This window comes from Salimicrobium flavidum, assembly GCF_900156645.1.
GTDB classification, from domain to species: domain Bacteria; phylum Bacillota; class Bacilli; order Bacillales; family Halobacillaceae; genus Salimicrobium; species Salimicrobium flavidum.
In genome coordinates this window covers 57,672-114,256 of sequence record NZ_FTOC01000002.1, presented here as the reverse complement: position 1 = coordinate 114,256, position 56,585 = coordinate 57,672, and the positions used below count along the sequence as shown (strand labels likewise).

62 protein-coding genes, 1 pseudogene and 1 riboswitch (2 of these 64 cut by a window edge) are annotated in these 56,585 nt (G+C 46.6%); of the genes and pseudogenes, 22 read left to right on the top strand and 41 right to left on the bottom strand.

Annotated elements, in window-relative coordinates; genetic code table 11:
• Positions 1-538 carry the 5' portion of an SDR family NAD(P)-dependent oxidoreductase gene (locus tag BW944_RS03840; protein ID WP_076557032.1) on the bottom strand. The gene continues 197 nt to the left of window position 1, outside the view, so the window shows 538 of its 735 coding nt (coding positions 1-538); its start codon is at positions 536-538; its stop codon lies off the left edge, out of view.
• Between the two features lie 162 nt (positions 539-700).
• Here BW944_RS03840 and BW944_RS03835 point away from each other — a divergent pair, with 162 nt between their 5' ends.
• Entirely contained in the window at positions 701-2,119 is a 1,419-nt protein-coding gene (locus BW944_RS03835; RefSeq protein ID WP_076557031.1) for a DHA2 family efflux MFS transporter permease subunit, read from the top strand.
• Between the two features lie 73 nt (positions 2,120-2,192).
• Here BW944_RS03835 and BW944_RS03830 read toward each other — a convergent pair whose 3' ends face one another.
• Positions 2,193-3,380: a cation:proton antiporter gene (locus BW944_RS03830; protein WP_076557030.1), complete on the bottom strand. Its 1,188-nt coding sequence runs from the start codon at positions 3,378-3,380 to the stop codon at positions 2,193-2,195.
• 151 nt (positions 3,381-3,531) lie between these two features.
• Here BW944_RS03830 and BW944_RS03825 point away from each other — a divergent pair, with 151 nt between their 5' ends.
• Positions 3,532-4,749: a dicarboxylate/amino acid:cation symporter gene (locus BW944_RS03825; protein ID WP_076557029.1), complete on the top strand. Its 1,218-nt coding sequence runs from the start codon at positions 3,532-3,534 to the stop codon at positions 4,747-4,749.
• A 132-nt stretch (positions 4,750-4,881) separates the two neighbouring features.
• Positions 4,882-5,121, top strand: coding sequence for an indolepyruvate ferredoxin oxidoreductase subunit alpha (locus BW944_RS03820; RefSeq protein WP_076557028.1), 240 nt, complete (start codon positions 4,882-4,884; stop codon positions 5,119-5,121).
• Between the two features lie 29 nt (positions 5,122-5,150).
• Here the strand turns inward: BW944_RS03820 and BW944_RS03815 are convergent, their stop codons facing one another.
• Together BW944_RS03815 and BW944_RS03810 are read right to left on the bottom strand one after the other, a co-directional pair.
• Positions 5,151-5,660, bottom strand: coding sequence for a YwhD family protein (locus BW944_RS03815; protein WP_076557027.1), 510 nt, complete (start codon positions 5,658-5,660; stop codon positions 5,151-5,153).
• A 314-nt stretch (positions 5,661-5,974) separates the two neighbouring features.
• A complete protein-coding gene (locus tag BW944_RS03810) occupies positions 5,975-6,859 on the bottom strand; it encodes a helix-turn-helix domain-containing protein (protein ID WP_076557026.1) in 885 nt (294 codons plus the stop codon).
• 516 nt (positions 6,860-7,375) lie between these two features.
• On the opposite strand from BW944_RS03810, the gene BW944_RS03805 reads away from it, so the two are divergent.
• The gene (locus tag BW944_RS03805) at positions 7,376-9,025 is read left to right on the top strand and encodes an FAD-dependent oxidoreductase (protein ID WP_076557025.1); all 1,650 of its coding nucleotides are present in this window, start codon (positions 7,376-7,378) and stop codon (positions 9,023-9,025) included.
• A gap of 49 nt (positions 9,026-9,074) precedes the next feature.
• Here the strand turns inward: BW944_RS03805 and BW944_RS03800 are convergent, their stop codons facing one another.
• The 5 genes from BW944_RS03800 to serC form a co-directional block, all read right to left on the bottom strand.
• The gene (locus BW944_RS03800; protein ID WP_076557024.1) at positions 9,075-10,619 is read right to left on the bottom strand and encodes a methyl-accepting chemotaxis protein; all 1,545 of its coding nucleotides are present in this window, start codon (positions 10,617-10,619) and stop codon (positions 9,075-9,077) included.
• A gap of 345 nt (positions 10,620-10,964) precedes the next feature.
• Positions 10,965-11,567 carry a class I SAM-dependent methyltransferase gene (locus BW944_RS03790; RefSeq protein WP_076557022.1) on the bottom strand — a complete coding sequence of 201 codons (603 nt, stop codon included), beginning with the start codon at positions 11,565-11,567 and terminating at the stop codon, positions 10,965-10,967.
• Positions 11,568-11,630: 63 nt separating this feature from the next.
• Complete coding sequence (locus BW944_RS03785) at positions 11,631-13,037, bottom strand: YhgE/Pip domain-containing protein (RefSeq protein WP_076557021.1); 1,407 nt, start codon at positions 13,035-13,037, stop codon at positions 11,631-11,633.
• On the bottom strand, positions 13,034-13,489 hold the full coding sequence (locus BW944_RS03780) for a MarR family winged helix-turn-helix transcriptional regulator (RefSeq protein WP_076557020.1): 456 nt from the start codon (positions 13,487-13,489) through the stop codon (positions 13,034-13,036). The genes BW944_RS03785 and BW944_RS03780 overlap by 4 nt, the downstream gene beginning before the upstream one ends.
• A gap of 108 nt (positions 13,490-13,597) precedes the next feature.
• Entirely contained in the window at positions 13,598-14,680 is a 1,083-nt protein-coding gene (gene serC, locus BW944_RS03775; RefSeq protein ID WP_076557019.1) for a 3-phosphoserine/phosphohydroxythreonine transaminase, read from the bottom strand.
• Between the two features lie 107 nt (positions 14,681-14,787).
• On the opposite strand from serC, the gene BW944_RS03770 reads away from it, so the two are divergent.
• The 3 genes from BW944_RS03770 to ald all read left to right on the top strand — a co-directional run bounded on the left by BW944_RS03770 (position 14,788) and on the right by ald (position 18,004).
• On the top strand, positions 14,788-15,396 hold the full coding sequence (locus BW944_RS03770) for a class I SAM-dependent methyltransferase (protein WP_076557018.1): 609 nt from the start codon (positions 14,788-14,790) through the stop codon (positions 15,394-15,396).
• 122 nt (positions 15,397-15,518) lie between these two features.
• On the top strand, positions 15,519-16,733 hold the full coding sequence (locus tag BW944_RS03765) for a PucR family transcriptional regulator (protein WP_076557017.1): 1,215 nt from the start codon (positions 15,519-15,521) through the stop codon (positions 16,731-16,733).
• Positions 16,734-16,885: 152 nt separating this feature from the next.
• Entirely contained in the window at positions 16,886-18,004 is a 1,119-nt protein-coding gene (gene ald, locus BW944_RS03760) for an alanine dehydrogenase (protein ID WP_076557016.1), read from the top strand.
• A gap of 221 nt (positions 18,005-18,225) precedes the next feature.
• Here the strand turns inward: ald and BW944_RS03755 are convergent, their stop codons facing one another.
• The 6 genes from BW944_RS03755 to BW944_RS03730 form a co-directional block, all read right to left on the bottom strand.
• Complete coding sequence (locus tag BW944_RS03755) at positions 18,226-19,086, bottom strand: MurR/RpiR family transcriptional regulator (RefSeq protein ID WP_084193606.1); 861 nt, start codon at positions 19,084-19,086, stop codon at positions 18,226-18,228.
• 10 nt (positions 19,087-19,096) lie between these two features.
• Complete coding sequence (locus BW944_RS03750; RefSeq protein WP_076557015.1) at positions 19,097-19,936, bottom strand: carbohydrate ABC transporter permease; 840 nt, start codon at positions 19,934-19,936, stop codon at positions 19,097-19,099.
• A gap of 16 nt (positions 19,937-19,952) precedes the next feature.
• Entirely contained in the window at positions 19,953-20,846 is an 894-nt protein-coding gene (locus BW944_RS03745) for a carbohydrate ABC transporter permease (protein WP_076557014.1), read from the bottom strand.
• 168 nt (positions 20,847-21,014) lie between these two features.
• A complete protein-coding gene (locus BW944_RS03740) occupies positions 21,015-22,379 on the bottom strand; it encodes an extracellular solute-binding protein (RefSeq protein ID WP_407690077.1) in 1,365 nt (454 codons plus the stop codon).
• A gap of 53 nt (positions 22,380-22,432) precedes the next feature.
• Positions 22,433-23,344, bottom strand: coding sequence for an N-acetylmuramic acid 6-phosphate etherase (murQ, locus tag BW944_RS03735; RefSeq protein WP_076557013.1), 912 nt, complete (start codon positions 23,342-23,344; stop codon positions 22,433-22,435).
• Positions 23,344-24,282 (bottom strand): N-acetylglucosamine kinase, encoded by a 939-nt coding sequence (locus tag BW944_RS03730; RefSeq protein WP_076557012.1) that lies wholly within the window; start codon positions 24,280-24,282, stop codon positions 23,344-23,346. Before BW944_RS03730 ends, murQ begins: the two co-directional genes overlap by 1 nt.
• 158 nt (positions 24,283-24,440) lie before the next feature.
• On the opposite strand from BW944_RS03730, the gene BW944_RS03725 reads away from it, so the two are divergent.
• Positions 24,441-25,814, top strand: a complete 1,374-nt coding sequence (locus BW944_RS03725) for an FAD-binding oxidoreductase (protein ID WP_076557011.1) — start codon at positions 24,441-24,443, stop codon at positions 25,812-25,814.
• A 452-nt stretch (positions 25,815-26,266) separates the two neighbouring features.
• Positions 26,267-26,510 (top strand): annotated as a pseudogene (locus BW944_RS03720) (transposase); the annotation flags it as partial.
• Between the two features lie 212 nt (positions 26,511-26,722).
• Here BW944_RS03720 and BW944_RS03715 read toward each other — a convergent pair.
• The 3 genes from BW944_RS03715 to BW944_RS15115 form a co-directional block, all read right to left on the bottom strand.
• Positions 26,723-27,082 carry a hypothetical protein gene (locus tag BW944_RS03715; protein WP_076557009.1) on the bottom strand — a complete coding sequence of 120 codons (360 nt, stop codon included), beginning with the start codon at positions 27,080-27,082 and terminating at the stop codon, positions 26,723-26,725.
• Between the two features lie 2 nt (positions 27,083-27,084).
• On the bottom strand, positions 27,085-27,288 hold the full coding sequence (locus BW944_RS03710) for a helix-turn-helix transcriptional regulator (protein WP_076557008.1): 204 nt from the start codon (positions 27,286-27,288) through the stop codon (positions 27,085-27,087).
• Between the two features lie 236 nt (positions 27,289-27,524).
• On the bottom strand, positions 27,525-27,785 hold the full coding sequence (locus BW944_RS15115) for a hypothetical protein (protein WP_200806496.1): 261 nt from the start codon (positions 27,783-27,785) through the stop codon (positions 27,525-27,527).
• Positions 27,786-27,834: 49 nt separating this feature from the next.
• Between BW944_RS15115 and BW944_RS15200 the strand changes: the two genes are divergently transcribed.
• A complete protein-coding gene (locus tag BW944_RS15200; RefSeq protein WP_076557007.1) occupies positions 27,835-28,083 on the top strand; it encodes a transposase in 249 nt (82 codons plus the stop codon).
• Between the two features lie 641 nt (positions 28,084-28,724).
• Here BW944_RS15200 and BW944_RS03700 read toward each other — a convergent pair.
• On the bottom strand, positions 28,725-29,432 hold the full coding sequence (locus BW944_RS03700; RefSeq protein WP_076557006.1) for a hypothetical protein: 708 nt from the start codon (positions 29,430-29,432) through the stop codon (positions 28,725-28,727).
• A 362-nt stretch (positions 29,433-29,794) separates the two neighbouring features.
• Here BW944_RS03700 and BW944_RS03695 point away from each other — a divergent pair, with 362 nt between their 5' ends.
• Both BW944_RS03695 and BW944_RS03690 read left to right on the top strand, forming a co-directional pair.
• On the top strand, positions 29,795-31,054 hold the full coding sequence (locus tag BW944_RS03695) for a helix-turn-helix transcriptional regulator (RefSeq protein ID WP_076557005.1): 1,260 nt from the start codon (positions 29,795-29,797) through the stop codon (positions 31,052-31,054).
• Between the two features lie 12 nt (positions 31,055-31,066).
• The gene (locus tag BW944_RS03690; RefSeq protein WP_076557004.1) at positions 31,067-31,258 is read left to right on the top strand and encodes a hypothetical protein; all 192 of its coding nucleotides are present in this window, start codon (positions 31,067-31,069) and stop codon (positions 31,256-31,258) included.
• 70 nt (positions 31,259-31,328) lie between these two features.
• Here the strand turns inward: BW944_RS03690 and BW944_RS03685 are convergent, their stop codons facing one another.
• The gene (locus tag BW944_RS03685; protein ID WP_076557003.1) at positions 31,329-32,801 is read right to left on the bottom strand and encodes an MDR family MFS transporter; all 1,473 of its coding nucleotides are present in this window, start codon (positions 32,799-32,801) and stop codon (positions 31,329-31,331) included.
• 124 nt (positions 32,802-32,925) lie between these two features.
• Here BW944_RS03685 and BW944_RS03680 point away from each other — a divergent pair, with 124 nt between their 5' ends.
• Both BW944_RS03680 and BW944_RS03675 read left to right on the top strand, forming a co-directional pair.
• Complete coding sequence (locus tag BW944_RS03680) at positions 32,926-33,252, top strand: DMT family transporter (RefSeq protein ID WP_076557002.1); 327 nt, start codon at positions 32,926-32,928, stop codon at positions 33,250-33,252.
• The gene (locus tag BW944_RS03675; RefSeq protein ID WP_076557001.1) at positions 33,252-33,572 is read left to right on the top strand and encodes a DMT family transporter; all 321 of its coding nucleotides are present in this window, start codon (positions 33,252-33,254) and stop codon (positions 33,570-33,572) included. The genes BW944_RS03680 and BW944_RS03675 overlap by 1 nt, the downstream gene beginning before the upstream one ends.
• 5 nt (positions 33,573-33,577) lie before the next feature.
• On the opposite strand, the gene BW944_RS03670 is transcribed toward BW944_RS03675, so the two are convergent.
• Genes BW944_RS03670 through BW944_RS03650 form a run of 5 tightly spaced genes read right to left on the bottom strand, consistent with a single transcriptional unit; the run spans position 33,578 to position 35,716 of the window.
• Positions 33,578-33,997, bottom strand: a complete 420-nt coding sequence (locus BW944_RS03670) for an RDD family protein (protein ID WP_076557000.1) — start codon at positions 33,995-33,997, stop codon at positions 33,578-33,580.
• Positions 33,997-34,515, bottom strand: coding sequence for a dihydrofolate reductase family protein (locus BW944_RS03665; RefSeq protein WP_234983101.1), 519 nt, complete (start codon positions 34,513-34,515; stop codon positions 33,997-33,999). The genes BW944_RS03670 and BW944_RS03665 overlap by 1 nt, the downstream gene beginning before the upstream one ends.
• Before the next feature lie 4 nt (positions 34,516-34,519).
• A complete protein-coding gene (locus BW944_RS03660; protein ID WP_076556998.1) occupies positions 34,520-35,032 on the bottom strand; it encodes a GNAT family N-acetyltransferase in 513 nt (170 codons plus the stop codon).
• Complete coding sequence (locus tag BW944_RS03655; RefSeq protein ID WP_076556997.1) at positions 35,032-35,481, bottom strand: ASCH domain-containing protein; 450 nt, start codon at positions 35,479-35,481, stop codon at positions 35,032-35,034. The genes BW944_RS03660 and BW944_RS03655 overlap by 1 nt, the downstream gene beginning before the upstream one ends.
• 13 nt (positions 35,482-35,494) lie before the next feature.
• A complete protein-coding gene (locus tag BW944_RS03650; protein WP_076556996.1) occupies positions 35,495-35,716 on the bottom strand; it encodes a hypothetical protein in 222 nt (73 codons plus the stop codon).
• 229 nt (positions 35,717-35,945) lie between these two features.
• Between BW944_RS03650 and BW944_RS03645 the strand changes: the two genes are divergently transcribed.
• Both BW944_RS03645 and BW944_RS03640 read left to right on the top strand, forming a co-directional pair.
• Positions 35,946-37,046: an RNA-guided endonuclease TnpB family protein gene (locus tag BW944_RS03645; protein ID WP_076556995.1), complete on the top strand. Its 1,101-nt coding sequence runs from the start codon at positions 35,946-35,948 to the stop codon at positions 37,044-37,046.
• Positions 37,047-37,303: 257 nt separating this feature from the next.
• Entirely contained in the window at positions 37,304-37,936 is a 633-nt protein-coding gene (locus BW944_RS03640; RefSeq protein ID WP_076556994.1) for a LysE family translocator, read from the top strand.
• A gap of 71 nt (positions 37,937-38,007) precedes the next feature.
• Here BW944_RS03640 and BW944_RS03635 read toward each other — a convergent pair whose 3' ends face one another.
• From BW944_RS03635 to BW944_RS03620, 4 genes are read right to left on the bottom strand one after another with little or no spacing between them, the layout of a single operon-like run.
• The gene (locus BW944_RS03635) at positions 38,008-38,775 is read right to left on the bottom strand and encodes an energy-coupling factor transporter transmembrane component T family protein (RefSeq protein WP_076556993.1); all 768 of its coding nucleotides are present in this window, start codon (positions 38,773-38,775) and stop codon (positions 38,008-38,010) included.
• A complete protein-coding gene (locus tag BW944_RS03630; RefSeq protein ID WP_076556992.1) occupies positions 38,762-40,327 on the bottom strand; it encodes an ABC transporter ATP-binding protein in 1,566 nt (521 codons plus the stop codon). Before BW944_RS03630 ends, BW944_RS03635 begins: the two co-directional genes overlap by 14 nt.
• On the bottom strand, positions 40,324-40,902 hold the full coding sequence (locus BW944_RS03625) for an ECF transporter S component (protein ID WP_076556991.1): 579 nt from the start codon (positions 40,900-40,902) through the stop codon (positions 40,324-40,326). Before BW944_RS03625 ends, BW944_RS03630 begins: the two co-directional genes overlap by 4 nt.
• Positions 40,899-41,495, bottom strand: coding sequence for a YkoF family thiamine/hydroxymethylpyrimidine-binding protein (locus tag BW944_RS03620; protein ID WP_076556990.1), 597 nt, complete (start codon positions 41,493-41,495; stop codon positions 40,899-40,901). The genes BW944_RS03625 and BW944_RS03620 overlap by 4 nt, the downstream gene beginning before the upstream one ends.
• A gap of 88 nt (positions 41,496-41,583) precedes the next feature.
• Positions 41,584-41,685: riboswitch (TPP riboswitch) on the bottom strand.
• 188 nt (positions 41,686-41,873) lie between these two features.
• On the opposite strand from BW944_RS03620, the gene BW944_RS03615 reads away from it, so the two are divergent.
• Positions 41,874-42,584: a general stress protein gene (locus tag BW944_RS03615; protein ID WP_076556989.1), complete on the top strand. Its 711-nt coding sequence runs from the start codon at positions 41,874-41,876 to the stop codon at positions 42,582-42,584.
• 53 nt (positions 42,585-42,637) lie between these two features.
• On the opposite strand, the gene BW944_RS03610 is transcribed toward BW944_RS03615, so the two are convergent.
• The 3 genes from BW944_RS03610 to BW944_RS03605 are packed head-to-tail and all read right to left on the bottom strand — an operon-like array spanning position 42,638 to position 44,106.
• Complete coding sequence (locus BW944_RS03610; protein WP_076556988.1) at positions 42,638-43,285, bottom strand: SDR family oxidoreductase; 648 nt, start codon at positions 43,283-43,285, stop codon at positions 42,638-42,640.
• A gap of 15 nt (positions 43,286-43,300) precedes the next feature.
• Positions 43,301-43,429: a hypothetical protein gene (locus BW944_RS15310; protein WP_268794079.1), complete on the bottom strand. Its 129-nt coding sequence runs from the start codon at positions 43,427-43,429 to the stop codon at positions 43,301-43,303.
• A 53-nt stretch (positions 43,430-43,482) separates the two neighbouring features.
• Positions 43,483-44,106: an NAD(P)-dependent oxidoreductase gene (locus tag BW944_RS03605; protein WP_234983118.1), complete on the bottom strand. Its 624-nt coding sequence runs from the start codon at positions 44,104-44,106 to the stop codon at positions 43,483-43,485.
• Between the two features lie 187 nt (positions 44,107-44,293).
• Between BW944_RS03605 and BW944_RS03600 the strand changes: the two genes are divergently transcribed.
• A complete protein-coding gene (locus BW944_RS03600; RefSeq protein ID WP_076556986.1) occupies positions 44,294-45,907 on the top strand; it encodes a BCCT family transporter in 1,614 nt (537 codons plus the stop codon).
• 76 nt (positions 45,908-45,983) lie between these two features.
• Here BW944_RS03600 and BW944_RS03595 read toward each other — a convergent pair whose 3' ends face one another.
• The 6 genes from BW944_RS03595 to BW944_RS03570 form a co-directional block, all read right to left on the bottom strand.
• Complete coding sequence (locus BW944_RS03595) at positions 45,984-46,391, bottom strand: LysM peptidoglycan-binding domain-containing protein (RefSeq protein WP_143525645.1); 408 nt, start codon at positions 46,389-46,391, stop codon at positions 45,984-45,986.
• A 95-nt stretch (positions 46,392-46,486) separates the two neighbouring features.
• Complete coding sequence (locus tag BW944_RS03590; RefSeq protein ID WP_076557405.1) at positions 46,487-47,473, bottom strand: HNH endonuclease; 987 nt, start codon at positions 47,471-47,473, stop codon at positions 46,487-46,489.
• Entirely contained in the window at positions 47,457-48,215 is a 759-nt protein-coding gene (locus tag BW944_RS03585; RefSeq protein ID WP_076556985.1) for a potassium channel family protein, read from the bottom strand. Before BW944_RS03585 ends, BW944_RS03590 begins: the two co-directional genes overlap by 17 nt.
• A gap of 85 nt (positions 48,216-48,300) precedes the next feature.
• A complete protein-coding gene (locus tag BW944_RS03580; RefSeq protein WP_076556984.1) occupies positions 48,301-48,663 on the bottom strand; it encodes a VOC family protein in 363 nt (120 codons plus the stop codon).
• A gap of 15 nt (positions 48,664-48,678) precedes the next feature.
• Positions 48,679-49,668 carry an ABC transporter permease subunit gene (locus tag BW944_RS03575; protein WP_076556983.1) on the bottom strand — a complete coding sequence of 330 codons (990 nt, stop codon included), beginning with the start codon at positions 49,666-49,668 and terminating at the stop codon, positions 48,679-48,681.
• The gene (locus BW944_RS03570) at positions 49,665-50,504 is read right to left on the bottom strand and encodes an ABC transporter permease family protein (protein ID WP_143525644.1); all 840 of its coding nucleotides are present in this window, start codon (positions 50,502-50,504) and stop codon (positions 49,665-49,667) included. The genes BW944_RS03575 and BW944_RS03570 overlap by 4 nt, the downstream gene beginning before the upstream one ends.
• 198 nt (positions 50,505-50,702) lie before the next feature.
• Here BW944_RS03570 and BW944_RS03565 point away from each other — a divergent pair, with 198 nt between their 5' ends.
• The 4 genes from BW944_RS03565 (at position 50,703) to BW944_RS03550 (ending at position 54,109) form a co-directional block, all read left to right on the top strand.
• Positions 50,703-51,803, top strand: coding sequence for an oxidoreductase (locus BW944_RS03565; protein WP_084193603.1), 1,101 nt, complete (start codon positions 50,703-50,705; stop codon positions 51,801-51,803).
• A 94-nt stretch (positions 51,804-51,897) separates the two neighbouring features.
• The gene (gene bioD, locus BW944_RS03560; protein ID WP_076556980.1) at positions 51,898-52,572 is read left to right on the top strand and encodes a dethiobiotin synthase; all 675 of its coding nucleotides are present in this window, start codon (positions 51,898-51,900) and stop codon (positions 52,570-52,572) included.
• 23 nt (positions 52,573-52,595) lie between these two features.
• Positions 52,596-53,855, top strand: coding sequence for a peptidase T (gene pepT / locus BW944_RS03555; protein WP_076556979.1), 1,260 nt, complete (start codon positions 52,596-52,598; stop codon positions 53,853-53,855).
• A 29-nt stretch (positions 53,856-53,884) separates the two neighbouring features.
• Entirely contained in the window at positions 53,885-54,109 is a 225-nt protein-coding gene (locus BW944_RS03550; RefSeq protein WP_084193602.1) for a hypothetical protein, read from the top strand.
• A 56-nt stretch (positions 54,110-54,165) separates the two neighbouring features.
• On the opposite strand, the gene BW944_RS03545 is transcribed toward BW944_RS03550, so the two are convergent.
• The 3 genes in view from BW944_RS03545 to BW944_RS03535 are tightly spaced (at most 58 nt apart) and all read right to left on the bottom strand, a layout consistent with a single transcriptional unit that may run on beyond the window.
• A complete protein-coding gene (locus tag BW944_RS03545; RefSeq protein WP_076556977.1) occupies positions 54,166-55,110 on the bottom strand; it encodes a D-ribose ABC transporter substrate-binding protein in 945 nt (314 codons plus the stop codon).
• 58 nt (positions 55,111-55,168) lie between these two features.
• Complete coding sequence (locus BW944_RS03540) at positions 55,169-56,041, bottom strand: ABC transporter permease subunit (protein ID WP_084193628.1); 873 nt, start codon at positions 56,039-56,041, stop codon at positions 55,169-55,171.
• 40 nt (positions 56,042-56,081) lie between these two features.
• A protein-coding gene (locus BW944_RS03535; RefSeq protein WP_076556975.1) for a sugar ABC transporter ATP-binding protein crosses the window boundary here: on the bottom strand, positions 56,082-56,585 show its final stretch. It continues 1,020 nt past the right edge of the window; only the last 504 of its 1,524 coding nucleotides appear in the window; its start codon lies beyond the right edge, outside the window; its stop codon occupies positions 56,082-56,084.

Below are 56,585 nucleotides of genomic sequence, written 5' to 3'. Positions count from 1 at the left end.
CCGGAAATACAGCGTTAACCCGTATCCCCTGTTTGCCATAAGTCGTACTCGCGGATTTGGAAATCGTACGTACCGCCCCTTTAGAAGCAGAGTAACTGTTGAACCCGAGACCGATCTGTGCTGTGTAACTCGATATGTTTACAATCGCACCTTTGCCTTGTTCCACCATGTAAGGAGCTATATGTTTGATACCTGCGAAAGGCCCGTAACTGTTGATTCGCATCATCAGTTCCCAATCTTCCACAGTCGTCTCCTCCGCAGACTTTTCACTCGTAATACCGGCATTGTTGATGAGAATATCGATCCGTCCATACTGATCATTTATTTTTCGAGCTGCTTCTTGCCAATCCGCATCAGACGATATATCGAGTCGAATCCCTTCCACATTTGTCCACTGTCCGACCAGCTTCAAACCTTCTTCATCCAAATCTGCCGCTATGACATCGGCTCCTTCATTCCTGAAAATATCGACCATTTCTTTTCCGATACCGGAGGCTCCCCCGGTAATAATCGCAACTTTCCCATCTAATTTCCCCATTATTCATCCCTCCCTATTCTAGTCATTATAGTCCTTTTTATACTTTGTGCAGAGTATTCTGCTTGAACTATGCAAATCTCTTAACTTCTAACTGCACCTCTGCTATAATTATTTCTTGTTCACATTGCGAATTAATAAATTAGGAAGAAAGAAGGCAATATTATGGCGGATGGAGAAGGACGCCCAGACATTAATAAAGTCCCGCTGATGATTGTGCTCATCTCCGGGGCCTTCGTTGCTATATTAAATCAGACTCTTTTATCGACAGCTATTCCTCCGATCATGAACGATCTCGGGATCAGTGCCAATACAGCTCAGTGGTTACAGTCGGTCTTTATGCTCGTGAACGGGATCATGATTCCGATTACCGCTTTTTTGATCGAGCGATTCACGACCCGGGGATTGTTCCTGACGGCCATGGGAACCTTCGCGCTCGGCACGATTATTTGCGCAGTAGCTCCGAACTTTTCTTTCCTCATGGCCGGACGGATACTCCAGGCCGGTGGAGCTGGGATCATCATGCCACTGATGCAGACGATTCTTTTTCTCGTTTTTCCGATTGAAAAGCGCGGTTCCGCAATGGGTATGTTCGGACTGGTCATCGCTTTCGCACCGGCTATAGGACCGACACTGTCGGGTTACCTTGTCGGTCAATTTCCTTGGAGAAGTGTGTTTTACGTAGTACTTCCGATTGCAATCATCGATATCATCGTCGCTTATTTCATATTGAAAAACGTAACAAAACAAACCTTCCCGAAAATCGACGCGCCTTCTATCGCGTTGTCGACGCTCGGTTTCGGAGGTCTCTTATACGGTTTCAGTACGGCAGGGAATGTTGGCGGCTGGTTTATGCCTCAAGTCTATGTACCGATCATCATTGGTGCGATTACACTGACGTTGTTCATTAAGAGACAGATGAGACTCGAACAGCCTATATTGGAGTTCCGTATTTTCAAATACAGCGTCTTCACACTTACGACCGCTCTCGGTATGGTGGTATTCATGTCGATGATCGGTGGAGCGGTGATTCTTCCGATGCTTATGCAGAACATGCTCGGATTCACGGCACTCGAATCAGGGCTCATGCTTTTGCCCGGGGCAGTCCTGATGGGTATCATGAACCCTATCAATGGCCGTCTCTTCGATAAATTCGGAGCCAGATGGCTTGTGATACCGGGGCTCGGTCTCCTTACTATCACCAATTTCATGTTCACGTTCTTAACTGTGGAAACCACATTCTCCTACCTGACTATTGTCAACGCTGTTCGGATGTTCGGCATTGCTATGGTAATGATGCCTGTTACTACAGCTGGACTCAATCAGCTGCCGGACCGTCTTATGCCTCACGGAACAGCGATGAACAATACGATGCGGCAGATTGCGGGAGCAGTCGGCACGGGGCTACTTGTCTCCGTCATGTCGAGCGGAGCGATTCCGGGAGAGGGCGCTGCCGGTATGGTCGAAGGGGTGAACACTTCTTTTGTCGTAGCAGCCGCAATTTCTCTCGTAGGCTTCATCCTCGCCTTCTTTATTAAAGGAAAAAGAAAAGCCGTAGCTTCCGCCCAGGCTCAGAATGTGTAATTATTTTCACAAAACGACAAAAAGGGAGTGTCCGATCTTATCATCTGGACACTCCCTTTTTCGTTCAGGTAACTTATCCATCACCCAGCCATTTGGATAACGGGTACACTCCAAGACTCTGGATGATAAGAGAAAGAACCACGACCGGAAAACTGATGGATAAGAGCATTTCGCTACCTTCAGGACTCAGCGCGTGTAAACTCAAAATCAGAAAGACAGACATCGTCCCACGTATACCTGCCCAGGAAACGAGAAACGCCTGCTTTTTCCTCTCCAGTTCCCGGTGCTTATGAAAGATTCCCAACACTCCTGAAACTATCAGGAAACGGATACCAATGGATGCAAAGAGAATAATGGTGACAAGCAACCAGTGAGCAGAAGCAAGAGTAGTTGTAGCCGCGATACCGATCAGTAGAAATACGAGAGAAAGCAACGACGGTTCTACCACATTCCAAAATCCGGATAATGCCTCTCTGTAGTGGTCTTCTTTATTCGTATGCTCGAATTCATAACTGAGCATGAGTCCTGCTGCTACCGTTGCTAACACTCCCGAAACACCGATGTGTTCCGCCGCATGGAAAGCCCCGTAGGCGATAATGATGCTGAGCATCACCTGATAATCCCGATGATGAGTGATGTGTACAGCTTTCGAGCAGATCCAACCAAACAAAAGTCCTACAGCTACACCACCTAGGGAAACGTACAGAAACTCACCGAGAAAGCCGAAAAATTGAAATGACTCCTCCCCGGTGTATATACCGACCAGCACCGTGAACAACACAACACTCGTGCCATCATTGATCATAGACTCCCCGTCGACCACTTCGGCGATGTGTTCATCCGCTGCTTCTTCGAGTACAGATATTGCCGATACCGGATCAGTCGGGGTCAATATAGCCGCTACCAGCATTGCTCCGAGCAGAGAGATATTTACAAACAACCCTCCTGCCGCGTAAACGACGATACCCAACACAAGAGCCATAACGACCATCCCCACTGTACTCAAAGCAGCTAATACCGGTCCGTGCCTTCTCAGCGCTTTCGTCGAAAATTCATAAGCGGAAACAAATAAAATCCCCGGCAAAAATATGTCATAAATTATTTTCTCCGTCACTTCGATCGATGAAAAATAGGGAAGAAAAGATAACCCGATACCAATAATGAGCAGAACGACCGGAATGGGTACGTTCTTCTTTTTCTTATCGATAGTAAAAACTATGTATCCTATCAACAAAAGGAGTATTACCTGAGTTACATTCATACTTCACCCTCCTTCCAGGCAGTAGCTTGTAATACAAAAATACCACTTTTCCCGAAAAATCAAACAAATCCATCTGTTTTGACATTAAGACACTTTTCCGCTATTGTAATTCAAAGTAAACGAATCAGCATTAAATATTAGGAGGATTATTGTGAAAAAACTCTGGCATTCATATATTCATACATCACTCATCAAAAAAATCACTGTCGCTCTGATCATAGGAATTGTGCTCGGGTTGATACTCGGAGAACAGGCAAGCGTGCTTGCACCCTTCGGAGATCTTCTCCTTCGTCTGCTTCAGTTCATCATCGTTCCTTTAATCCTGTTCACACTGATTGTAGGGGTGAACCAGACCTCCATCGGAAACCTGGGACGAATGGGCGGGAAAGTATTCATCTATTACCTGGCGACTTCCGCTCTCGCAATCATCGTCGGAACTTCCGTCGCCAGTCTGTTCGACCCGGGTACCGGCCTTTCCTTGAGCGGGGATGAGTCCTTTGAGGTCCCGGATAACCCGGGTGTAACGCAAGTTCTTCTCAACATCGTTCCGAACAATATTGTAACGGCTTTTGCTGAAATGAACCTGCTCGGCATCATTTTCACCGCTTTCGCATTCGGTATAGGAATCGCCTACATGCGCAGCACGGAGAAGTTCAGCGAGAAGGCGGAAAAGCTCTATGACATCATCGATACACTGAACGAACTTACACTGACGGTCATGAAAGGTATTTTACAGTATGTACCTGTTGGTATCGCAGCTATTCTCGCCGGCATCGTCGGGCAGGAGGGTGTGAATACACTTCAGGAGCTAGGTGGGTTCATCGGCGTTCTCTACATCGCACTTCTAGTCCAGTTAGTGATTTATATCGGTATTTTATTGATTACAAAAACGAATCTCGGCGGGTTTTTCAAAGAAGCACGCACGCCGATGGTGACTGCTTTCGTCACTCAAAGTTCTTCCGGGACACTGCCGGTGACGCTTAATGCTGCAAATCAGCTGAAGCTGAACAGAAGTCTTTATGGGTTCAGCCTTCCCTTAGGTGCCACAATCAATATGGACGGGGCTGCCATACGTATTGCCGTATCCGCCGTTTTTGCGGCTAATGTTATCGGAGATCCGCTAAGTTTTACAGGAGTGCTGCAGGTGGTCATCGTCGGAACACTTGCTTCTGTAGGAACAGCCGGGGTACCAGGTGCAGGTATCATTATGATAGCCACCGTCTTCTCCCAGGTAGGTCTGCCAATGGAGGCAGTCGCCCTCCTTACCGCTGTCGACGTCTTCGTCGGCATGGGTGCTACTGCACTGAACGTAACCGGTGACCTTGTCGGTACAAACGTAATCAACAAAACAGAGAAACGAACCTCATGAATATGTTAAAATTAAAAAAGCGGAATCACCGCGCTTAGAAATCTAAACTATAAAGAGAACAATTCTCTTTAATATGCCTGTTGTAATCGCTGAAGACCACGACGGGGTTCCGATAGTAAAAGGAGGGATTTCATGGCTTTTGTCATCACATCACCATGTGAACAGGAAAAATCCGGAGAATGCGTAGACGTCTGTCCGGTTGATTGTATAGAAGAAGGAAAAGACATGTTTTATATCGACCCGGAGATCTGCATCGACTGCGGAGCTTGTGAAGCAGTCTGTCCGGTAGAGGCTATCTATTATGAAGAGGATCTGATTGAGGACGATGAACCCTACCTTGAAAAGGCCAAACAGTTTTTCAATCAGGCATAAAAAAAAGGTGCTCCCGTAGAAGGGGGCACCTATTTTAATGCATCAATTACTTCATCTCGTGTATTTTCCCAGAGCTCACTATGCTCTTCCTTCAAATAATCCATGAGAATTTTCTTCGATTTGTCGTCCATATGCTCGACAAGAACTTTGCCTTTCAATGATTTATCCAGGTTATTGACGTGTTCAGGCATAGACTTGTAGCCAGGCTTGATTCTCCGGTCTTCCGTGGAGACCTGCAATTCACAGGCACCGATACCATAAATGTATGGGCCTTCCTGACCTACCTGAGTGGCTACCCAGACAATCCAGTAAAGATTCGGTTCCACCAGCGGTTCTTTATCCGGCTTGAAGCGGACTTTCTTCTCAATCTTACTCCGTGCGTGAAGGGCTTCCATCTCGATATAAGCTTTATTCTCCTGTGGATCGACGATGACGGGCGAAATATTATCAAGATTGATCATTCCGACACCATAGCTACCGTCCCCGCCTGTAGAGTCACCACTTAATATATTGAATTGGTTCTTTTTTTCCTCTGCCATAGGAAAACCTCCCTGATCTCGTTCTGTTTCTTATATTATATCTTAGTCAGGGACTGAACAAAAGTGAAGCCACATACGAGGCTCAGAAGAAATATAAACAGGTCGCCTCCGACTTAGGGAAGCGACCTGTTCTATCCTATTCAAAGGGAGAGTGGGGTGTGAAGAAAAGACCTCTATTTCTTATCCTCAGTATAGCCCCTCCGAGCTGTATCTCAAAACTGCCATTATAATGAACAGAGACCATTTAGGTAGTGTGAAAAGTGTCTTTCTCTTTCTTACACTCCAACATACACAATTTTATGAACATATGCATATTATTCAACTATCCCTTTCAACCGATACGTCTCCAACTCTTTTTCTATAAACTTCAATAAGCTCGTCTTCTGCTGCAGTTCGATGACGTTCTTCGCTTTCTCCCAATAATCCAATCCTTCCTCTTCATTCCCGAGAAGTAAATGATTCCTGCCGAGCTGGTAATGGAACTCAGCAAACAGAAACATATCTTCTTCATGTATACATAGTATCCGGCCTTTTTCGCAATAATCGATCGACTGTTCATGTTCCTCGAGATCCGTATGCACTTTAGATAAATTGTAATATATTTTTCTTACGATCCTCTCTTTACGGAGAGAAGCCATCCGATCAAGAACCTGAAGCGCCTTTTCAAAATAATACACCGCTTCGTTCAGTTCTCCTTCATTTCTTTTGATGATACCTACGCTATTCAACACGTTCATATCAAGCTCGGTGATCAATAAATCGAGATCACTATTCGACAGACATTGAAGAAAAAGAGTCACGGCTTCATCCGCCTTATTGTATAAATGATATACGACCATGCCCTTATGCCATTTCAAATATCTCTTCCGATTCCCTTTTTGCAGAAGAGGATTGCCCGCTTCCTGATCGACGATTTCCTCGATGAACTTGTAGTCACGGTCCCGTCTGGCTTTCTCGAGGAGCTCCTTGACCTCCCGGAAATAATCTTCCCGGTCCATGGACGCCTCATCAAGAAAATAATTGATATCTACACCGAATTTTTTTGAAATCGTCCACAGCATCTGATAAGAAGGTTCATTAAGCCCTCGCTCAACCCGACTGATTTCTGACTGGGAACACACGTCTTTCGCCAAAAATATCTGGGACATCCCCACCTGTTTGCGTAACTGACGAATTTTTTCCCCCGTATGTTCATACATAAAGAATCCCTCTTCCTTCTTATGCAAAAATGCATAATTTCATTAAAAAATAAAGAATTACCCACTACGTGGACGTAGGAAGATACGGAAGCTCTATTACTCCCCTGAACACGATTTCCTATTATCACTATACCGTACTATAATCATATGTAAAAGAGGTGATGATATACGTGTCCAAAAAGCTATTAGCTATTGGTGTAACCCTGCTGCTAGTTTTGGGTCCAGCAAGTATGGTAAATGCGAAAGAGACCACGTATGAAATTTCAGACAAACCTGTAATTCAGGCTGATTTCCCCGATCAGCACTAATGTCAAATCACCAGCAGATTCAAGCCATCCACTTCTCCCCGGAAGTGGGTGGTTCTTTTTTCCTTCAAATCTCCCTCGTTCTTTTGTCACTACACCGTCACAATATACCCCATTAGGTATATTGTTTTTGTGAAGATCACCTATTATAATAAAGTTATAAACCAAATTGTGAATAAATTCACATTTAACAGAATAAGGAGTGAAATTTATGGGGAAAAAAATCGTAATTGTCGGAGGAGTCGCCGGTGGTGCCACTGCCGCTGCCAGGTTGCGTCGTCTGAATGAAGAGGACGAAATTATAGTACTCGAAAAAGGGGAATATATTTCCTTTGCGAACTGTGGACTCCCCTATTACATCGGAGGGGTCATCACTAACAGGGATGCCCTTCTCGTGCAGACCGTCGAAGGAATGAGCAAGAAATTCAACCTCGACATCCGTAATCTTAGTGAAGCGACATCCATCAATCGGGAAGAGAAAACGATAACTGTCACTAAGGTCGATACAGGTGAAACCTACGAAGAAGCCTATGATTACGCAATACTTTCTCCCGGAGCGCGTCCGATTGTTCCCCCGTTTGACGGACTCGAAGAAGCGGAAAACGTCTTCACACTGCGCAACATCCCCGATACAGACCAGATCAAGACTTGGGTTGATGAACAGAAACCCCACCACGCCGTCGTTATCGGAGGAGGATTCATAGGAATCGAAATGGCCGAGAACCTTGCCGAGCGAGGTATCAAAGTAAAGCTGGTGGAATTATCTGATCAGGTGATGGGGCCCGTCGACAAAGAGATGGCCGGGTATCTGCATCAGGAACTGAGGGACAAAAGAGTGGAATTGATTTTCCAGGATGGAGTGGAGGCTTTCCTTGACCGCGGGAAAAAAGTCCAATTGGATAGCGGCAAAGAACTCGTCAGCGATATAACCATTATGGCTATCGGTGTACGCCCGGAAAGCGAATTGGCACGTGAATCCGGTCTTGAGCTCGGCGAACGGGGTGGAATCGTTGTCGACAAGTCTCTCAAAACAAGTGATGATGCCATTTATGCCCTCGGAGATGCAGTAGAAGTGAAAGACTATATTCAGCAAACACCTGTCATGGTACCTCTCGCCTGGCCGGCAAACCGTCAGGGACGTCTCGTCGCCGATCATATCAATGGAAAGAACGTCGCATACACAGGCACGCTTGGTACTTCTGTAGCACGAGTGTTTGGCCTTACTGTAGCCGCTACAGGCAATAATGAAAAAACCCTCCGACGACTCGGTGTGACTTATGAAGCAGTGCACGTCCATCCGGCTTCAAACGCTACGTACTACCCTGGGGGTTCCCCTATTGCAATGAAGCTGATATTCGACCCGGAAAACGGAAACATCTTCGGCGCTCAGGCAGTCGGTAGGAACGGTGTAGAAAAACGGATCGACGTTATCGCCACAGCAATCAAAGGTAAACTCACAGTAGAAGACCTCCCGGATTTGGAGCTTTCTTACGCACCTCCCTATTCATCAGCGAAAGACCCGGTTAACGTCGCCGGTTATGCCGCTATGAATATCATCGAAGGGGCAGCGGAAGTCGTCCATTTTCATGAAATTGATGAAATCGTCCGCGAAGGAGGCACTCTGATCGATGTCCGGGAAGCGGAAGAATACGAAGCAGGTAATATCAAAGGGGCACAGAATATACCGCTAGGCGAATTGCGAGGACGTCTCGAAGAATTGCCGAAGAACAAACCGATCCACGTCCACTGTCAGGTAGGTCTGAGAGGTTATCTTGCTACCCGAATCCTTAATAATAACGGTTTCCGTGCCATTAACTTGAGTGGTGGTTATAAAACATATACTATTTCCCGGGAAATGTGAAAAGCATGAAATTTCATACTTGAACCCCTTAAAAACCTGTCATCCGTGTTTAGGCGGTATGACGGGTTTTTGCTGGATAAATCGTCTCGTCCCTTTTTTCATTTTCATTCATCGCCTTCTCAAGACGGCTTGTCAAGTTTGTCAGGGAATCCATCCGCCCCCTCATATCTCTAAGATATGTGAACTGTTTTCCGGAAGCCTCCATCACTTTTTTGTTCTGGTTTATCGCTTCTTTTGTGAACAAAAACAGCTCATCAAAGGTATCCGTGAGAACTCCTGCAGTTACTAACAGCTGCTGACACGATACACTGACTCCATTGGTGCGTTCCTTGACATCCATAGACCGAGCCGAGAGTTCTTCAAATGACTCGGCTACTGAATCCAACCTGTCTCTGCTGTTCGAAACTTGTTGCAGAGCGCGCGCCGAACTTTCGTCCGTAGCACTGACGTTTGACTCTATCGCCTTCACAATTCCAAGAATCCGTTTTGTCGCTGCTTCCGACTGGACAGAAAGCTTTCTTACTTCCTGAGCAACAACACTGAAGCCTTTCCCGTGTTCACCGGCACGTGCGGCCTCGATCGATGCATTCAAAGCTAAGAGATTGGTACTTTCACTGATCGAGGAGATTTCTTCCGTTATGCTACCAATTTCTTTGGAGTGCATATTCAACTGATGTACTATTTCTCTCATATCTTCCATACTTCCGTCTGTCTCTTTCATAGCTTCCGTAACCTCACGCAGCGAATCTTTCGCTTTAGAAGTGGTGTGGTCCATTACATCGGCTGAGTTTGCGACTGCTTTCATACTTAGAGTTATTTCCTCGATGGCCGTCTTTATTTCTGCAAGATGTCCGGCATTCAGGTCAGCTTTTTCCATCTGATGCTCCGCGTTTTTATTTCTCTTTTCCAAAAGGAGATCTACGTGATTATAAGCTTCTTCACTGGATAAAGAAGCGCGATCGATTCCAGAAGCTGTAGACGTTATCATACCGGCAACCTCTTTCATCTGTTGGAACATATCTTCCAGTTCTTCTTCCTGGCGCTTGTTCTCTTTCTCAAGTTCTTTGACATGTTTGTTCTTCACTGTAATCTGGTAAGCTGTCCCCACACTTGTCAATACAAGATAAAACGCATGTAACCCGAACATGAACCATGTATACGAAGCATTTCCATACAGAAGATCCGTCCCAAGAAACATGGCTCCTATATGAACAAAGGCAAAAATACCAGTCATTATCGAAATGATTTCAATACGATCATAAAAAGAGATCAAAGCAACAACAAGAAATATGGAGAAATGATACACCACCATACCTTCTCCGTTCACAATCATGGCAAGGCTGATAAAAGTGAATAACACACTCATCAGCCAGGGCAAAGCCGGGTGCTCACGATTCCTGCGATACAACCACACCCCTACCCCTAACAAAACGATGGGTACTGAAGTAAGCAGATAAAGATAAGGAAGGTACGTTTCATACCCTGCTTCGCCCCAATTCATAGGCATTACACGATGAAGTACGTGGATAAATAAAGTTAATACGACTCCTGTAGCTGAAAAAAGAATCATCGTCCTGTTTTTTGATTGAATCATGATAAGAGCCCCCTGAAGTATGAGATAAATGTATATACCTTTATACCCCCCGCCGCAAAAAATAAACGTTTTTATAAGAATGATTACCTATAACTTTTTTCACTCTACCCGTCTTATAAATGAAACTAAAAACTTGGCTATGTTAGCGTTTATTGTTGATTTTCGAACGAAGAGTGGAGACGCCTGCCTAGAATGGCATGAACGGAAAATCAGCCGAATCGATCCTAGAGAGATTCGGGAAGCCCGCGTCATGCCCGCGCAAGCTTCCACCCACAGAGAAGAAAATCAAAACCCGGCTTTAAGAGAGCCAAAAACTTAAAAAGCATAAAAAAAGTCCGCCCTGAATCAGGCGGACGCTTTCACTGCAATCAGTTGTATAACATGGCCGAGGCCAGTGTGTCTGCTTCCTTCCACACGTTCTGCTTCCCCGTAATAGAAGTGGAGAATTTTATCTTCACGGAACCACTGCAACATATCCTCAGGACGATACATCGCTTCCGTATCCGGGGGTCCTCCTGTCTTATAAGCAAGCTGATCCTCCGAATACACTTCCAACAGGATTGCGCCTCCCGGTTTCACTGAGGCACGGATATTATCCATCAGATACTGCTGGTCTTCTTTCGGAACGTGCCCGAAAACCATAACCGCTCCGTCATATACTTCTTCACCGACCGGGTCTTTTGTGAGATCCATCTGGACCCCTTCTACATAGACTTCCTGTTCCTCAGCCAGCCGATTCATTTTATCGATACCGACCTCAGACTGTTCATAAGCAGTTACCGGGTGGCCTTCCTTAGCAAGGAAAACGGCGTTTCGACCTTCACCTTCTGCGAAACAACCGATATGCCCACCTTCTTCGATGTAATCATAATGATCTCTTATGAATTCATTAACATCTTTCCCATAGATGAATTCTTTTTCATTGAATCGTTGATCCCATTCTGTCATTGTGCATTCCTCCTCCATCACACCTTACCACGCATAATAAGGAGTGAACGAGTGATTTGATCGTCAAACTGCATTTTGTATTTTTTCATAGAGAGAGGGATGTTTGTGAAACAGCCGGAACACTGCTCCCCAAAGAATCATCAATACAAAAAACAGACTTCCGAGAATGAGGAAAATCTCTCCCGGAGCGATACTACCGGTGAAATCGAACATAGCTTCCCTCATCCCTTTGATACTATACGTCATCGGAGAAAACTCGTGCAAGGCCTGGAATAGAGAATTCGATAATTCAATAGGGAACGTTCCGGCACTTGTACCGATCTGGAATACGAGAAACAATACAGCAAGGAAACGTCCGATATTACCAAGGGACGATACGAGAAGCGTTACCCCCATCATGAACACTAGGGAGGTGATGACCGTCATACCATAGAACATCCATGTATTTCCGACTTCCACATGCATGAAGACATCGAGTACAAAAGCGGCGATAACTGCCTGCATGACTGCCTGAAACAGTACAACACTCAGTTTTCCTGTCCATCCTTTCCTCCCGTAACGAAGGGTATCATTCGTCCGGTAAAATACATGAAAAGCGATAGCCCCGATGAATAGACTGATACTCAAAATGTAAGGAGTGAATCCGGAACCGTAATTATCGACTTCCGTCATCGCTTCTTCATTGATGGAAACCGGATTTAGGAACTGGGAGGTGTTCCCTTCCCCCATATTCAGCGAGCCTGCTTCTTCGAGTGCTGTCCCTTGCGCTTCTTTCAATTGATGGATGCCTTCTTCCAGTTCTGTAATCGCTGCATTCAGTTCTCCGGCTTCAGCACCTGCAGAAGGAACCGTGCCCTGTAGACTGGCTGCAAGTCCGGCACTCGCCTCTTCGAGCTGGGTCAGCTGCTCCTCCATAGATGCGAGCTTTTCCTCGTTTTGAGCGTATCCTTCTCTCATATCTGTAATCACTGCTGTCCATGCCTCGGTATAGGAGCCCTGCAATTCCTCGGACACTTCTTCTGTCACCTGGTCACTCCCGCGTCCGGCGATGATTTCTCCGGTCATACTATATCCGGGGTTGGTCTCATAAGTAATCTGCGGCTCCACCGGCTCTTCCTCAAAAACCGTCACAGCATTAGAAGAAAATGAAGCCGGAATGGTGACCACGAGGAAATAATCCCCGTTTTTCAGACCGGACTGGGCTTTGTCCTCTGAGACGAAGTGCCAGTCGAACTTGTCGTTCTCCCGCAAATTTTGGACTGTATCAGCTCCTACCGATACCTCTTCCCCTTCGAACGTGGCAGGTTCATCTTCATTAACTACCGCTACCGGCAATTCTTCCGTGTTGCCGTAAGGATCCCACATAGACCCTACGAACACCGACGTGTAAATAATCGGAATACACTGGATGATAAAAAGAACGACCAACATTTTCGGTTTTGTTAATAGTTGCTTCCATTCCTGCTTCATCGTTTATCCTCTTCTTCCTCAAAGCGCTTCCGTATGCGCTGTAATTTTTCATGGAATGCTTCCATCTCCCTCTCTGTGAACACATCTGCGAAAAGATCCCGCCAGTGGGAGACGTTGACCGTTTCTATGCGAGCCACGACTTCATGACCTTTTTCCGTTACCTCTACGTACTTACTCTTATGGTCGGGTCCCTCCCTATACTCGAGATATCCTCCTTCGGCCAATTTTTTCACCTTGTTGGAGACCCCGGTTTTGTGCACACCTAGAATTTGGGCGATATCTTTCAGCGTCGTATCCGGGTGACCATCAATGACCTTGATCAATTGCGTCTGTTCTCTGGAAAAATGTTTAAGTTCTTCATCGTCTCTCAGGGAGCGGGCCACCTGCTCCGATCCGTGCAAATAAATATCATAGACAGATTCGTATACCTGTCGAATCAGTTCTTCCTTCATCATTTCTCACCTCGTCAGTATATGGGTTAAACTAAATGTCAGTTTACCCCTTAAACTGACAGAGGTCAAGAAAAAAAGAACCGCAATTTCTGCGGTTCTTCCCTTTCTTCACTTATGATTCTTTTCAAATTCGTTCATGAAATCCACGAGCGTTTGAACGCCTTCTTTCGGCATCGCATTATAAATACTTGCGCGCATACCACCCACAGAACGGTGTCCCTTCAACGTCTCAAGCCCACGTTGTTTCGCACCTTCAAGAAACGCGGCATCCGTCTCTTCAGAAGGGCTGACGAACGGTATATTCATGAGAGAACGGCTTTTCTTTTCAACCGGAGATGTGAACAGCCCGGATTCTTCGATCGTTAGATAAAGAAGTTCCGCCTTATCTCTATTCACACGTTCCATTTCTTTAAGGCCACCGCTTTCCTTAATGTATTCGAAGACGAGCTTCGCCATATAGACCGCGAAAGTCGGCGGCGTATTATAAAGTGACCCTGCATCGCTGTGCGTTTTATAATTAAGCATCGCAGGTACGTCTTCCCCCGCATGCCCGATCAGATCTTCGCGGATAATGACTACCGTCAGCCCCGCCGGTCCGATATTCTTCTGAGCACCGGCGTAGATGATTCCGAATTTCGATACATCGATCTCTTCCGACAGAATGTTCGAGGACATATCGGCTACGAGCGGTACATCACCGGTGTCCGGCATATGGCGAAACGCTGTACCTTCGATCGTGTTATTCGTGGTAATATGAACATACGAGGCTTCCGGGTCGATCATATCTTTGCTCACTTCCGGGATGTATGTAAAATTCTTATCCGCAGAAGATGCAATCACATTCACATCGGCAAATCGCTCCGCTTCTTTCATCGCTTTCTTCGACCAGGAACCGGTATTCACATAATCCGCTTTTTTGTCTGGCCCGAGCAGATTCATCGGTACCATCGCGAACTGCTGACTTGCTCCGCCCTGAAGGAAAAGGACTTTATAGTTATCAGGGATTTGCATCAAATCGCGAAGTCCCTGCTCCGCTCCTTCGATGATATCCGTGAACAATTTGGAACGGTGGCTCAGTTCCATCACAGACATCCCTGAACCTTTGTAATTCGTCAGTTCCTTCTGCGCCTGTTCCAGAACGGGAAGCGGGAGCATAGACGGACCGGCTGAAAAGTTGAAAATTCTCTCCATTAAAAATCTACCTTCTTTCTAAAAAGTCTGACATTCATTGATATGAATGCATTATAAGGGATACACTTATTCATAGCAACATAAACTACCCGCAGGAGGAGATGCAGATGAACAGTACGGACAAGATCAAAAAACGGTATGATCGGGTATCCGGCGTTTTCGACATGATGGATCATATGATCAAAGACGAATGGAGGAAGGATTTGCTGAAAGATCTAAACGGCACTGTACTCGAAATAGGGATCGGAACCGGGGCGAACCTTCCTTACTATCCGGCCTCTGCTGAAGTTACAGGCATCGACTTCAGCACAAAGATGTTGGAAAAAGCCAAAGAGAAAGCTGCTTCTCTTCCCGGTTCCTTCACTTTGAAGGAAATGGATGCTGAGAAACTCGAATTCCCCGATGACTCTTTTGATTACGTCATCTCCACCTGTGTCTTCTGTTCCGTCCCCGACCCTGTCCGCGGCCTCCAGGAGATAAGGCGGGTCGTTAAACCTGAGGGAAAAGTGCTGATGCTTGAACATATGCGGAGTGAGACGGAGTGGGTCGGCAAAATGATGGATGTTTTGAATCCTGTCGGACTTCACGTCATAGGAGCCAATATCAACCGCAGAACGATGCAGAACATCCAAAAAGCCGGGCTTAGGGTGGAGGATCAGGAATTTCTTTTTTCCACCATCATGAGAAAGCTCGTCCTCACTCCAGATCATAATTGAGCCCCCCACAAAAGACCAGCACATTAACGAGGGGAACTATATTTTCCTCTTCCGTCAACGACTAACAAAACTTGTCTGTTGCGTGGTAAAATGAATTCACCAGATCAGAAGGAGTAATTGTTATGTCACTGTACAACCACTTTGAACAGATGCCGGACTCACCCGAAGGTCTGGCTGATTATATAGCGGATGAACTTGGATGTCCGGTCACGATCGAGGATGCCAACCATCGTATCGTTTCCTACAGCAGTCACGAAACGAACGTGGATGATGCGAGGACAGCTACGATTATGCGTAGAAAAGTGCCGGAGCACGTAGTGAACGGGCTGTGGCAGGCAAAAGTCATGTCCGAGCTATTCGAAAGTTCTTCCCCTGTCTTTGTTTCTCCGATTCCGACTATCGGCCTCGGAAACCGAATCGCTATATCGGTATGGAAAAACAAAGAGGTCCTTGGATTTATATGGGCGCAGACAGACGGAGTGGAAGTCAGTCAACAACAGCTTGATAAACTGAAAGAAGCTTCTTCGCTTGCCTCCAGCCATCTACTGAAGCAACGGGACAGAAGACGTAAAAAAGAAGAGGACGTGCAGGAATTCATGTGGCAGTTGTTTCACGGCGCTTTGGACAACGATACAGAAATCGAGAAGAGAGCCCGTCGTCTCAACCTCTCACTGGAAGGGGATTTGTGCGTCACGATCCTTGAATTCACAGAAGGCATCAGTCCTTCCATAGAACGACATGCTTCCTACCTGACGGAAACGCTGCAGCAGACAAGAATTGCAGGCCGCATGTTTGATGACAATTTCCTTTTGCTCCTTGTACAAACGAATGAAAACGTCGATGCGGCCTCCGTCTCTAAGGGTCTTCTTCATGATTTCACCCATAAACTGAGGGAACGCACCGGCATCAGTGCAGTAAACACGGCGTACGGAAAAGTGTGTCAAAATCCGAAAGACCTTCATATCAGCTACCGACAGGCTCAGAAAACTTTGGAGCTGAAAGCTCAGTATCCAGACGCCCTGGCGCACGCGGAGAGCTTCCAGGACCTCGGTGTGTACCAGTTTCTTCACGAAATCGCAGCCATGTACGAAAAGGAAAGTTTCCGGAATGAAACCATCGAATCCATCAAAGCGTATGACCGGATGCATAACACAAATCTGCTGGACTCCCTCCGCACTTTCCTTAGACACAACAGCAACACCTATCAGGCAGCCGGCCACCTGCATATCCATGCCAACACACTGCTCTACCGGCTGAAACGTATCAAAGAAATAACCGGCCTGGATCTCAACGATGCCAATCAGAAAACAAAGCTTTTCATCGACCTGATGATTTGAAGACAGCTTCAGCTTTCTTTTGAGCACTTCTACGACGTTTGTGTAATCACACAAACAAACAACCTGATTTTTTCTCCATTTTCTAAATGATTATGCGCTTACATCGGGTATACTAAAGATATATGGAAAAGGAAGAAAGGTGGTTAGTCCCTATGATTGTCGGAGTACCCAAGGAAATAAAAAATAATGAAAATCGTGTAGCTATTACACCGGCAGGAGTCGTTCATCTGCGAAAATCCGGGCATACTGTCCTCGTGGAAAATGAGGCGGGGCTCGGGTCGAGCTTCACGGATGAAGAATACAGAGAAGCGGGAGCGGAGATGATCGATAACGCCCCTCAAGTATGGAAGCAGGCGGAGATGATCATGAAAGTCAAAGAGCCGCTCCCTTCAGAATATAAATACTTCAGAGAAGACCTTATTCTCTTCACCTATCTTCATCTGGCAGCGGAGCCTGAACTCACCCAGGCACTGATCGACAACAAAGTGACAGCAATCGCTTACGAAACGGTCACCTCCCGCGGAAAACTTCCCCTGCTCACGCCTATGAGTGAAGTTGCAGGACGGATGGCCACTCAGATCGGAGCCCAGTACCTGGAGAAATCCTACGGTGGAAAAGGCGTACTTCTCGGAGGCATTCCGGGCGTTTCCCGCGGAAATGTCGTCGTCATCGGCGGCGGAGTCGTAGGTACGAATGCTGCAAAAATCGCCATCGGACTCGGAGCTCATGTGACGATCCTCGACCTCAACTCGGAAAGGCTACGGGAGCTCGATGATCAGTTCGGTGGAGACATCCAGACCCTGATGTCGAATCCTATGAATATTTCAGAGGTCGTGAAGAATGCAGACCTTGTTATCGGCGCTGTACTCATCCCCGGGGCCAAAGCACCGAAAATCGTAACCGAAGACATGGTGAAATCGATGAATGAAGGATCTGTGATCGTCGATGTCGCTATCGACCAGGGAGGTAATTTTGAAACGGTCGACCATATTACGACCCACGATGACCCTATTTATGAAAAGCATGGCGTCCTCCATTATGCCGTCGCCAACATCCCGGGGGCTGTGCCACGGACAGCAACCATCGGCCTGACGAACGTAACAATGCCATATGCAGTCGAAATCGCCAACAAAGGTGTGAGCCAGGCCGTCAAGGAAAGCCATTCGATTGAAGAAGGGATCAATACGGCAAAAGGACATTTGACTTATGAAGCGGTAGCCCGTGATCTAGGTTATAAATTCACTCCTGTACCCGAAGCACTTCAATCATAAAATTCGAAAAAAAGTCCTGAACATCTGTATTACAGACATGTTCAGGACTTTTTTAAAAGGCTCTAGTAAGTTGGTTTTATATCAAAGGGTGGAGACGCCTGCGGAACTGGCATGAACGGAAAATCAGCCGAATCGATTTCAGAGAGATTCGGGTAGCCCGCGTCATGCTTGCACCCGTAGAGATAAAAATCAACAACTATAACAGACCCATTTTTCAAACCTCATTTAAGTCGTTTCATAATCTCCTGGATCTGTTCGAAATATCCGGAGGCCTCATCGAAATGAGACGTGACGACCTTCACGAAGAGGAGGTCGATCATATGTAACTGGGCGATTCGTGAAGACGTCGCTCCACTCCGGAAAGGCGCGGGGATCTCCCGCGAAGCGGAAATAAACAGAGGGACATCCGCAAAAGACGACACTGAATTCTGACCGTACCTCGTGATACTGATGGTCGTCGCACCTCTTTTCTTCGCTTCTTCCATCACCAGAGCCGTTTCTTTCGTCTCCCCTGAAAAAGAGATGCCTACTAATACATCCCCTTCTTCGATGTTCGCGATATTCATCACCGCGTTATGGAAATCCGTGAACGCCGAAGTCGCGATGTTCATACGGAGGAATTTCTGCTGGGCATCCTGAGCGATGATTCCGGAAGCTCCGACGCCGAAGAAATGAAGACGTTTTGCGTTCACAATAGCCTCCCCCGCTTCCTGAAGCCCCTCAAAATCAACAAGCTCCGTCGTCTCCCGAATCGCCTGGATGTTATTGATGGACACTTTATCTACGATGGCGTCCGTTTCCTCACCGGGCTGGATATCCCGGTAAGAGGAACTTACGTCTTTCTGCAGGTCCCCGGAAATACGGAGTTTCAGCTCCTGAAGCCCTTTCAGCCCCAGAGATTTACACAACCTCATTACAGCCGCGCCACTCGTATGACTCAGTTCTCCCAGTTGAGCCGCTGTACAGTGAATCGCTTCATGCGGGTGTTCAAGAATAAATACAGCTATCTTTTTTTCAGACGGAGGAAGACTGTCTTTCATTTCTGAAAGCATCACCAGGCCGCCGGTCAGAGATTTTTTCACCGTTTTCCACCTATCCTTTGATGGCTCCTTCTGTCATCCCTTTCACAATTCTGCGTTGGAAAATAGCATACAGGATAATCACCGGTACGATAGCGATGACAAGACTCGCAAACAGTGTCCCCCAGGAGTTCGTATACTGGGTTTCATTACTGATATAGTCGATGGCCAGCGCCAGCGTATAATTATTTTCCGATTGCAGGAAGATAAGGGCCATAAAATACTCGTTCCAAAACTGTATCATATTCATGATCGTAACTGTAATGATACCCGTCATCGACAGTGGTGTGATTATTTTCCATAAAATCTTGTACGGGCTCATGCCGTCGATGGCCGCTGCTTCCTCCAAAGATTTCGGTATCGTAGCCATAAAGCTCGTCAGAACGAAAATGCTGAATGGAAGCTGACTGACAGCATAGACGATGGCCAGACCGAAAATATTATCGAGCAGATTCAACTGCATCAAAAGGAAAAACAAAGGGATCCAGCCGAGCACCATAGGAATCATCATCGCTGAAATGTAAAGCGTGAATAATAAACGGTTACCACGGAAGCGCAGACGCTCCAGTGCATAAGCCGTAGGAATCGCCATGACGAGGGTCAGTAACGCCCCCACCCCTGTAACGATCAAACTGTTGAACACGCTGATATCAATATTATAATTGGACCATGCATCAAAGAAATTCCCGAAACTGAACGTGTCAGGAAGCCCCCACGGGTTCGAATAAATCTCCGCGTTCGATTTGAAAGCTCCGAGAATCATCCATAAAATCGGATAAAGAACCGCCAGCGACCATAAAACGAGAGGAATCCTGACGCCGATTTTTGTCCAAAACCCCTGTTTTCTTTTCATCTCGTCATTCCTCCTCTTAGTATTCCACTTTTTCCCGTCTCATAAAGTACTGCATGATGAGCACCGTAATCAGAGACAATACCAGAATCATAACGCCAATCGTGGCTCCGTAACCGAAATTGTATTTCACAAACGCTTCTTCATACAGGTACGAACCCATCACGTGCGTCGCATTGTTAGGTCCACCCTTGGTCATAACCTGAACGATGATAAATGAACCGTTCAATGTGGTGATGATGATATAAAGAATGGAAATCTTCATCTGCGGCCACACAAGCGGCAGCGTGATCTTCCAAAATTGTTGCCATCCGTTCGCTCCATCTATTTCAGCAGCTTCATAATAACTCTTGGATATGTTCGAAATCCCGCCCATGAGCATAAGCATAAACAGGCCGATTCCAGCCCATACGGACGGTAGCACCAAGCTTGGAAGGGCCCATCTTTCGCTACCGAGCCAGGACCTCGTCCACCCCTCAAGACCTAAAAATTCAAGCCCGGAGTTTACGAGACCGAGACTAGGGTTATAAATGAACATCCATAGTATACCGATAACGACGACAGACATGATATTCGGAAAAAAGAACACGATTCTGTAAAACGGGGCTTCTTTGATCCTCATCTGGGTCAGGGCTACGGCAAAAAATGTGGAAAGAATCATGATACCGATGATTTTTGTAATGACCAGAAAGTAGTCATGCCATATCGTGGCAGGGATGATGTCATCATTGAATAATTTCCTGTAGTTCTCAAGCCCGATGAATTCCGCTGCCGAAGAAGATCCTGACCATTGAAACAAAGAATAGTAGAGGCCATTAACCAGAGGATATAAGGTGAATATTGCAAACATCAGGAACGTCGGCACAAGGCAGAAAGCCATGAATAAGTACCGCTGCTTTTTTGACTGGACCATACTCTCCCCCTCATTTCTGAAAAACTTATTAGGAACGTATAGATGATAAGAGGTGCACAGAAGCACTGATTACTCCCCGGCGTCTCCTGCCCACCTTTGATCACCCTGTAGTAGTGAAACCTTACGGAAATGAAATACAGAGGTGTTGATAGACACCTCTGTATGGCCTTATTCCTGAGAGTTTCTATACTCTTCGGCCGCCGCTTCCGCTTCTTCCACGAATTGTTCGGCAGTTATATTCCCGAGCATGAGTGAAACGAGTGAATTACTAATCGGTGTCTCAAGCTCCGCACTCATCGGGTGTGGTTTCTGATAAATCTGTACTTTATCAGGATTGTTGATCATTTCGTTCGCTTCGATCAGAAATTCCGGAACATCTTCGGACTCCGTAAGATCCACACCCTGCAGGTTCATAAGCGCTCCTGTATGCTCAGAGAAGGATGTCGCGTACTCTTTCGTATAAACGAACTCCACGAACGCCTTCGCTGCTTCAGGGTTATCCGCTTCTTCGGCAATCGCTAATGGACGAAGGTCCGGTACAATCGCGTAAGGTTCCCCTTCTTCCTGCATCGGAGAAGGGATGAAACCATATTCCACCTCTTCCGGCTTGTCTTCGGACATTTCATTAGGCAACCAGAACCCTACCGGGATGAAAGCATTATCATGATTGAGGAAATTCATTTGTGATTGGGTATGGTTCAACGCACCGAAATCGGAATCGATGTAGCCTTCCTGTTGCATAGACTCGATATTTTTGATGACTTCCATGACTTCATCACTGCTCCAGGCCCCTTCTTGACCCTGGATCGTCTGTGTCAGCAATTCATCCCCGCCTTTGGCTCCAAAAGCCGGATACATCATGCCTCTCAAGAAGTAATAAGGATGCTGTCCTGTCGTAACGAATGGATCTATGCCCTCTTCTTCCTGGATCGTTCCCATCGTATCCATGAAATCCGGGAAGTTCTCAGGTGCTTCCCAGCCTTTCTCTTCAAACCAGGCACTGTCGTACCATGTGCCCCACGTATCGAACACGAGCGGAAGACTGTAGACCTCTCCGTCGTACATCGCAGGTTCTACAATGAAACTTTCTTTCAGCGGCGTTCCGTCTTCCAGTTCGATTTCATCCAGAAAGCTGGTCAGATTCATCAGCTGACCGTCTTCGACCATTTGTGTTTCACTGGAACCGGCGCCATCAATATAAACGACATCAGGCGGGTCTTCCGATACCCAGCGGGATCTCATTTCTTCGTTGATATTGGGACCGGCATGTTCAGTGATCGTCACGTCCGGATACTCTTCCTCGAAATCTCCGATGACTTCTTTCCACCAGGAGTCTCCATACCCTCCGACGAAATACTGGATTTCCAGTTCACCTGAAATTTCTCCGTCTCCGCTTCCTTCTGTATTTTCCCCGTTGTCCGCAGTATCTTCAGAATCACTGTCATCTCCTCCGGAACCCGGAGTACAACCTGCAACAACCATAAAGACGAGAAGCAGTAACGCAGCAACTGTGTACTTCCACCTATTCTTCACTACAAGTCCCCCTTAGATTAAGATTTATTTGAAGCCCTCAAGTGGCTTTCAAATCATTGGAACATCGACTCTTCAGCCTTTCGTAAATACCCTTCATAGGCGGAGAGAACTTCTTTCGCCCGGTCATAGGAAAGGTCGGCCTTTTTCATCATGATAGCTGTCTTCACTTCGTAATTGGCGCTTTCGATCAGACGGGAGGCTTCTTCCTCCCCCACTTCTGTAATCGCTTTCAAAATACTTCCCGCCCGTTTCCTCAACTTATAATTGCTGGCATGCACATCCACCATCAGGTTCTCATACACTTTACCGAGCTGTACCATCACGGATGTGCTGATCATGTTCAGGATCATCTTGTGGGCAGTGGCGGATTTCAACCTCGTAGACCCTGTCAGAACTTCGGGTCCTACTATCACCTCGATACTGCAGTCGGCATGAGTACTGATGACGGCATCCGGGTTACAGGAAAGAGCTACCGTATAGGCTCCTGCTTCCCCCGCTCTCTTCAAAGCCCCTATCGGGTACGGAGTCCTTCCGCTTGCCGTAATTCCGATTACGACATCCCGGTCATCAGGGGATACCTCAGCAATATCTTCGTATCCTGCTCCCTCATCATCTTCGGCATTCTCCTTCGCCTGACGGAATGCTTCCCCTCCGCCTGCCATAATCGCCTGCACCTGCTCCGGAGAGGTCATGAAGGTCGGCGGGCATTCGGAAGCATCTATATATCCGATCCGCCCGCTCGTGCCGGCCCCGACATAGAACAGCCTCCCTCCCTCTTTCATTCGTTTCACCGTTTCGTCAATCGTCGTCGCTACCTGGGGCAGCACTTGTTCTACAGCAGCGGCAACTTTACTGTCTTCCCGGTTCATGATTTCGAGCATCCCCATCGTAGACTCCGTGTCGAGTGTTGTACTGTGCGGGTTACGACTCTCCGTAATCAGTGTTTTCAGCTTATCTTCTCCCATCAGACCCCTCTCCTTTCAGTAAGTTTCGCCGCCCCGGAGGAAGGAGAAGAATATGCCTTCCTGATCCTTCCGAGATGATTGGACTCGATATACGTTTTGAACTCTTCTTTAACGAACGATGAATGTGCAAAGATTGCTCCTGCAGTGAAAACGGGCGTGTCTCTGTCTTCATGCATCATTTTGTTGTGCAGGCTATGGATATGTAGTGCCAGTTCATGTACGGTTTCTTTCAAAATCTCCTGTACTTCAGGCAGATGTTCGTGCCGGAGGACAGGTTTGGCAAGGGCAGCGATCTCCCGCTTCTGATCTTCTGCCTGATAATAATAATCGATAAGTTCTTCCGGACGGCTCACCCCGGTCTCCTCCAGTACGATTTGTGAAAGCAGGCTGGAAGCAGCCCGCCCGTCCCGCTCCTTTGCGACCCGCCGCAACACTTCCCGGCCTATTTCATAGCCGCTGCCTTCGTCTCCGAAGAGGTGGCCCCAGCCCCCGCTTTTGAAAAAAGTTCCCTCCTCTACAGCTACGGCATTGGACCCGGTACCTGAAATGATCAGCATCCCGCGGGACGACCCCGGCGGAAGAGCACCCTGAAGCGCAGCTTCACTGTCCGAGAACACACCGATTTTTGAATTTTCAGATATATCAAGTTTTAAAAAAAGAGACCTGAGCCGCCTCGTTAGTTCCTCCTGTTCCTGTAATCGCCCTGCTCCGGCTATGCCGGCGCCGACTGCGCTCACAGATCCAGGCATGATCTGATGTTCCTTCATTCCATCCGCCACGATTGCTGCAATTCTTTCAGCACTTCTCTCATATCCCACAGATCTCGGATTCGACCCGGGACCATAACTCAGTTTCGCAGTCTCGTGAAGATCGTCTTTTTGAAAAAAAGCGACTTCGGTTTTGGATCCTCCTCCATCGATGCCAATGATATATTCCATCCAACCCCCACCTTTTTTCGTTACCTAAATTATAAATTGACCGAATTATTATGTCAAATTTATTTTTAAATTTCCGATACAATGTTTCAAAAATTGCTGCTATCTATGGAAAAGGCGAAAAAATTATGTATAATCATTACCAAAAGGAGGAGGTTCTTATGGATTCGGAAGTACTTGCACAATTAACGGAAATCCTGGAGGAAGATCAGATAAGTACGAATGACACGATCCTCGAACACCACAGCAAAGATGAATCCTACCATGCAGCTCACCTGCCGGAAGTCGTGCTTTTCCCGCGCTCGTCGGAGGAGGTCAGTCGTATTCTTGCCCTGGCGGATCGAACGAAAACACCCGTCACTCCCTTCGGTCTCGGGTCCGGCCTCGAAGGTCACGTCGTCCCTTCTTCCGGCGGCATTTCCATCGATTTTTCCGAGATGACACAGATCATTGAGGTACGCGAAGATGACCTCGTCGTGCGGGTCCAGCCCGGGGTCACCCGCTCCATGCTCGATAATGCACTGAAGAAATACGGCCTCTTCTTTCCGGTGGACCCGGGAGCGGATGCGACCATCGGTGGTATGACAGCGACGAACGCCAGCGGTACCACTTCATTGAAGTACGGCGTAATGAAAGACCAGATCCGGAGTCTCGAAGTCGTCACGCCACAGGGGGAGATCATCAAGACCGGGAGCCTCGCTCTCAAGTCTTCTTCCGGGTACAACCTGACCGACCTCTACACCGGATCGGAGGGTACGCTCGGCTGTATCACCGAAATTACGCTGAGTCTTTACGGAGTGCCTGAGAACATAACAGCCGCGCGGGCTACTTTCCCTTCGATCAACGATGCTGTCGATGCCGTCACATCGATTGTACAGGCAGGGGTGCCTGCCGCCCGGATGGAACTCGTGGACGAAGCTTCCATCCGTCAGGTCAACCGACTGGTGGAAACAGCTTATGAAGAGAACCCGACCCTCTTCCTCGAATTCCACGGCAACGAAGCGGGACTCAAGCAGGACGTTCAATTCACAAAAGAAATTCTGTTCGACAATCATTGCACCGACGTTATTTTCGAAAAAGACAACCAGGCCCGCATGAAGCTGTGGGAAGGACGGCACAATCTCGCCTATGCGTACGTTCATGACTATCCGGGGCGTTCGCTTATGGTGACGGACGTATGTGTACCGATCTCCTCCCTGGCCGAAGCGATCATTTTCGGGAGGGAACAGCTGGAAGAGAACAATCTTCCCGGGGGTATCGTCGGTCATGTGGGAGACGGCAACTATCACGCATTTATCATGATTGATAAAACGGATGAGAAAGAAATGCAGAAAGCGGACGACTTCAATCAGGCCATCGTCGAACATGCTTTATCTCGCGGGGGCACGTGTACCGGTGAGCACGGTGTGGGCATCGGGAAGAAGAAATATCTCGAAGCGGAACACGGGGCCGCGCTTGGTGTGATGAAGACGATCAAGAAAGCCCTCGATCCGAATAACATCATGAATCCCGGTAAGTTCATCGATATCGAGTGAATAATATTTAAAGGTCTGTCGATGCGCAGTTTATTGAATTGTTGACATTTATTCTTTTGGGACTTCTTTTCTCATTAAAACTGAATACCGTTCTAACTCTATCTCTCGTCTTTATAATACTCTTTTTAATAATAGACACTCTTAATTTTATGGAGAGTGATACCTCCACTTAAATGAGACGATCAATAATTTCATAAAGCAAATGCAAGTGCAAAATATACCTTCTTTCTCCTGAAAAGCCATAAGATACTCTTTGAAAGAGAATACGTTAATTTAAAGAGGGAGCGAAGCTAAAGTCACATTCATTCCAATGACATTTCGAACTAGTAAAGAAGGTATAGCAAATCAAAAAGCAAAACCTTTTCAATCCACCCAAGACGAATGGAGTAAGGAATTAGGCGTGTTTGTGTACGACTTTGAATTCAAAATCAAATATTCAACATATATAGTTCACCTTTCAGGTGAATGAGGCAAAAATGATAATAAGTCTCCTGGTTTATAACCTGACAAACTGGCTACGGAACCTTTGTTTTTCGAAAGAACAGGATAAAACGCAAATCGCAACAATCCGGACACGAATCGTAAGAGTCTCCAGTAAACTGGTGAGGTCCGGGCGGGCGGGCGCTCTACTTCAAGCTGGCTTCCAGTTTCGTGTATCCGACCTTCTTTTGGAAAGTATTGGAGCAGACTCAGTAGCTGAAGCTGGAATGAACCAATCATTTATCCAGTTATTAAAGATGAAAGGAAGACCAGGGGATTCGTCTGTCTAAAAACAGGGGTTTTCGACTCACCAACGAAAACAGCACCTTTCAAAAAGTGAAATCACCATTTATGTTTCCAACGAATAAAGAAATCACTCAATTTAAGCCAAATGATTGGCTTTTCGAGATAATTATGAAGAATTCAGGTTATTTTATATTTTTTAATATAATGAGCATAACATTAAAAAATATAACTATACTCGCAAATATTACAAAAATAAGCCCTTCCACTTGGAAATTATAGATATTTATATGATGAAGAAGATATAAAACAAATAAAAATAGCAAGGAAAATATGAGTGTGAAAAACCCAGCCTTGTTTTTTATAAAAGTAAAACGTTCATCTTCTCGCTTTAAATCCTCGTATATATAATAATAAGTTAATGGAAATAAAGACAAAATTAAAATATAACTCTTGAAATCACCGGTTAAAAAATCAATGATTCCAACAAATAAAGCGAGAACTCCAAAAATGAGATAGATTTTTTTTGATGGTATTTTTTTCATTACTATTCCTCCTCTTTTTCTAATAAAAATATTTCCTCGACGGGTGTACTAAATTCTTTAGCTATTTTCAATGCTAACGTTAATGAAGCCTTATATTTGTTTTTTTCAATTGAAATAATTGTTTGTCTAGATACATTTAAGACTTGAGCCAATTTTTCTTGAGAAATATTGTTTGATTCTCTTAACTTCTTTAAATTATTCTTCACATTAAATCACTTCCTTTTCCCTTATTTTATATAAAACTAACTTAAATGTAAAGTGAACTTTACATAGTGCTAATATTCACTTATAGGTACTCTTTGAAAAAGAATCAAAACGAAAGAGTGTAGACATAACTTCAGAAGAGACGAAACCTATACTGACAGGTGCAGACGGTCCTGATGTAACTGCTAGACAAAGTGGTTCTTACGCGAAGTTGGGGAAAGGTTCTCAACACTCGATTTCAGGGTATAAGGAATACAAACCTGGAAAGGCGTTGGCGTACGTATTTTCCGAATTCAAAGAGATGGTTGTCCCCTGTGAGGGGAAGCATCGTATCCTCTGCCACTCGCAGGAGAATCAGAAGATGTTCTTTGTCGTAGAATCTTTGTCTTCTAGTGCTGTGTGTCCGGTCTGTGAATCCATATCCCATCGCCTCACAATCGCTATGTATACCGTATCCGAGACCTCCCGGTTTCTTCGCGGAAGTCGGCGACCTGGCCAACTACAGAGCTCCACGCTAAATCAATAAATTAGCGGGACTCAATCTAAAGTTGAACCAATCTGGAAAGTTCAAGGGCCAGACGACGATTACGAAACGCAGGAGAAAGCGACTGCGGAGTTTATTGTTCCAAGTCGCCCGCCCTCTCGCCCTTCACAATGAAGCGTTCCGGAAACCTCGTGAACACTATCGTCACCGGGCCGCCAATCCTCCTTACCGAAAAGCAGTTATTCGTCGCTCTGAGTCGTTAACTCGTCAAAATCTTTTATATCTTAGGGACACAGGAGTGTGCCTTCAGTGAAATACGCATGATCCGGGACATCTCCGGTATTTCAGACTTACAGAAATCTGCTTAAGAAGACAGAACCATTTCGTTGAACCGTTTTCGAACAATAGAAGCACGGAGAAGCCGGTCGTTATTTTTTCCGTTAGGGCCTGGACCCGCTAAAGGATTATTTCCGGCATCCACCATGGTCAGGTCGAATGAAGGAATTTGCGCGCATAGACGCAGAGACGTGGGAGGGCCCACCGCCATGAGTTATGTGAAAATCCAAGGTGCGATCATACGATACACATCCATTTAATGGAAATTATCCATGGATGTCTAATTGGTGTCCTGCTCAAGTTCCAAATATACCCTTTATTTTCAAATGAAGGATTATAAGACCACCATACGCTTCTGGGAATCGAAAGAAAACGGAAGAAAAACGAAGGAATTCTAAGAATACGTTAATATAAAGAGGGAGGATCGTTTTACGCTTACACCATAAAATTATTGAAACGTGCCTCATACGGAATCAGGAGCTTTGAGATAATGAAGAAGAAAATCCTCTAACAGGAAATGAAGAAGGTAGTGAGGTAATCACCCCACCACCACATTTGACAGAGAACCTTTATATATAATTGTCTATTATTTTGATGGAACACTCTTTATAACTAGCTTTAAAAATAATCATTTGCATAACCAACACAGTAACCCACATCAAAACTAAAACCGCTAGCTGCAGCAGTAACACACCCTACACATCCTGCGCCAGCTGTACCAATACATACCGCAGAACAAGCTATACTTATACCAGTGATCACCCATCCTGGTACTTGCATATCATTTTTCATACAATCGTTAAAAGCTCCCCACCAACTACCAATACCCAAAGTTTGAAAACCATCAGAAATTTGAGCATTATCATTTGGAACATCATACTCTTTATCTTTGTTTAATTTACCATTAGCATAGGATTTTATATGCCCAGTTTCATTATTTACTTTTGTTAAAATCATCTCATCATAATATTTAACAGAATTATCTTTTAATAGAACATTATAAGTATGAAATTTTCCACTTTCACTACCAATGACTATGTTTACCAATTTTTGATTTGAATCTTTAAACTTATAAACTTTATAGTTTTTAACTTCTTGAAGGTCAGCATGAATAACCATATTCTGTTCTTTAATTTTATTTTTGGCATCATCGTAAATTTTTTCACTTTTTGTTTGATTTAGCTCAATAGCATTCTGACTAAACTTTTGTAGTTCATTTGCAAAATCATTATTCTCAGATTGGGCATAAGTCGGATTTGAAAAAGCTCCTAATAATGTAAAAGCAAGAAGAGATAAAACAAGACTAACATTAATAATTTTATTCATTTTTTTCCTCCTATTTTTGTGATTTAATGTAAATACCTGAATTGTCCATGAGAATAGATAAAATCGAGTAAGTCCTGGTCACACCAAAGAATGTCCTCCTGCTCTTCTTTCACCTAAAAAGTGAAAGAAGAATACAGAGGAAGCCTTGATATAAAAGAATTTGAGTGGATTTTAGGAATATTGATGAATAATCCAGGTGAATAAACACTTAAACTCTTTCTCCTTTCATTTTTCCTCCCTTCTTATTATTAACTTCAAGTTTATGGTACCATCAAGTTAGTAAATATTGTATTTCGCATTATTTCACAAAAAAGCTAGAATTTATGATAGTTTTCGTCATTCTTGTACAAGGTGGTTAACGAATGGAACCAGGGAAAATTTTGAAAAGTTATAGAGAAGAAAATCAAATGAGCCAAGAAGAAACAGCTAAGTCAATTGTATCTTCATCATACTTGTCCAGAATTGAAAATGGTCAAACCAAAGCTGACGACACTACTTTAGCTTTATTGTTTGAAAGGGTAGGCGTAGACTACTATGATATTCGCTCAAGGGATGAGGAGCTTGAAAACTTATTGACCGAATGGGAGACTCCATTATTACATAATGATTTTGAAAATAGCCAAGTGATTCATGAAAAGATAAATGAATTAGTTTTCCCTTTCTCTGATACTAAATTACAAGTGGAGTACCACATAAAGAAAATAAGATTCTCCATAATATGCAATGAGTTGAATTCAACAGAACCGTCTTTCCGGTTCATAAACAAATTCGATGATACGTTAAGCCAAAAAAACAGGTTTTATTATTATAAATATAAAGGCAACTATTGTTGGGCTGTCTCTGATGTTGAAAATGCAAAGATCTATTTTGAAAATGCATACCAGGTTTTCTCTCCAGCTATTCTTGGAGAATTGGAAAAAGCAGACCTGTATTTCTTATATGCTTTAGCATTATATGCGAATCAACAGGAAACAGTGAGTTTTAAACTCGCTCAAGAAGCTCTTAACATCTTCCAGGACAACTACAGAGTCAAAGAATGTCTGAAGCTTCATATTCACCTGGGTATTTGCTACAGTAAGTTGGGAGATATGGATTCATCTTTGTCACAGTTCAAAAAAGCTGAATATCTTTCTAAAGAAATTGATGAGAATAGTTTCAATGGAATTGTTCAACACAATATTGGGTATGCTTTTTTCTGCAAAAAACAGAGAAGTACAGCTATTTATCATCTTCAAGAAGCACTTGCATTTAAGAAACAAGAAAGTTACAGTTATTTACATACGCTTAATTTCTTAATTTACACAAATTTAATTGAGGGCTATATTGATAAGTGTATGGTAACCATAAATGACTATTTGGAAATTGTGAGTAATTCAAGTGAAAAACAAATCCAAGTGAAAGAGTTCTGGTTTCTTGTATATTTCATCAAAGAGCCTCAATATACTTGGGAGAAACAGTTTAACGAAGTCCTTTTACCCACCTTGAAGGAAGAAGGAAAATATCAAGAACTTATTAAGTATTCAAAACTGTTAGCAGCATACTATGAGAATCAAGGTAGTTATAAGAAATCTTCTTGCTTTTATAAAATTGCGTTAGATAACAGTTCTGGACACATATATTAGGGAGGTCATAGCATGAGAAAATTTTTTGCGGGGATTGTTCTGAGTATATCCATTATCGGTTCTTCTGTGACAGGAGCGAGCGCAGAAGAAAGTAACGGGGAAGAATTTCAGCATCCTGATCATCATATTATAATTGTTTCTGATTCAAGCATTACTCCCCCTATAGTGAAACCGTTCAGTGAGGAATTACCTCCGGGAAATTAATCGAGGGAAGAAAATACCCACCAGGCACAAGGACAAGTAGTCACTCGTGTATCTGGTGGGTATTTATATATTAAGCGCTCTGCGACTGTCCGGATTCTTCCGCTTTCGGTTCAGGCTTCTTAATAAACAGGGAAAGAATCACTCCTGCAAAAGACAGCGTCGTAGCTGCCCAGAACGCGAGATTGTAGCCGTTGATCATCGCCTGTTCAGCCAAAAATTGCTGCGGTTCCGGATTTTCCATGGCCGTCTGAGCAGTGCTTTCCCCCGGCTCGAAGTTCTTCGCACCGTTCGACATCACAGTGATCAGGATAGCCGTACCGATCGAAGCGGAAACCTGCTGCATCGTGTTGGCCATCGCCGATCCGTGTGCGTTCCAGCTCTCCGGAAGCTGATTCAGCCCGTTCGTCATGACCGGCATCATTGCAAGCGACAATCCGAACATGCGGATGGCATAGACAATGGTCAGAAACATAAACGACGTGTCCATCGATAGGGTCGTGAAAAAGAGCGTCGTTACGCTGACGATCAGCAGACCGGGGATAGCCAGCACTTTCGCTCCGACTTTGTCGAACAGAGCACCGGTCAAAGGAGACATGATCCCCATGACAATCGCTCCCGGCAACAGCATCAGACCTGAATCGAGCGCAGAGTACCCGAGCGTATTCTGCATATATAATGGCAGAATCGTTTCCGCCCCGATCATCGACATCAACACGATCATCGTAATAACAAGCGAGATCGAGAACACCGGGAAACGGAAGACCCGGAACTCAAGCATCGGCACCTCCATTTTAAGCTGACGCAAAATGAACAACGTGAGGATGATGCCGCCTCCGATCAGGCAGCTGAGTACCTTGGGACTCGTCCAGCCGTCTTCTCCGGCACTGCTGAATCCGAACAACAGGCCGCCGAACCCGAAGGAAGAAAGAAGAATCGATACGACATCGATTTTCGGATACGTCAGTTTCGTCACGTTTTTCACCGCGAATATACCGAAGACGAAGGTCGCCACAGCAATCGGCACGACGACATAAAACAGAGCGCGCCAGGAGTTGTATTCAAGCATCCAGCCGGAAAGCGTCGGCCCAATCGCCGGACCAAAAGCTATCACCAGACCAGCCGCCCCCATAGCTGCACCACGTTTTTCCGGTGGAAACAGGGTGAGGACGATCGTCATCATGAGCGGAAGCATGACCCCGGAACCCATCGCCTGGACGACCCGCGCGACAAGTAACAGCGGGAACGTGTGTGAAAACGCAGCGATCGTCGTTCCGGTAATGAATACGGCAATCGCCGTCAAAAATATCTTTCTCGTCGAAAATCGTTCAATCAAAAATGCGGAAATCGGAATCATTATTCCGTTTGTGAGAAGAAAAGCCGTAGTCAGCCACTGCACTTTATTCTCGGTTATTCCGAACTCTTCCATGATACTTGGCAGTGCTGTCGCCAGAAGCGTTTCGTTCAAAATAGCGAAAAACGCCGCAATCAGCATAACCGCCAGCATTGGTCCTTTTCGAACCTGAGGTGTACCTTCATCCGTCATATATTCCATCCCTTTCAATACTATGCAGTCATGGTTATGACTGTTTAGTCATAAAGAGTATGATAATCCCGGACGGACGTAATGTCAAAGATTATGCTACGATGGAGCTTGGGAGGAATGTACGATGAATATCCAGTGGCTGAAAGTGATCATCGCCGCCTTTTTCGAAATCGGGTGGGTGATCGGACTGAAACATGCAGATAGCGTAATGGAATGGGCAGGAACCGTTATCGCTATTATCATAAGCTTCTACTATCTGATCATGGCCGGTCAGAAACTTCCGGCAGGTACGGTTTATGCGGTCTTTGTAGGAATCGGAACGGCGGGAACTGTGCTTGCGGGAATGATTTTCTTCGGGGAAGCGGCAAGCGTGGAGAAACTGCTGCTGATCGGAGTACTGCTTGTAGGAGTCATCGGGTTGAAAGTAGTAACACCGGAGGAGGAAGAATAATGGCCTGGACATATCTAATGATAGCCGGACTCGGTGAGATGTTCGGAGTACTGATGATCAATAAATTCCATATCGAACGTACGCTAACTTCTCTCCTGCTTCTTATCACAGGATTTTCAGCCAGCTTTCTGTTTCTCGCCCTTTCGATGGAAACCTTGCCGATGGGACTGGCCTATGCGGTATGGACAGGTATCGGTGCGGCTGGTGGAGCGATTTTCGGCATGCTGTTATACGGAGAACCGAAAGACGGCAAACGGATCTTTTTCCTTTCTCTGATCATCGCCGCCGTCGTCGGTCTGAAATTGGTCTCTCCCTCCTGAATCCGTCAGTCGGAGTAGACGTAAGTGCCGGCCATGTAATCATGGATAGCCCGTCGCTGCTTCATTGCAAGAACCATGACAAGACTGACTACCGTGGAGACACCGAACGTAATTACACTGAGCAGTACTTTCCCGATAAAATCACGGACGAACATGTCAAACAGCGTCACATCCGACCCGTCCAGTTTTCTCACCCGGATACTGACCATCCGCTTCGCCAGCGTATACCCGCCCCATACAGCCGGGAGAATCGTCAGGTATAAGCCATCGAAAGCGATATAGGCATAGCTGTTCGTCAGTTCGGCGGAAAGTTCTCCCGTAACAAGAAAATACACCATCGTAGCGATCATCGTAGTGATCAGGCCGTCCACAAGGAAGGCGATCAGTCTCATCCCGAAGCCTGCATGATCCAGTTCTGATTGCATCAAATCCCTCTTTCTCCACTCTTGATCTCAAAATGTAGTTCTGTAAATTGTCCAAATTGCCGGACTCGCTTCCGTTCAAGAGTAGTTTCCGGCACAGAAGAAAACAGAGGCACGCCTTCTCCGAGAAGCACGGGCGCTATAGTAATCACGATATCCGTTATGTCCCCGCGCTCGAGATAGGTTCGAAGAAGTCTGCCTCCTCCGACGACCCAGATTGTTTTCCCCTCTTCTTCCTTAAGTTCTTCCATTACATCCGCAGAGGTGAACGTAACGGTTTCCGTTTTACGTGGGAAAGAGGAGGTGATGACGTACGTCTCCTTCTCTTCGTACGGCCACCTTTCGAGTTCCTGCCTCTGCAGCCAGTCGTATGTTTTCCGGCCCATAACGACCGTATCCACCGTTTCGTAAAATTCAGAGAAGCCGTTATCCCCTTCCCCTTCTATTGCATCCAGCCAGGCGAGCGATTCGTCTCTTCCTGTGATGAAACCGTCGAGGCTCATGACAATGAACAGCGTCACCGGCCTACTCATCGGAAATGTCCAATGTCATATGTTTCTCATCATAATAGTCTCCATGCATTTTCAGCGCTTTCTCCTCCACACCCCACGTGTAGAACCCGGCCTTTTCATAAAGACGGATGGCGGATTCGTTGCTCGTCACTACCGACAAATTTATCTTTTCGATATAGCCCTCCTCCTTCGCCTTTTCTATCGTTTTCTCGAGAAGCTGACTTCCCACGCCTTTGTTCCGGACCACCGGAGACACGTACACCCCGATGAGGTGAGCGGCGTGTTTCAACTTGTTCGTCTCCTGGGTCACAAGCGTCATCATACCGACGATTTCATCATCCCAGATCGCTCCGAATGTGAAACTGTCCGGGTCCGCAAGACGTTTCGAGACCTCCCGGACCGGATCTTCTTTCGACATCGCTTCTTCATAGCTCGTAGCGAACGCTTCCGGATTGTTACTGAGCGCTTCCAGCCTCAAATCCCAGTACATATTCGCATCATCCGGACGTAACAGTCGTATTTCCATTATCCATCCCTCACATCTATTAGTTCGAATTCTTCACAGACGACCGTCATGTCTTCTGTGAACTCCTTCCCTATTTCCTTCATAGCTACGCGGAAAAAACGTTCATGAGCGTTCCACCAATATGTATAGGAACGATCTCCTTCTCCTTCTTTAAAGGCAAAGGGTTCCGGCACTTCATTCATCGGCATAACCGTAACTTTGTTCGTACGTATGATCGCTACCGGCATCTCCTCTGCATTAAGAATGATACTGTATTCACCTTCTTCGGGTAAAGGTTCATTTTCTGCTTTATATTCCTCGTACGCCGAGCATGTAGCCGTTTTGATTCCTCTGATAACGAGATCGGCCAGTTCACCCTCATCTACTCCGAACGCCCATGCTGATACTTTCTCGGGCTTCGGTTGGCCCTTCCAGTAGTCTTCCCAATATTGCTTCGCCTGTTCATTCATCACTTATTCTCCTTTAATCTCCCGGACCTCCCGGACTGTGGAAGTCATTCTGGGTTTTACGATGCGCATCGTTCCTTGCTTCCTGAGCCGCTCCTGAACCGCGAGGCTGACTCGCCCTCTCTTTATTCCGGTGCATCCGCCTGTGTTTTCCTGTAAGCCGATCGATCAACCTTGCCAGGAAAAAAGGGATCGATAAAACAGCAACGATCAGGAGAACACCAACGATTGTATACATGAATGGGCCTCCTTCCTAATAGTGAAACCTTTTTCTTACATACGAAAAAATAGAAAGAATGTTTCATTCCCATCTCTTTTTACGGATAATTTGGCAGAACGCCCCTTATTTCAATGAGGGGATGAATGCTAAGGGTCTTTGTAGGTTTTGGTATTTGGCAGAAGCAAAGGCTATTATTTGTTATATCGAACACATGTTTGATAGAATGGATGAAAGGAGGTGAACAACCATGGCAACGAAAACGTTTCTCGTTAGATTGAAATCCCTTTCGAAGAAGAAGCACAAACAATTCGTGTGCGAACAACAAACGTTCGCTTCTTGTGTGAATCATTGCGTGGAACGTCTTCAATCTGGTGAAAAACTCTCCTCCAAGAATGTTCCTTTTGATTTGAAGTCCGCTATCAAGAACGAAGGAATCCGAAAAGCCAAAAAAGCTGTTTCTGATGTGAAAAAGGGATTGGCGAAAACGGTTCCGACGTTCAGAAGCTCGCTTGGGATTAAGATTAATAATCAAAACTGGAACACGGTTGAGAAAAACGGACGTTGGTACATCGCATTCACCACTAACGAAGGAAAGAAGACCTTCCCTGTCGTGGAAACGGAATATGTGCACACGTATTTTCCGTTTTTCACCTATCAAAACCGTGAATTCCGAGGCACTATAGAGGTACTTCGCAAAGGTCGGGACTGGTACGTAGCTGTACCCGTTCAAGTCAGTTCTGAATTAGATGCAGAGAAAACACATAAACCTTATGAAGCGTATACACCGGTAGGCGTAGACTTAGGGCTACGTCACCTTGCGGTTCTTTCAGAACCGGTGAGTGGCATACGACAATTCTTTTCCGGCAAAGAAGTCGGTTTTAAGCGACGTCATTTTCGTTCCCTGCGCCGTTCACTAGGCAAGAAAAAGGCACAGCGTGCTTTAGAACACGTAGGTAAAAAAGAAAGTCGTTGGATGAAAGACTATAACCGTAAACTAGCCAAAGCTATTGTCGATTTCGCCCGTCAATTTGATAATCCTATGATTAAAATGGAACAGCTCGACGATATCCGTAAGACGTGCAAGAGCTTGAAGCGAGCAGACAGAACGATTCACTCGTGGGCATTTTACCAGCTGAAACAGTTTATCCGCGAAAAAGCAGCAGACTACAACATCCCGGTGGTGGATATCAACCCCTACCAGACTAGCCAGGAGTGTTTCCTGTGTGGTTACGCCGAAAAAGGAAACCGGCATATGGACACCTTCCACTGCAAAAAGTGTGGTCACTCCAATCACGCTGATTTGAACGCTTCCAACAACATAGCAACAAGCACGAGCTTGGCGGTGTAGATGACAATCATTTGTCATCGATAGACCAAGTGCCTGGGCGGTAGAATCCGACCCAGGAGCCTCGCGTGGCACGAGGTATAGAGGTCATGATGACGGTGGGTCAGAAATGGAACAACATAAGACGTGTCTAACGACATGTTCTCCACTGGAGTGAGCCTCTCCCGTACACTCCCGAAGGGAGTATTCACTTTGGATGCTCGGTATTTCAATACCGAGAGGATGTCACTTATAATAAGCGGAGAAAGGAGGCGTCTTCCATGATCGAACTCGTCAATGTAGAAGCATTCATTCTCGCAGCTATCCTGTTAAACCTTACTCCCGGAACCGATACCATGTATATTGTATCACGAAGTGCCTCCCAGGGGCTCGGTGCAGGGGCTTATTCCGCTCTAGGTATCTCTGCAGGCGTAATCATCCATACCCTTCTGGCAGCTCTCGGACTTTCCGTCATTCTTATGCAGTCCTCTCTCCTGTTTACCATCGTCAAAATCATCGGGGCTGTTTACCTTGGTTACCTCGGTCTCCAGATGATTCTCACGAAGCGAAAGCGAGAAGAAGAGGAGAAGACACTGCCGAAACAGTCGAACCGGAAAATTTTCATCCAGGGGATGATCACGAATGTGACGAACCCGAAAGTCGCTGTCTTTTTCCTGGCGTTCCTTCCACAGTTCGTACAGGCAGACGCCGGTATGACTGCCTCCCTGTCTTTCCTCACCCTCGGTCTGATCTTCACAACTACCGGGACCATCTGGTTTTTCATCACCGCACTTCTTGCTTCCGTAACGACGGCGAAGCTCCGCAGCGGAGGGAGAAGCGGATTGATTCTCAATAAAGCGACGGGAGTCGTATTCATCGCGATGGGACTCCAGCTCCTGTATACGAAATCCTGAATAGATTCCCCCTTAAAAACTTCTGACAAAAAAACTGCGAAACACCCGTTATGATAACGGATATTCCGCAGTTACAGCTGTCCCTGGTACCAGGAAAAGTAGCCGAACCGTACGCTGAAGATAATGAAAAAAAGAAGTACCGCACCCATACCGGCGGGAAACAACCAATCCTTCCCCCGGACTTTCAGATTCCGGTAAAAGGTACGCTCACGGCTTCCGGTGAATCCTTTCGATTCCATCGCCAGCGCCGTACGCTCCGCCTTCCGGATCGCCCCGGCCAAAAGCGGAACAGCAAATCGACGGGACCGCTTCCATTTGCTTTCCGTACCCACACCGCGCACGCGATGAGCGGCACGGATCTGATCGAACTCCGTCTTCAGCATCGGCAGGAATCTGTATCCCGCCATGATACCGTAGGCGAGTTTCGGCGGCAGTCGCAGCTGCTGCATCAGACTGAGCAGGAACTCCACCATATTCGTCGTGAACATGAACAACAGCGACAGCGTAGCGAACGCCATCACCCGGAAGCTGAGGGATAAAGCGACGAGGACATTCTCCTCCGGCACTTCCCACCCCAGGAGAACGATCGTCTCTGCCGGGTTTTGGGGCGGGTCCGCAAAAGCTATCGTCGTCCAAAACATTCCGAACGCAAATATGGTAAAGGGGAGAAAATAAAACAGATAATACTTCTTCCGGAAGCGACCGAATAAAAAAGTGATGAGCACTGTGAACATTGTAAACAGCACCGGAGTGACAGGGTCGAACAACAAAGCAAGAATCAGCACGAGGGCGAGAATGGTCAGCGCCTTCACACTCGGATTCACGTTATTGAGGTACACGGACGCCACCCTCCTGCATTTCTTTTAATCGTACCTTGAGCGGACGCTTCAGCTGAAATGCATCAAGATCTCTCTTCCACAGTTCATCCGCACGCCCATCGAACCCTATCTCTCCGTCTTTCATCGCCACCACACGGGTCGCATACTGTTCCACGAGCTCCATATCATGGGTGATCATGACAATCGTCGTCCCCGAGCGATGTTTTTCATCAAGTAAATCCATCACGCGCCGGGTGGAGCGCGCGTCCTGGCCGAACGTCGGTTCATCAAGAAACAGAAGATCCTGATCCTCGACGAGCATCGTCGCAACACTCAGCCTCCGTTTTTCTCCCTGGCTCAGCGTAAACGGGTGAAGGTTCCGTCGTTCCCATAACCCGCACCACTCCAACAGGTGACGCACTCTTTCCTCATCGGCACCGCTGTAAGCGACCTCCGCCCACACGCTGTCGGTGAGAAACTGGTGCTCCGGGTTCTGGAACACGTACCCTACCCGCTTGAACCACTCTTTTTTCGGAAACGAATGCAGCATACGCCCCGAAGTCGGAGACTCGATGCCTGCAAGCACCCGGCACAGGGTCGTCTTTCCACTTCCGTTCGGCCCGGTGACAGCGGTGAAGGAACCTTCAGGAAGCGTTATATCAATGGCGTGGAGAATCGATTTGAAGTTCACCTTTTCCGTCTGCAGCAAAGCTCTTTCCCCATCTTCTTTTTCACGGACTTCCGGGAGAACCGGCAGACGACCAGCTAATTCCCGAGCTGTAAGCGGAAGCGGAGGCGTGGCGGCCCCTTCCTCCACCGCAAGCTTCACCGTCTGGGGTACGGCAATCCCCTCTTCATGCAGTATCGGGGCGTAGCGATCGATTCCTTCCCGGAGCGGGCCGTCATAAAACAGTTGCCCCTCTCTATCCAGCATCAGCACCCGATCCGTGATCGATAACCATGGATCCAGATCATGTTCAATGACAAAAAGTGTCACGTCCTTCTCCAGTTTCAGCCTCTCGAGCAGGGCAACGAAATCATCCGTAGCTACCGGATCCAGATTCGCAGTCGGTTCATCGAGGATAATGACCGGCGGGCGCATCGCAAGGATACAGGCAAGCGCCAGCTTCTGTTTTTCTCCGCCGGAGAGGGAGGTGATGGTCCGGCCTTTTTTCGGAAGAAGCCCCACTTCCTCTAGAGCGGTATCCACTTTTCCTTCCATCAATTCCGGAGCTGTGCCGAGGTTTTCAAGACCGAAAGCCACCTCGTCTTCTGCAGTAAGCATGCAGAACTGCGTCTCCGGGTCCTGAAACACAATACCGACATGACGGCTGATTGCCCCCGGCGACGCTCCGTCCACTTTTTTCCCGGCGACACGGACCTCTCCTTCCATCGAACCGTCCAGTTCCCTCGGGTAAAGACCCGTCAGACAGCGGCTGAGCGTACTCTTCCCGGAGCCGCTCGCTCCGAGGAGTAATACACTTTCTTTTTCATCGATCGTAAAAGAAACATTACGAAGTACCGGATTCTCCATCTCTTCATATTCAAGTGTCAGATTCTTAACATCAATCATGCGACATGCTTCTTCCGTTTTTCCTTGCCGAGAGCGAACCCGGAGAGGACGCCTGTTTTCGCCAGAGCATCACTCAGCAATTTTCCAGCCACCCCTGCAAGCAGGGCTCCACTGAGGACCCGGGTGATGAACATGAGAAGGACGTATCCTCCGGCCAGGGCCGCGAATCCGGACTGGAAGTATCCCCACGCGAAGCTGAACACTCCGGCCATCATACCGGCAAAAATGAGTGTCGGGAGCGTATAACTGCGATACCGGGTGATGGCGAATGCCGATTCCGCACCGAGTCCCTGGATCATCCCGCTTATAATGAGCATCGGACCCACGGCATTTCCAAGCAGCACCTCGACCGTCGCAGCAATCGTCTCCGATAAAAATGCCGCTCCCGGTTTACGGATGATATACGCGGCGATGATCGACACGATGAACCAGATACCGAAGATGAAATCATAGCCGATCGGGCCGAAGAAGCCGACGAGCACTTTTCCGACCGGCAAAAAAGCGAGGTATACGACTGCAAATACGACAGACAGCACGGACATGACGACGATTTCTTTCAGTTTCCAGTTCTTCATGAACGTTTCCCTTTCTCGGATGGACTGTTCGCAGACATCGTCACCGTCATCACTGTATGGGAAGAACCGCTTTTTTCCGTTTCGCAGAACACGTCCTCCAGGCCTTCGAACATAGCATTCACATCTCCTGACAGTTTCGTCGCGTAATGAGCGGCAGAGACTTCGATCCCTTTTTCTTTCATCCGGTCGATCTCCCGGTAAATGACATCCATATAATCTCCTCCCCCCATCGGATAAAGGGAAAATTTCGCATTCGTATTCTGTTTTACGTCACGTAGCCCATTGGCGGGATCACCGATATCCCCGGTATACTGATCTCCCTCGGAGTCACCCGGACAACCGATCGAATAGGTGGCATTGAACGCGACATGGACTCCGCTACGGGCGATTTGCAGATAGACAGCTCTCGTAACATCAAAAACATGCTCGATTTCCCCTCGCACCGTCGTCGTTACTTCGTCCGTGTCTATCCATACATTCGAGGTATCCGTTTCCTTCAGACTCCCCTTGATATGCTCGACGAACTCGTCACTCATCGGGTGCACCGAAAACGAACATCCTGCAATTCTTGAATTTCCACACTGTTGACTCATGTATTATTCCTCCTTTTGATAATAAAAAACAAAAAGACTGCACCCGGTTCGTGGGATGCAGTCTGTATCATCAAAAAGAGTATTGGTTGTAACTCAGACTGCACTTCCCCACGCTGGTATTATCCAGATCGGGTTCAAAGGGTCAGAACTGTGTTCTTCTCAGCCTGTTCAGGCTCCCCTAGTGCATGAAACGGTATGCAGTTTTTTGTTCTTTGACTGTTATCATAAACGAGTCTGAATATTTTGTAAACCACTTATTTTTGTCCCACTCACTCTCCTTCTACAACTAGGCAGTTTTTCCTGTTTTAAGGTAAAAATTGCATATTTCTTATTCTCTCGGGTATCGACCACTAAGGAACAATTTAAGGAGGAATCAAATTGGCTAATCATTTGATCGGCGGCGTTTTTTCGCACGTCGGAGATGCAGAACAAGCAATCCACGGATTGACGAAACAGGGGTATGAAGCGAAAGACATTTCTGTTTTCGCCCAGGATAAAAGTAAAGTCAACGTACTCGAAGATGAAACAGACACGGGCGTTACCTCCAACAAAGGAGGACGTGGCGAAAATGCAGGAAAAGGCGCAGGTATCGGTGCCGCTTCCGGTGGCGTGCTCGGTGGGGTGAGTGGTCTCGTCGTCGGACTTGGGCTTCTAGCGATTCCTGGAATCGGTCAGATCGCTGCTGCAGGTCCGCTCGCCTCCGCCCTGACAGGCGCCGGAGTCGGAGCCGGTGGCGGTGGTCTCGTCGGAGCCCTCGTCGGTATGGGCATGCCAAAAGAACAGGCGAAACAATACGAAGGACACCTGAAAGACGGGAAAATCATCGTACTTGTTGAAGCTTCCGAAAAACATGCAGACAGTGTGTACCGCACGTTCCTCACGAATCGCACCGAAAACAAATCGATGTATCCGGAACATGTCCAGAACTCTCATCATGACGATGATCATCACGATCATGACCATAATAATGACCATGATGAGCACCATAACGATCATAACCACGACAACAAAAAAGAACCATTCAACCCGGAAATCCATGATCAGAACTCGACTACAGAGACGCGTTCGGATCGTCACAACAAAAAATAAGAAAAAGAAAAATCCTGTCCGACTGATAAAAGCCGTACAGGATTTTTTTATCTTCAAATCGTTTTCAGAGCATCGAGAATCGGGGTCTCCCCTTTGGTCACCTGGAACTCTTTATTAATCAGGCTGTCGCTGTTCAACGTTTCCACAATGACTTTGGCTACGTCTTCGCGGGGTATTTCATCACGTGTGACCTCAACAGCAGCATTCACCTTACCGGTTCCTGCCTCATTCGTCAGTCGACCCGGATGAATGATCGTGTACTCCAGGCCTGAAGAACGGAGCCACTCGTCCGCATAAAACTTACACGCTGCGTAAGGTCGGAATCCTTCTCCGCCCCAGTGACCACGTCTTGTATCAAAGGAACTGATAAGTGCAAACCGGCTCACACCTTTTTGTTTGGCGGCTTCCATCATCTTCACCGCTCCGTCCAGGTCGATCATGATCGTTTTGTCTTTGCCGGTATCAGGCCCGGACCCCGCCGCGAAAACAACGGCGTCCACATCATCCATCAGACCGGCCAGTACATCAATCTCATCTTCGAGGTCAGCGACTGCGACACCTGCCCCCATTTCTTCAAAATAGGGACTTTGCGTTTTGTCACGGATCATCGCTTTCGCTTCAAAATGCTCGCTTTCCTGAAGCAAACGGACTACATGTCTGCCGATTTGCCCATTCGCTCCGACAACCAACACCTTTTTCATAGAAATCACTCCTTTTTAATTGGCTCTGTTGTCATTTGTTGTTGATATTCTTCTCTTCAGGTAGAAGTTTGCCGCGGACATGGCGGAAACTTCCCGTATCTCCCTCTGATCGATACAGGTGATTTTCCTCCATGCTAGTTCCACAGGCGTTTCCACCTTCCGTTCCTATCATCAACAATAGGCTTTAACAGAGGTTTTTAATTACTTACGACTGGAGATTCTTTCACGTAGTCATCCGATTCAGCTAAATCAGCCATGAATTGTGCGAGACTCGCCCGGGAAACTCTCACACCTACTTCCTCCTTGCCATAATAACCGACTTTCACCGGCTTTTCCCCTTTATCATTCAGATAGCCGACACGTACCAGCGTCCAGTCGAGATCGGTACTGCGAATAGCTGCAGCCATACGCTCAACTTCACGCTGGTTATTTGCCAGGCCGATACGAAGGGCAGAAGCGAATGCGTTGATACGGTAACTTTTTTCGTCTTTCGGGTCCTCCACACTGCTCGTAGCTACTCCGAGGAATCGTTTCGTCCCGACTTCTCCCATGGTCTCTACGATATTGATCACCCCTTCACTGAGGGTCTGTCTTTTCACGCGACCGTTCGGGCCAAGGAGACTGATGACAGCATCCGCATCGCGCACCGTTTCTTTGATCTTCTCCCGTTCGTCGAGTGTTCCTTCAATAGTTGCAAGACGTTCATGTTCCATCGGATACAGCTTTTCGGGGCTCCTTGCGTAAGCATATACTTCATGACCTCGCCCCAACAATTTATCTACGAGACGGAGCCCGGTAGCTCCTGTACCTCCAAAAACCACTATTTTCAATGAACACATCTCCTTTCTTCAAAATACTCCATCTTACTATTTTCCCATATTACCTACTCTGAAACAATGTGACCATTTAATGGCATACCATCTTTACATTGCGGGTATGCACCTTGTAGTATGTGGTGAACACCTATTCACCATACCACTATTTCATACATATCAAGGAGGCATCGCCGTGGACAACAAAAAGAAGAAATTCAAGTTCATGAACACCACTTTCTGGTCGTCTTTTCTCATCCTTCTAGCCTTTGCTGTATGGGGAGGATTAGCGCCAGAAACGCTCGCTTCCCAGGCAGATACGATTTACGGGTTCATCGCTGACACCTTCGGATGGTTCTACCTCGTATTCGTATTCTGTCTGATCATCTTCAACTTTTACCTGGCCTTCAGTAAATACGGATCGATTCGCCTCGGCGGGGATGATACCCGTCCGAAATACCCTTTTTTCACCTGGATTGCCATGCTGTTCAGTGCCGGTTTCGGGGTAAGTATCGTCTTCTGGGGCGTGGCTGAGCCGATGACTCACTTCGGTACACCACCTCCGTTTGAACCGGGAGTAGAAGCAGGAACAGCGGAAGCCGCTCGTATCGCTATGTGGAACGCCTTTTTCAACAACGGCATCCACCAATGGGCATCGTTCACCTTTGTCGGACTTGCCATTTCCTACTTCATCTATCGTCAGGAAGAACGCAGCCTGATAAGTGATACCCTTAATCCTGTCATCGGTGACACCGGAAAGAAACCGTTGCGCCGGACCATCGACAGTATTGCAGTCATTGCCACTGTCATGGGGGTTGCCACAACGCTCGGATTAAGCGTTCTTCAGATCAACAGCGGACTTGGAGCTACGTTCGGTCTTCCGTCCGGGGAGACGACACAGATATTGATTGTACTTGCCATGTTCGTCTTCTTCATGGTGTCGACCTTCTCAGGACTTGACCGCGGTATCAAATACTTAAGTAACGTCAACCTTGGACTCGCCCTCCTACTTATGATCGTAGTGTTGTTCATCGGCCCGACCGGTTTTATTTTCAATACAATCACCACTGGAATCGGGGACTATCTGCAGAACTTCTTACAGGCAAGTCTGCGCCTCGGTCACTACAGTGAGAGTACGTGGGTGCAGGACTGGCCGGTCTATTACTGGGCCTGGACTATCGCCTGGGCACCGTTTGTCGGTATGTTCGTAGCCCGTATCTCCAAGGGCCGTACCGTGCGTGAATTCGTACTCGGCGTTATGGTGACCCCACCATTCCTCGGGATTATTTGGATCGGGATTTTCGGGGGTACCGCTATTCATTCCGATCTGTTCAATGGTACAGACATTGCGGGAGCCGTGGCTCAAGATGAAGCGACCGCTCTTTTCTCATTATTTGCACAGCTGCCACTCGGAGGAATTCTTTCGATACTGTCCATCTGTCTGTTGTTCACGTTCCTTGTCACTTCTGCCGACTCGGCTACGTTCGTGCTCGGAATGATGACGACCCAGGGGGACAGAGACCCGTCTGTAGTAATTAAGGCAATTTGGGGTACACTGATCGCCTCCCTTGCTATCATACTGATTCTCAGTGCCGGACTTAATGGTCTTCAGACTGCCTCGCTGATCGGGGCCTTACCATTCTCGATTGTACTCTTTGTGGTCGCCGTTTCACTTCTGATGACGATCAGAAGTGACTACAGAGAAACACGGGAACGTAAAGATATCGAGAAGCACCGTAAGATTGCAGATCATATCGATGATGAAAACGGAAATGGGAACGGGAATGGGGATGGGAAAGATAACACTTAACCGTCTACTTTTTAGAATCATTAATAAGAGCTGCCGATTTCAATGGAATCGGCAGCTCTTTTATAATGAATTTATTTTATCGGACTCGAATTTCCTGACCGAGCTGAAGATTGTACGGGTCCACATCAGGGTTCAACTCGTAAAGCTCCTCTACGGTAAGTCCTTCATGCAAATTCGCAATACTGTAGAACGTGCTTCCCGGACTGACAGTATGATACTGCTCCGGCATATTTTCCTCCGGAGGAGCTACCCGAACCTCCTGACCAAGTTGGAGATTTCTCGGTTCAATACCCGGGTTCCATTCATACAGATTCTTAAGCGTTACATCAGTGTGAAGATTGGCCATGCTGTACAACGTCGTTCCAGGAGATACAGTGTGAGACGTTTCTTCGCTTCCGTCCTTATAGTCGTTGGCAGCCACGTTCCCGCCGCCGATTCCAAGAGCCAGACCTGCAACTGCCAGTGAAATGACACGCTTTTTCACGGTTAGCCTCCTTAGAATGTGTTCTATAAGACTTTTGCCGCTGCAATTCCCTTTCAAACATTCATGGAATGCCAATAATCAGAATCTCATCTTCCCTATCGACCGGGGCTCCACCTTTCCTCAAAACCGTTCTGCTCCGAATATTGATATAACAATTTCAGTTTTTCTGAATGATAATTGTATAGACTTCTGTCTTCATGTATTAGTGCTTCTTCAACTTTCAAATATTCGTTTCGTTCCACGAGCTGATCAAGATAATAATTCTCCGGCACTTTATCACTCTTGTTCAAGTTACAGGTGCGACAGGACAACACGAGATTCCAAATATTATCCGATTGAACGAGAGACCATGGGATGAAGTGATCAACATGAGTTTGGGCATTAGACGTATTCAAAGCTTTTCCACAATAAAAACACTGGTTTTCAAACCTGGAAAGCAGTATCTCTCTGTAAGGAGAAAGCGATTCTCTTTGAGCTATACTTTCTACTTTCTCCAGCAGAAAATCTTTCGATACCGGATTATACTGTTCGATCATCTTTGCCAGGTGATAGTTCACAAGGTCTGTAATAAGGCGCTGATATTTAAGTAAAAAAATATGAGCCTCCGGATGAAAACGGAAATACTCGGAATGTTTACGACGATCAAAGCCATACAGCTTTCCTTCAAAATCACTGTAGAGCGCACCGAACACATATTTCTTCATTACAGGTCCAGCTTTTTCCAAAACGTAAATCTGATCATTCATCTGAAGCTGATCAAAGCTCAAAGTGACCGGGATTTGCTTTTCCTGCTGTGCTTTCACAATAGCGCCGGCTACTCCTGAATTTTGATTCCCCTGTTTCAATCCGTGACGAACTACCAGATTCCAATACGTTTTCACAAACGCATAACCGATCTGATTATACGTCAACTCAAGATGATAGTCCGTATTGTAAAGATTCTCAAGCAATGCTTTCAAAAGACCGAACTTATATGTCTGGGTCTTCTTGCTCTTATAAAAAAACCATGTAAACTGATACCAGATATCTTCCTCCTGTAAAGAACGAAAGCTGACTGGCCCGTGACTAATCTCCCAACTCACTATCTTCCCTCCCATCTTCCTGCTCTTCCTTCTCCTTCCTCATCTCCTCCAGCATCGCAATCAGACGGTTGACTTCTTTATCGCTCAAATCATCGAAATGATCGAGCTGGTTCTGGATGAAGTTGACCGTCTCATCTTTTCTCTCTCCATCTTTCAGGAAAAAGGTCGTAATGGAGCTGGTGATCATACCGATGAGTCCGATCCCAACAAGCATCAGAATCACTGCTACTATACGTCCGACGCCGGTCTCCGGAGAAATATCCCCGTATCCTACGGTCGTTGTCGTCACGACCGACCACCATACCCCGTTCATATACGAAGTGATGGACGGCTCAAATTCCTTAGCCACTATAGCCGCTCCGAAGATAAGGATAAAGGCGACGCTTAGTACAAGGTCGAGTCCATTGGTTTTGATGATGGAATATAGGGTCCCGAGATACTTGCGGGCAATCGCGAAGAAACGAAGAACCCGGAACAGACGGACGATACGGGCTGTCTGGAAAATCGCATCAAGCGGGATAGCGGCGATAATGTCAAAGGGGTTTCTCTTTATGTACTCCCATTTCCGATCCGCTGCAATGAATCTGACGAGAACATCAGTGAAGAAAATGAGCCAGACGAAGCGATCGATCACCATCAATACCGCGTTATCAGTCCAGATGAACAGGACCGAGATGAAGGCGAGTGTGACAAGGGTTATCTCATAGGCGAGCCACCATTCCTGTTTCTTTTCTTCCTCCACCTTTGGTCCACTCCCCTATCTCTTTTGTTCATTCCTCTGCTTCAACTATAGCAGAAAGAAGGCGTAAACATAATTCCTGAAGTATTCAATTCTTCCACTCCAACAGTTCGATCCGGTTACCGAAAGGATCGTGGATATAACAGCGCTCCGCTCCCGGCAGTTTATCATCCTGCTTGACTTCCACTCCTTTTCGTTCCAGTTCCTTCATCATTTCTTTTAGGCCATCCACCTCAAAAGCTGGATGTGCTTTCTTTGCGGGAGTGAAAGGATCTTCGATACCGACATGAAGCTGCTGATTGCCAAAACGAAACCAGACCCCTCCATTTTTCTTCAAAGCCTCAGGTTTCTCGATTTCTTCCATACCGAGGGCTCCTTCGAAAAATTCTCTGGCTTCGTCCTCCCCGTCGACTGGTGCTGCGAGCTGAATGTGATCGATTCGTTTCAACATAGTGATTCTCCTCTCCTATTGATCTCCGCTCACTTTTTCAAACGGATGATCGACTTCCTGATTGAATTCGTTGTTTTCTTCTTTCTTACGCACTTCTTCTTTTCTCGTTTTCTTCAAGCTTCCGGTGATCCCTATGACCGATAACAGGAATAAACAGAGAAACAGAAGCGGCACGCCGACGAGCCACGGCGCTCCGGTCTGTATCGTGTAATACTTCATACCGATGAGGGAGGCCCATTCGTTCGTAACTGGCTGTGGCGGCCCTCCCCCAAGCCCGAACGCTACTCCCGTCCCTCCGAAATAAACTTCGAACACACCGAGATGGGTCATGACGAGTATCGCCTGTATCGCCTGGCGATTCAACAGACCGAGAATGTGATTTTTCAGATATGGGAAGAGTTGCGTCCTGGTGATACGCCACTTCCCGGCCCCTATCAACTGACTGGAGACGACGTAATCCTTTTTCAAAAATTCTCCGGTCAAATTAGCGATGAAGACGGCCGCAGGTGGTGTCAGAAGCAGAGCGATGACAAGAACTTCCGCAGTGAGACGATAGGTAAGACTTGTGGCGAACCCGGACATTCGCTCCTGCATCAAAGGATTCAAAAGCTGATACGCGATGATCGAAGCGGGAACGAAATAAAGGACGGAAATCGTATGTTCCACCCATTTGGCTGCACCTTTCCGGTAGAAGCCGAGCGGGATGCCGACTAGAAGCGCGAGCAGAAAGCTGATCCCTGCAATCGACAACGATCCGAGAATCGTGTATTTCGCTCCTTGAAGAATTTGATGGAACAGATGGACCCCGTCCGCATCCGTCCCTAAGATCGAATGTTCAAACGGTGCAAACGGCGGACCTACTACGCCGTCCTCCAGGTTCAGAAACGGGGTCTGCGGAATATAACTGTCGAACACGAGAGCATGGACGAAACTGGCGGTTACCATAAGTATAAGGAAAAAGGACCCGAGCAGGAATCCCGGCTGACGCCACACACTTCTTTTCATATGTCCACCCCCTGTTTCGTAGTCACATAGACGAGGACTTCCACCAGCTTCAAAGCGACGTATATCGGGATGAAAAACAGCATAGCCGTGACGAAAAACACCGGTGGCTGAACATATTCAATGAGGAAAGAGGTCATACCGAAGTTGTTGAACAAGTACTCCACGATGAACAGATTGCTCACCGTCAGTCCGATAATGAACTTCCCTTGATAAACGAATTTCACCATCACGTTTCTGCTTATATGTCTTAATAATATGTATGGTTTAGGCAGCCCTTTGCTGACAGCAAGGCTGTAATAGTCTTCCCTGCTCTCTTCATCGATGAAATCGAGCATCGAATGCAGGAAATAAATGGACGGCAGTATGGAAAGCACCACGGCCGGTAAAAGAATCGCTTCATTCGTTCCCGCTCCGGTGAAAGCGATCGCCCGCCAGTCGAACGTCGTATACACCCATACCATCACCAGCTGCGCGGAAAGAACATACATCACATCCGGAATCGTTGAAAGGAGGGAGGTGACCGACCGTACTCCTCTACTCACTTTCGACGGAGCCATCCATAACATGAACGTCCATACAGAAGCTGCCACAAACGAAAGGAGGAGCGCTAGGCCAAGCACGCTCATGGAACTTCCGAACGCCTTCCAGATAATCGGAAAAAGTTCCCGTTCCACTCCCGAAGTGAGGTTTATGTAAATCAATTGCTCCGGGTTCGCCATGGCCAACCCTGTCGCTGCAATCCGGTCGATGTCTGGCCACCGGAAGCCTTCCGGCGAAACGAACAATGAAGAAGTACTGATGAAGAAAATGCCGACCACTAAAAAAAGCGGTTTCAATAGTTCATGGACCCATTTCTTATTAATGATGATACTCGCACCCCCATTACTTATTCCACTATCATATTATCATAAATGTGGAAAGATATAACAGGAAGCATTCTCTCGTTTTTACATGTTTCGAAATCGAGAAAAAAGGAAATATCTATGGAGTGATGCTTGTACTACTTTTTTTCACTTAAGGAGTGAATGGGCAATATGCTATTCAGAGAATATGAATTTTTGAACAAGACGCTTGCGAACCGTTTCGTCGTTTCGCCGATGACAAGAATCAGCGCGGAAGAAGACGGACGGGCGAATGATACGATGAAAGAATACTACGCACGTTTCGCTAAAGGCGGATTCGGAACGATTATCACGGAAGGCATCTATCCTGATCAAAGTTATAGCCAAGGGTATAATAATCAACCAGGCCTAGCCAGTGATATCCAGGCCGACTCATGGAAACCGGTCGTCGAAGCAGTTCACGAGGAAGGCTCTGCTATCGTCGCACAGCTTATGCATGCCGGCGCCCAGAGTCAGGGAAATATTTATACGGAGGAGACGATCGCTCCTTCCGCTGTCCAGCCAAAAGGCGAACAGTTAGGCTTTTACGGAGGATCCGGTTCCTTCCCGGTGCCAAGAGCGATGGATGATCATGACTTCGTGGAAGTGAAAGAAGGATTCATACGAAGTGCTCTGCGCGCGAAAGAAGCAGGGTTCGATGGCGTGGAACTGCACGGAGCCAACGGATATCTCCTCGATCAGTTTTTGACGGATTATTTCAACAAGCGTACAGATGAATACGGAGGATCACCGGAACAACGATTGAAGTTCGTCCTCGAAGTAATCGAAGAAGTCCGTGCTGCCGTCGGTGATGACTACCCGGTAGGCATACGTATTTCCCAGGCGAAAGTGTCTGACGGCGAACACAAATGGGCCGGCGGTGAGGAAGAAGCACGGACGATTTTCGAAGCGCTAGGAAATGCACCGCTCGATTTCATCCATACGACGGATGCCGATGCGGCCGATCCTTCCTTCGGGGAGGATACGAAAACATTGGCAGAAGCCGCGAAAATCTTCAGCGGGCTGACCGTAATCGCCAACGGGCAACTGAAAGATCCGGTCAAAGCTGCCCAACTCCTGAAAGAAGGACAGGCTGATCTCGTGGCCATCGGTACCGGCGCTCTTGCCAATCCCGACCTGCCGAATCTTGTCGATAAAGGCGAAGACCTGCGGGAGTTCGACTTTGAAAAAACCCTTCTGCCGGAAGCGTATGTCAAAGATCATGAACTGAACCAGAATATTTTCAACGGATGATTTTCTTTGAAACGGCCCTTTTACGGGTCGTTTTCTTTTTTCCCGATATCCCTTTTTTCTGATAGTATGAAAACAGACAGAAAGGAAGAGATCTATGCCAGGAATATTCGTAACAGGAACCCATTCAAACGTAGGAAAAACGCATTTCGTCACCTCCCTGGTGAAAGCATTAAGAGAAAAAGGGGTTGATGCTGTCCCTTACAAACCCGTGCAGTGCGGAGCTACGGAAGAAGGGACGTCTCCCGATGCTGATATGTACCGGAGCGTTTATGAACCGGACCTTGGAGACGTGCTTTGTACATATCTGTTCGACGCGAAAGTATCCCCTCATCTAGCCGCGAGTCTTGAGGACAGGCTGATCGAACCGGAAAGGATTCTCCGTGACTACGCTTTTCTCGAAAAAATGCATGATATCGTCATCGTAGAGGGTTCCGGAGGTATCGCCGTCCCGCTTATCGATGAACAATATGGCATTCCTGAACTGATGAACGACCTGAATCTGCCTGGACTGCTGATTGCGGATGCGGGAATCGGCACACTCAATCAGACGACGATGACTGCCGCTTATGCAAACAGCAAAAACGTCGATTTGCGTGGAATCGTCCTCAATCGTTTCCCTGAACTCCCATCCATCGGTGTGCGTCACAATCCGGAAATGCTCGAGCGCACCACCGGCCTCCCTATCTTAGGAAAAGTCGCGGATGCGGAGGAGCCGGAACTTTCAGCTTATCGCACCATCTATTCAGATTTTCTCGAAACACTTAAATAAGGAAGTCGAAGGAGAGAACCGACATGAAACAGGAACTATTAAACCGCTTCACGAGCTACGTCCAAATAGATACACAGTCCGACGAAACGACAGATGCGACCCCTTCCACAGAGAAACAGTGGGACCTGGCCAACAAACTGGTGGAGGAACTGGAAGCAATCGGTATGAGTGACGTATCCATCGACAAAAATGCCTATGTCATGGCTACCCTTCCTTCAAACACCGACAAAGAATTGCCGGTCATCGGCTTCCTCGCCCACATAGACACGGCCACGGACTTCACAGGAACCAATGTAAACCCGCAAGTGTGGGAGGATTATGATGGAAAAGCTATGACTCTTAATGAAAACGTGACCCTCTCTCCCGAGGACTTCCCTTCCCTTTTGAAGTACATAGGCCATACACTCATCACGACGGATGGAACGACGCTTCTCGGAGCCGACAACAAGGCTGGCATCGCGGAGATTATGACGGCGATGCACTATCTGATCGAGAACCCCTCCCTCCCTCATGGAGACATCCGTGTCGCTTTCACTCCCGACGAGGAGATCGGGAAGGGACCTCATCATTTTGATGTCGAGCGGTTCGGAGCCGATTTCGCTTACACGATCGATGGCGGTGAACTCGGAGAGCTGGAGTACGAAAGCTTCAACGCCGCTGCTGCCACCATCCAGTTCCAGGGACGAAACGTGCACCCGGGTTCAGCCAAAGACAAAATGATCCATGCCTCGAAAATGGCGATGACCTTCATGTCTTCCCTGCCTTCCTTTGAGGCACCCGAATACACGGAGGATAAACAGGGTTTCTATCACCTCGTCGGTATGGAAGGAGACGTAGAAACCGCCACGTTATCCTATATCATCCGTGATCACGACAACAAGAAATTCGAACAGAAGAAAGACTACATCATCAAAACGGTGGAAGAACTACGCAAAGTTTACGGCGAGTCCGCGATTTTGCTCTATATGGAAGACCAGTACTACAACATGCGTGAAAAAATCGAGCCCGTCTTTGAAATCGTCGATGCTGCGGAGCAGGCCATGAAAAATAAAGGAATCGAGCCGCTGATTCGTCCGGTACGCGGAGGAACGGACGGCTCTCAGCTATCATTCATGGGCCTTCCGACACCGAATATTTTTACAGGCGGCGAGAATTATCACGGGAAATACGAGTACATCTCTCTCGACAATATGGAAAAGGCGAGCGGCACGATCGTGGAAATCGCTCAACTATTTGCAACCGACGACAGGTTTAACACCACCTGGAAAAAGGAAAGAAAATAATATAGATTTTTGATAAAGGTGGTGACCTGATGAGCAATAAGAAAAAAGACCACAACGTCGACAACAATCGGAAACGTATAAATGAAGAAGAACGTACAGACCTTGCGGAGAAATTCAAAGAAGAAGAACTGACAGATGATATCCCGGTGGAAGAACTCGAAATCGATGAAAAGGGAAACAGACAAAAAAGAAATACGAGAACCGATTCCCAGAGCGAAAAGAAATACCGCAAAGACCGCGACAATCAGGAATAATATAAAGAGAGTGCTCTCCTTTTCACCTAAGGAGAGCACTCTCTTTTTTGTTTCAATTATTCTGTGACAAGTTGTAGTTCGACAGGAATAAACTCTTCCAATTCTTCATCGTTCATAATACTGGTCACAGCAGAAATAGCTTCTTCCCCTATTAAATCAGGTTGCTGAGCGACTGTAGCGTCCATTCTTCCTTCAGATATCGCGGTTCTCGCATCATCCGTAGCATCAAAACCGACTACAGTTACATCCTCAAGCATCGATTGCGATTCAAGAGCTTCCACAGCCCCTAGGGCCATCTCATCATTGTGAGCAAAAACCGCATCAATAGAATCATTACCCTGTATAATGTTTTCCATGACTGTAAGACCTTCGGATCGATTGAAATTAGCCGATTGAGATGCTACTACTTCTAATCCATCCATACCCTCTAAACCGTTATGAAAACCTTTTCCCCGTTCACGAGTAGCCGATGCTCCCGGGATGCCTTCGAGTTCAACGAGATTAGCTTCTTCTCCAACTTGTTCAGCAATAAATTCGGCAGCCATTTCCCCACCCGCTACGTTATCGGAAGCGATATGAGTGACTACTTCTCCTCCATCTGCTGTGCGATCCACAGTCACTACCGGCACTCCTTCACTGTTAGCTGATTCTATTGCCGAAACAACAGCTGCAGAATCTGTCGGGTTCACCAACAGCACATCAATATTTTGTTGCAACATGTCTTCAATATCATTTACCTGTTTGGCAGCGTCATCCTGCGCATCTACTGTAGTGATTTCATACCCGGCATCTTCAGCAGCAGCTTCAGCTCCATCCCTCAAAGAAACAAAGAATGGATTGTTGAGGGTGGAGATGGACATCCCAACCTTTACACTGTCAGCTCCTTCCTCGTTATCATTACTTCCCGTAGACTCTGAAGAATTTCCTGGTGACTCTGTCGAGCATGCAGCCAATAAAATTCCTAACAACAAAATCCCCATAAACTGGTAACATTTTTTCATTTTTAATTCCTCCCTAATAATTTATTTATCTAACGGTTAATTAACCGTGATAAGCTCGTTATTTTGAACGCCTATCCAATAACACAGCAAGGAGAATCACTCCACCTTTCACAATTTGCTGATAAAAAGATGATACATTCATCAAGTTTAGGCCATTATCAAGAACCCCGATGATTAAGGCTCCAATCAATGTACCCGTAATTCTTCCGCGACCACCTGCCAGACTCGTACCACCCAACACAACAGCAGCAATAGCATCCAGTTCATACATTGATCCTGCTGTAGGTTGGGCTGAGTTCAAACGACTGGTAAGAATAATACCTGCGAGAACAGATAACATGCCTGTGAGAGCATACACCCATATTTTTGCTCTATCCGCCTTGATTCCGGAGAGTATGGATGCTTCTTCATTCCCCCCTATGGCATATACTTTTCTACCAAATACAGTTTTATTCAAAATGAGAAATAGTATGAAAAACACAGCAACCATCAGAATAGCTGGAAAAGGAACTCCAAAAACATAACCTTGCCCTATCATTTCAAATACGAAGCTTTCTGAAAGTCCTGTAATAGGTCGGCCATCTGTATATACCAGCGTAGCGCCTCGAAATATAGTCATTGTTGCAAGTGTAGCTATAAACGGAGCCACCTTACCTTTTGTAATAACTACTCCATTAAACGCTCCCATAGCCAGACCGGCTAAAAGACCTATCAGTACTCCGAGAATAGGATCCATACCACTCGCAAGTACACCCGCGGTTAAAGCGCTTCCAAAAGCAAGCATGGATCCCACGGAAAGATCGATACCTCCTGTTAGAATAACGAACGTCATTCCGAATGCTATCAAAGCATTTATAGAAATCTGTCTTAACAGATTCAAAATGTTATCCAAGGTAAAGAAGTTGTCACTAGCAAAGCCAAGTACAACCATTATTAATATCAAACCTAACAGAGGACCGAGTCTTGCAAGGTTATTCGTTATGAATTTCTGCACGATATTCTCCCCCCGTCGCCGCTTTCATTATCATTTCTTGATTCGCTTCTTTTCCGTCGAGTATGCTGGCAAGCTCGCCCTCATGAATAACCATGATTCTGTCACTTACACCGAGTATCTCAGGAAGTTCTGAAGAAACCATAAGAATCGCCACGCCTTTTTCAGTCAATTCATTAATAATGTGATAAATCTCTTTTTTTGCACCTATATCCACACCACGAGTCGGTTCATCAAGAATAAGAACTTTGGGTTGGATACCTAACCATTTCGCAATTACGACTTTCTGCTGATTTCCTCCGCTTAATGATTGAACATCCTGTTCCGCTCCTGTTGTACGAACATGGAGTTTCTCTACCAATTTTTCAACTAACTGCTGTTCTTTTTTATGCGACATCCACCCTTTTTCGGAAACGGATTTTAAATTAGTCAATGCTATATTCTCTCTTATTGATAAATGTAATACCAACCCCTCATTTTTGCG

What these genes read in the sequence shown, in the direction of transcription:
- BW944_RS03835 (WP_076557031.1), top strand. Translation starts at nt 701, where the DNA reads ATGGCGGATGGAGAAGGACGCCCAGACATTAATAAAGTCCCGCTGATG.
- BW944_RS03830 (WP_076557030.1), bottom strand. Translation starts at nt 3,380, where the DNA reads ATGAATGTAACTCAGGTAATACTCCTTTTGTTGATAGGATACATAGTT.
- BW944_RS03820 (WP_076557028.1), top strand. Translation starts at nt 4,882, where the DNA reads ATGGCTTTTGTCATCACATCACCATGTGAACAGGAAAAATCCGGAGAA.
- BW944_RS03815 (WP_076557027.1), bottom strand. Translation starts at nt 5,660, where the DNA reads ATGGCAGAGGAAAAAAAGAACCAATTCAATATATTAAGTGGTGACTCT.
- BW944_RS03810 (WP_076557026.1), bottom strand. Translation starts at nt 6,859, where the DNA reads ATGTATGAACATACGGGGGAAAAAATTCGTCAGTTACGCAAACAGGTG.
- BW944_RS03805 (WP_076557025.1), top strand. Translation starts at nt 7,376, where the DNA reads ATGGGGAAAAAAATCGTAATTGTCGGAGGAGTCGCCGGTGGTGCCACT.
- BW944_RS03800 (WP_076557024.1), bottom strand. Translation starts at nt 10,619, where the DNA reads ATGATTCAATCAAAAAACAGGACGATGATTCTTTTTTCAGCTACAGGA.
- BW944_RS03790 (WP_076557022.1), bottom strand. Translation starts at nt 11,567, where the DNA reads ATGACAGAATGGGATCAACGATTCAATGAAAAAGAATTCATCTATGGG.
- BW944_RS03785 (WP_076557021.1), bottom strand. Translation starts at nt 13,037, where the DNA reads ATGAAGCAGGAATGGAAGCAACTATTAACAAAACCGAAAATGTTGGTC.
- BW944_RS03780 (WP_076557020.1), bottom strand. Translation starts at nt 13,489, where the DNA reads ATGAAGGAAGAACTGATTCGACAGGTATACGAATCTGTCTATGATATT.
- serC (WP_076557019.1), bottom strand. Translation starts at nt 14,680, where the DNA reads ATGGAGAGAATTTTCAACTTTTCAGCCGGTCCGTCTATGCTCCCGCTT.
- BW944_RS03770 (WP_076557018.1), top strand. Translation starts at nt 14,788, where the DNA reads ATGAACAGTACGGACAAGATCAAAAAACGGTATGATCGGGTATCCGGC.
- BW944_RS03765 (WP_076557017.1), top strand. Translation starts at nt 15,519, where the DNA reads ATGTCACTGTACAACCACTTTGAACAGATGCCGGACTCACCCGAAGGT.
- ald (WP_076557016.1), top strand. Translation starts at nt 16,886, where the DNA reads ATGATTGTCGGAGTACCCAAGGAAATAAAAAATAATGAAAATCGTGTA.
- BW944_RS03750 (WP_076557015.1), bottom strand. Translation starts at nt 19,936, where the DNA reads ATGAAAAGAAAACAGGGGTTTTGGACAAAAATCGGCGTCAGGATTCCT.
- BW944_RS03745 (WP_076557014.1), bottom strand. Translation starts at nt 20,846, where the DNA reads ATGGTCCAGTCAAAAAAGCAGCGGTACTTATTCATGGCTTTCTGCCTT.
- murQ (WP_076557013.1), bottom strand. Translation starts at nt 23,344, where the DNA reads ATGGGAGAAGATAAGCTGAAAACACTGATTACGGAGAGTCGTAACCCG.
- BW944_RS03730 (WP_076557012.1), bottom strand. Translation starts at nt 24,282, where the DNA reads ATGGAATATATCATTGGCATCGATGGAGGAGGATCCAAAACCGAAGTC.
- BW944_RS03725 (WP_076557011.1), top strand. Translation starts at nt 24,441, where the DNA reads ATGGATTCGGAAGTACTTGCACAATTAACGGAAATCCTGGAGGAAGAT.
- BW944_RS03715 (WP_076557009.1), bottom strand. Translation starts at nt 27,082, where the DNA reads ATGAAAAAAATACCATCAAAAAAAATCTATCTCATTTTTGGAGTTCTC.
- BW944_RS03700 (WP_076557006.1), bottom strand. Translation starts at nt 29,432, where the DNA reads ATGAATAAAATTATTAATGTTAGTCTTGTTTTATCTCTTCTTGCTTTT.
- BW944_RS03695 (WP_076557005.1), top strand. Translation starts at nt 29,795, where the DNA reads ATGGAACCAGGGAAAATTTTGAAAAGTTATAGAGAAGAAAATCAAATG.
- BW944_RS03690 (WP_076557004.1), top strand. Translation starts at nt 31,067, where the DNA reads ATGAGAAAATTTTTTGCGGGGATTGTTCTGAGTATATCCATTATCGGT.
- BW944_RS03685 (WP_076557003.1), bottom strand. Translation starts at nt 32,801, where the DNA reads ATGACGGATGAAGGTACACCTCAGGTTCGAAAAGGACCAATGCTGGCG.
- BW944_RS03680 (WP_076557002.1), top strand. Translation starts at nt 32,926, where the DNA reads ATGAATATCCAGTGGCTGAAAGTGATCATCGCCGCCTTTTTCGAAATC.
- BW944_RS03675 (WP_076557001.1), top strand. Translation starts at nt 33,252, where the DNA reads ATGGCCTGGACATATCTAATGATAGCCGGACTCGGTGAGATGTTCGGA.
- BW944_RS03670 (WP_076557000.1), bottom strand. Translation starts at nt 33,997, where the DNA reads ATGCAATCAGAACTGGATCATGCAGGCTTCGGGATGAGACTGATCGCC.
- BW944_RS03660 (WP_076556998.1), bottom strand. Translation starts at nt 35,032, where the DNA reads ATGGAAATACGACTGTTACGTCCGGATGATGCGAATATGTACTGGGAT.
- BW944_RS03655 (WP_076556997.1), bottom strand. Translation starts at nt 35,481, where the DNA reads ATGAATGAACAGGCGAAGCAATATTGGGAAGACTACTGGAAGGGCCAA.
- BW944_RS03650 (WP_076556996.1), bottom strand. Translation starts at nt 35,716, where the DNA reads ATGTATACAATCGTTGGTGTTCTCCTGATCGTTGCTGTTTTATCGATC.
- BW944_RS03645 (WP_076556995.1), top strand. Translation starts at nt 35,946, where the DNA reads ATGGCAACGAAAACGTTTCTCGTTAGATTGAAATCCCTTTCGAAGAAG.
- BW944_RS03640 (WP_076556994.1), top strand. Translation starts at nt 37,304, where the DNA reads ATGATCGAACTCGTCAATGTAGAAGCATTCATTCTCGCAGCTATCCTG.
- BW944_RS03630 (WP_076556992.1), bottom strand. Translation starts at nt 40,327, where the DNA reads ATGATTGATGTTAAGAATCTGACACTTGAATATGAAGAGATGGAGAAT.
- BW944_RS03625 (WP_076556991.1), bottom strand. Translation starts at nt 40,902, where the DNA reads ATGAAGAACTGGAAACTGAAAGAAATCGTCGTCATGTCCGTGCTGTCT.
- BW944_RS03620 (WP_076556990.1), bottom strand. Translation starts at nt 41,495, where the DNA reads ATGAGTCAACAGTGTGGAAATTCAAGAATTGCAGGATGTTCGTTTTCG.
- BW944_RS03610 (WP_076556988.1), bottom strand. Translation starts at nt 43,285, where the DNA reads ATGAAAAAGGTGTTGGTTGTCGGAGCGAATGGGCAAATCGGCAGACAT.
- BW944_RS03580 (WP_076556984.1), bottom strand. Translation starts at nt 48,663, where the DNA reads ATGTTGAAACGAATCGATCACATTCAGCTCGCAGCACCAGTCGACGGG.
- BW944_RS03575 (WP_076556983.1), bottom strand. Translation starts at nt 49,668, where the DNA reads ATGAAAAGAAGTGTGTGGCGTCAGCCGGGATTCCTGCTCGGGTCCTTT.
- BW944_RS03565 (WP_084193603.1), top strand. Translation starts at nt 50,703, where the DNA reads ATGCTATTCAGAGAATATGAATTTTTGAACAAGACGCTTGCGAACCGT.
- bioD (WP_076556980.1), top strand. Translation starts at nt 51,898, where the DNA reads ATGCCAGGAATATTCGTAACAGGAACCCATTCAAACGTAGGAAAAACG.
- pepT (WP_076556979.1), top strand. Translation starts at nt 52,596, where the DNA reads ATGAAACAGGAACTATTAAACCGCTTCACGAGCTACGTCCAAATAGAT.
- BW944_RS03550 (WP_084193602.1), top strand. Translation starts at nt 53,885, where the DNA reads ATGAGCAATAAGAAAAAAGACCACAACGTCGACAACAATCGGAAACGT.
- BW944_RS03545 (WP_076556977.1), bottom strand. Translation starts at nt 55,110, where the DNA reads ATGAAAAAATGTTACCAGTTTATGGGGATTTTGTTGTTAGGAATTTTA.
- BW944_RS03540 (WP_084193628.1), bottom strand. Translation starts at nt 56,041, where the DNA reads ATGGTTGTACTTGGCTTTGCTAGTGACAACTTCTTTACCTTGGATAAC.